Here is a 57671-nt window from a genome sequence, read left to right on the forward strand (position 1 = left end):
GACTACAGCCCGGCGGAGTCGGCGAACTGGAGCAACTCCGACACCAGCTCGCTTGGCCGCTCGACGTGCGGCAGGTGACCGAAGCCGTCCACCACCCGCACGCTCGAGTGGGGCGGCAGGTGGGTGCGGAAGAAGTCGAGGCTCTCGCGGGGCAGGAGCTTCTCGTTCGCCCCCCAGATGAACAGCACGGGCATGGCGAGTCCCTGGAGCTGCGCGGGCTTGAGGTACTCGCCCGTGGCGATCACGTCCGCGCTCAGGGCCCGCACGGCGGGGGTGCCATACATCCCCCGGAGGGCATTGGCGAAGAACATCATGGCCCAGGGAGGCCGGTGGAACAGGCGCTGGGTGAGCGCGCGCGCCTGCTCGGCCGTGCGCACGTCCATGGACTCCAACACCTCGCGGATGAGCTCGTGTCCCACGTCCGCTCCCGCCGAGGCCACCAGGGCCAGGGCGCGAACCAGCTCCGGGTGCTCGGCCGCCAGTTGCACCGACATGGCTCCGCCCAGGGAGTTGCCCACCACGAAGGCCGGGGCGCCCACCACCTCGCGGCAGTAGCGCACCAGCATCTCGAACTGGCCCCGGACGCACATCGGCCCGAGGCAATATTCCGGGGAGAAGCCATGCCCGGGCAGGTCCACCGCGAACACCCGCTCGAAGCGCTTGGCCAGCGGCAAGAGGACGCGCCCGAAGCCGCTGGCCGCCCCGCCCAGCCCATGCACCAGCACGATGGGCGGACCCTTGCCGCTGCCCTTCAACGTGAAGTGATGGAGGCGCTGTCCGCCCACCACCACTTCTTCCGAGCGCACCCCGCGCGCCACCAGCAGGCGCCGCGAGACTTCCTGGAGTCCAGAGATGAGGTCCACGACGAGACTCTAACTCCGCCCCTGCCGCACCGCATCAGCCCCGTACGCCGCCCCCCTCGGAGCCGGGCGAGCGCTCCAGGGGAATACGCCGGCCCTCGGAGGCGCTGCGCTCGGCGGCCTGGATGATGCGGATGACCTGGCCGGCGCTCTCGGCGGTGACGGGGACCGGGCCCTCTCCTGCGATGGCCTGGGCGAAGCACCGGTAGAACGACTCGTACTGGCCCGGCAGTGTAGGCACCTCGCCCCCCTGGCTCAAGCGGCCATGGCGCGCGGCGGGCTCCTGGCCCCAGCCCGCCTGGCCGGGCCGGAGCCCCGCCTTGAGCTGCTCCTCCTGCGGGTCGAGCCCGTACTTCACCCAGGCGTCGCGCTCGCCCTGGAGGACGAAGCGGGGCCAGGGCTCATGCACCACGGAGCCGGAGTGCAGGATGACGCGCAGCTCGCCATAGCGCAGCAGCAGGTGGAACCAGTCCGTGGTCCGAGCGCCCTCGCGCTGCTGGCCGACATCGGCGCTGACGGACTCGGGCATCCCGAAGAGCTGCACGACCTGATCGATGAGGTGGGGGGCGAGATCCCACAAGGTGCCGCCCCCGGGCACGGCGTCCTCCTTCCAGCGCGCCTTCACCTGGGGCCGGAAGCGATCGTAGTGGCTCTCGAAGCTGAACAACCTGCCGAGGCGGCCCTGAGCGAGCAACTGGCGCAGGGTGAGGAAATCGCCATCCCAGCGCCGGGTATGGAAGACGGTCAGACACCGTCCGCGCTCGCGCGCCAGGGCATCCAACCGCGAGGCCTCGGCCGCGTCCAGGGTGAAGGGCTTGTCGACGACCACGTGCTTGCCCGCCCGGAGCGCGCGCTCGGCCAGCGGCGCGTGCGTGTCGTTGGGCGAGGCGATGATGACGACGTCGAGGGAGGGGTCCTCCACGAGCGCGTCCGGGGAGAGCACGCGCGCGCCGGGCCAGTCGCGCGCCACCTCCGCGGCGCGTCGGGTGGCGACGGCCGCCAGGGTGAACGCGGGCTCGGCGGCGAGCAGGGGCGCGTGGAAGACGGTGCCGGCGAGTCCGTAGCCGATGAGGCCCGTTCTCAGGGGAGTGCGAGAGGAGGAAGAGGTCATGGAGTGTCCAGGGTTCAAGGAGCGGCCGCCAGCCAGGGCGAGGGATCCACGGCCTGACCGGAACGGCGGATTTCGAAATAGAGGTAGGCGCCCTTGAGCGAGCCCGTCTCGCCCACCTCGCCCACCGTGTCACCCGCGGCCACGTGTGCGCCCACGCCTGGAGTCACGGAGGACAGGTGGGCCACCAGCGTGTGGTAGCCCCCGCCATGATCGAGGATGAGCAGGTTGCCATAGCCGCGCAGCCAGCCCGCGTACGCCACGGTCCCTTCGGCCACGGCCTTCACGGGAGTGCCCGCGGGCGCGCGGATGTCCACGCCCTTCTGCACGGTGACGGTGTTGAAGCGCGGGTTGACCACGCGGCCAAACCCCACCTCGATGATGCCGGGAGCGGGACGGGGCAGCTTGCCCTTGAGCGCCCCGAAGCCGGAGGTGGCGGGCCCCTCGTTCATCTCCTGGAGCACCCGGCCGAGGTCCGCGTCCGCCTGCTCCAGCTCGCGCACCATGCGCCGCGCCAGCTCCGCCTCGCCCTTGATGGTGCCCACCAATTCCTCCAGCGCCTCCTGCTGCGCCCGGGCCATGCGCGCCTGCTCGCGCAGGAACGCCAGCCGCACGTCCAGCGAGCCCTGCAACCTTCGCAGCTCGGCCGCGACCCGCTGCCGCAGCCGCGCCACGCGCTGCACCGTGCGCAGCTGCCGCAGGTCCTCCTCCAGCGTCGCCCGCAGCGCGCGCGAGCGCCACACCATGGCGGAGAAGTCCCGGGCGCTGAGCAGCACCTCCAGCGGCCGGCGGCGCATGAGCCGGTACATGCTCCACAGCCGGGGCGACAGCCGGCGCAACTGCTCGCGCAGCATCTCCCGCGTCACCTCGTCCTCGTGCTCGGCCACGGCCAGCCGCTTGCGGAAGACGGCGAGGTCTCGCTCCAGCACCTTCACCCGCTGGGCGCTGGTGGCGGCGCGCTGCTCCACCATCTCCAGCACCTCCAGCGCGGACACCTTGCGCGACTCGATGAGCGCGAGCGCCGCGCGCTGCGTGGTCAGCTTCTCGCGCACGGACTCGCGCTCCGCCGCCTCGTCCTGGGAGAAGGCCGCGGGCGCCCACGACAGCAGGAGGAGCAGCAGGAGCCGGTTCATACCCGGAGGAAGCGCCCCACCGCGATGAAGCTGCCCCCGAGGCCCAGCGCGCACCCCACCGCCACCATCTCCAGCGCCAGGACCGGCTCCAGCAGGGGCACCGCGCCACCCGGGCCCACCAGGAAGGACAGGAGCGAGTTCATCCCCGGCCCCACCAGCCGCTCGAACAGCGCGAGCCCCGCGAGCGCCACCCCGGCCCCCAGCAGTCCCTGGAGGAAGCCCTCGATGAGGAAGGGCATCTTCACGAAGCGATCCGTGGCACCCACCAGCTTCTGGATTTCAATCTCCCCCCGCCGCGAGTAGATGGCCAGTTGCAGCGTCGCGGACACGATGACCACCGTGGCCAGCAGCACCACCGCGAACGCCACCCAGCCGCCATAGCGCAGGGCGCGGGAAATAGCCGACAGCCGCTCCACGGCCTCCTCGCCATAGTCCACGCCGGTGACGCCGGGCAGGGCGCGCAGTTCCTTGGCCAGTTGCTTGAGCGCGCCGGGCGTGCGCCGCTCGGCGGGCACCTGCAGCTCCAGCGAGGGAGGCAGCGGATTCTCGGGCAGTTGCGCGAGTGCCTCGCCCAGGTCGCCCAGTTCCAGCGCCAGACGCTCCAGCGCGGCCTGGGGAGGCACGAGCGAGGCGCGTCCGCCGCTGGCCGCTTCCATGCGCTCGCGCAGCACCGCGGCGCCCTCCTCGTCGAGTCCGGGAGAGAGGTACACCGTCACCTGCACCTCACCGCCCAGCGAGGCCAGGAGCGCGTCCACCCCGCGGCCCATGGCCTGGGCGAGCCCCGCGGAGAACAGGGCGATGGCGATGGTGGTCACGGCGATGAAGTGGACGAAGGGCGCATGGCGCAGCCCCGACGCCGCCGAGCGCCAGAAGTAGGCCGTCTTGGCCAGCACGCTCATCCCGCCGCCACCCGCCGGGCGGCCTTCACTCCGTCCTCGTCCGACACGATGAAGCCCCCCTCCAGGCGCAGGGTGCGCTTCTGGTAGCGGGTGATGAGGCCGGTGTCGTGGGTGGCCACCATCACCGTGGTGCCGCGCACGTTCACGTCCATGAGCAGATCCATGATCTCCACGGTGAGCGCCGGGTCCAGGTTGCCCGTGGGCTCGTCGGCCAGAAGGATGGTGGGATCGTTGACGAGCGCGCGGGCGATGACGACGCGCTGCTGCTCACCCCCGGAGAGCTTGAGGGGCATGGAGCCCGCCTTGTGCTGCAGGCCCACGAGCTTGAGCATGCGGTGCACGCGCTCGCGCGCCTCGGCGCGGGGCACACCCAGCACGTCCAGGGTGAAGGCGACGTTGTCCTCCACGGTGCGGTGCGGCAGGAGCTTGAAGTCCTGGAACACCACGCCGATGTTGCGCCGCAGGTAGGGCACGGCCGACTCGCGGATGCGCGCGATGTTGCGCCCGCCCACGAGGATCTGCCCCTTGGTGGCCTTCTCCGCGCAGAAGATGAGCTTCATGAGCGTCGTCTTGCCCGCGCCCGAGGGGCCCGTGAGAAAGACGAACTCGCCCTTCTGCACATGCAGGTTGATGTCCGAGAGGACCGGCGGATCGCCCGGATAGGCCTTGTACACGTGGAACATCTGGATCATCGGCGGGGGCGATTATGGCCCCGCTCGCGCCGCATGTGCCACGGGACAGGCGAGCTACTGGTTGTTGTCCTCGCCCGCCAGGTAGCTGAGGATGACCTCGTCCAGGCTCTTCTCGGAGATGAGATCCTCGCCGAACAGCGTCTCCACGCCCACCTCGTTGATCTTCGGCTGCACCTGCAGGGCGCGCGCGGCGGCGATCTCCGGGGGGAGGTGGGAGGCGGGGGGCGCCGCGGGAGGAGGCGCCTTGGGGCCCGAGGGCGGCCGCGCGTGGGGCGCGTCCTCGGCGGAGCCGAGCTGCCCGGGCTGGTAGTGCCGCACGCCCGTCTCGTAGCCGTCGTACACCCCGTTGATGAGGTTGCGCAGCATCTCCTTGTGCTGCTCCTCCATCAACTCGCGCACGACCTCGGCGAGGCTCTCCGCGTTGAGGATGTCCGCGTAGGACGTCTTCTTCGACGCGAGGATGTTCCCGCCCACGAACAGGTGCGTGATGATGTGGGGATTGTTGACGCCCGAGTCCTCGGTCTGGACGTGGTAGACGCGACCCTTGTACTTGATGTTGTGGTTGAAGCCGGTGACGGCTTTTTCGAAGGTTTTCGCCATGCCCGAGTGAGCGGACCGTAGCAGTGCGACCCGGGCGAAACAAGAAACGCGTCGGATTGTGTGCGACGTCCGCCTGCCGGCCAGCCCGAGAGCGGAGCAGACGGCCGGTTCGTTCACCATCAGACGCCGCTTCGCCTCCACATGGGATTAAAGTCCGTATCCCCCAGGGGGGAAGGCAGCGCCGGCGTTTCCCGGCGCGAGGGAAACGACGATGAAGAACGAGCTCAAGAACCAACTGCGCCAGCAGGACGCCACCGTCCTGGCCCAAGGCTACTCTCCAGCGATCCGCGCCATGGAGGTGTTCAGCATCGTCGCCTTCGTGGCCCTGGAGTCGGCGCTCGTCTGGCGGCTGTGGGGCAACCCCCTGGTGGGCCCCTGGATGGTGCTGAGCGCCGTGCTGCTGGGCTACCTGGCCGCGGACTTCGTCTCCGGCCTCGTCCACTGGATGGGGGACACCTGGGGCTCCACCGACATGCCCGTGCTCGGCAAGGCCTTCATCCGGCCCTTCCGTGAGCACCACGTGGACGAGAAGGCCATCACCCGGCACGACTTCGTGGAGACCAACGGCAACAACTGCCTCGTGTCGCTGCCCGTGGCGCTGCTCGCCCTGCTGCTGCCCCACACCAGCGCCACCTGGGTGTTCCTCTCCAGCTTCCTCGGGGCGATGATCTTCTGGGTGATGGCGACCAACCAGTTCCACAAGTGGTCCCACACGGACACGCCGCCCGCGCTCATCGGCTTGCTGCAGCGCGTCCACCTCGTCCTGCCGCCGGACCACCACCGCATCCACCACACGGCGCCCTACGACAAGTACTACTGCATCACCGTGGGATGGATGAACAAGCCGCTCGCGCTCATCGGTTTCTTCCCGATGATGGAGCGCGTCATCACCTGGACCACGGGCCTGATTCCCCGCAAGGACGACATCGGCGCCGAAGCGGCCCTGGAGCTCTTCGAGACCCAGGCCGCCGACACGCCCCCCGTGGTGAAGGCCGCCCAGGAGCTGCTCGAGGGCAGTGCGCTCGCCGAGGAGCCCGCTGCCGTGTCCCCGGTGCGGCCGTCCTGACACACCGCCGCGCGGTGGCCCGGCCCCTCAGAAGGTCAGGTCCACCTGCTCCGCCGAGGGGATGCGCCGCCCGAGGAAGCGCTCCCCCACCTCCACGAAGCGCTCGGGCACGTCGGTGACGAAGAAGTGGTGGGAGGGGGCACGTCCCGCCGGAGCCAGCAGCCCGCGCTCCTCCAGCAGCCCCGCCACCACCTCGACGGTGGCCTCGGCCGAGTCCACCAGCGCCACCTCGGGGCCGACCACCTCCGCGATGATGTCCTTGATCAACGGATAGTGCGTGCAGCCCAGCACCAGCGTGTCCACCCCGCCGCGCACGAACTCCCCCAGGTACTCGCGCGCCACCAGCCGCGGCACTTCTCCGGAGAGCCAGCCCTCCTCGGCCAGGGGAACGAACAGAGGACACGCCCGGGCCTTCACCCGCACGCCCGCCGGTCCGGCCGCCGCCTCCAATTCGCGCTGGTAGGCCCCGGAGCGGATGGTGCCCGGCGTGCCGATGACGCCCACCTGTCCCCCCCGGGTGCGCCGCAGCGCCGCCCTCGCCCCGGGAGCGATCACCCCCACCACCGGGACCGGCAGCGCCGCCGACAGCGCGGGCAGCGCCACCGCCGAGGCCGTGTTGCACGCCACCACCAGCACCTTGATGCCGCGCTCCAGGAGGAACTCCGCGTTCTTCAGCGAGTAGCGCGTCACCACCTCCCCGGACTTGGTGCCATACGGCACCCGGGCCGTGTCACCCAGGTACAGGGTGCTCTCGCCGGGAAGCTGGGACATCAGGGACTTGAGGACGGTGAGCCCTCCCACACCTGAATCGAAGACACCGATGGGACTGTGGCTGTCTGGCCGCATGACGGGGGCTCCTATCACGTTTGATGCCAACCCATGGCGGCCCCCGCAAAGCAGAAGGGCCGAGGCAGTGGCCCCGGCCCTTCCCCACTCCGCGTCGCGGTGGACTAGTAGTGGCGCTGGAGGTTGACGGTGTAGGAGTCCGCTTCCGTCTTCTGGACGAAGGCCGTCACCGTCAGCGTGGGCGGGTTGTTCAGGTTGGAGTAGCTCACCTGTGAGCCGCTCATGCCCTTGATGATCACGTCGTACTGCCCGGGCCTCAGGTACTTGTAGAGGATGGGTGCGCCCGTGCAGGCCTTCGCATCGCCCTCCTCCCCGTAGACGAGCTTGCCCGTCACCCGATCTCGCATGTTGATGCGCACCCCGGTGACCCCCGCCTGCTCACACGTCTTCTGTATGGAGCCGTCGAGCAACTCCCAGCGCAGCGACATGCCACCCACCGCCCAGAGGGTGTAGGACACCGAGATGGGACTGCCCGCCTGCGTCGTCAGCGTCCCGCTGCGGTAGTAGTAGGGCGTCGCCCCCGTGCTGGTGACCTTCATGCCCACGAACTCGATGGAGTGAGTGCCGGGCGCCAGGAAGGGCGAGGAGATCTGCTTGCCACCGCTGCCCTCCTCACATTGCAGGCGCGTCCACTCGCCATTGTCGATGCGCACGTCCACGTGGGTCACCCCCGCCTGGGCGCAGGTGGGGTTGGAGTTGTTGGTATTGCCCTCGAAGGACCAGGAGACGTAGGCGAAGGAGCTGCCACCGCCCTGGGGGGTGAGGTTGACGTTCACGCGGATGTCGCCGTTCACCGTGAAGTCGCCGCTGGCCCGGTAGAGCACCTTGTTGTCGTAGCCCCGCGCCTCCAGCGTGTAGCTGTAGGTCCGGGGCAGGAAGTCGTGCAGCACGATGCCATCCGACCCCCCGGTGTTGCAGGCGTACACACCGCCATTGTGGAGCGTCTCACCGGGGATGGAGATGCGGATGCTCTTCACCTCGGGCACGTCCGCGCAGCGGCCCTCCCCGATGTTGCCGAACGTCCAGAGGAACATCACGTCCCCGGGATAGGTCGGCGTGGGCCGCGGCGGCGGGTCCGACGGCGTGTAGCAGCAGGGGCCGTCATCATCTCTGTCGACGATGATGCAGCCCGAACCGGCCATGGTCAGACAGAGGAATGCGAGCAGGATTCTGGCGTTCATGGAAGCGCTCTCGGGTGGGGAAGGGGGCGAGCGGGCGTACAGCCCGCCACACTTCTCCCTGGACGCCCCATCCCGGGAATTATTCATTCCGTTCGCCGCAGCAACCAACCAACCCCAGTCCCCCCGGGCTTTGTTTGACCCACCCGGACCCAGGTGTTACGGCCTGCACCCCATGTTGATGCCCCGCTTCCCCCTGGCGCTCGGCGCCATGAACTACGTGCAGATCCTCCAGGATGCGTCCTTCCTGGAGCTGGGTGTCCTGGGCCTGCTCATGGTCGTCTCCGTGGCCTCCTGGGCGCTCATCGCCCTCAAGGCCACCCAGCTCGCGCGCGCCCGGAGCCAGTCCCTCGCCTTCCTCGACACCTTCTGGAAGGCCTCCCGCCTGGAGACCATCTACCAGGACGCGCAGAAGCTCGAGGGCTCGCCGCTGTCCAAGGTGTTCTGCGCCGGGTACGAGGAGCTGACCAAGCTCGCCCAGGCGAAGGAGGGCGCCAGCGGCGCCATGGCCGAGCGGCTCGGCGGCATCGAGAACGTGGAGCGGGCGCTCAACCGGGCCTCGACCAATCAGCTCACGGACCTGGAGGCGCGCGTGTCCTTCCTGGGCACGGTGGGCTCGGCCGCGCCCTTCGTGGGCCTGTTCGGCACGGTCATCGGCATCCTCAACGCCTTCAACTCCATCGCCGAGCAGGGCAACGCCACGCTCGCCACGGTGGCCGCCCCCGTGGGCAACGCGCTGTTCGCCACCGCCGCGGGCCTCTTCGCCGCCATCCCCGCGGTGGTCGCCTACAACTCGTTCATCAGCCGCATCAAGGTGTTCGACACGGAGATGGCCAACTTCTCCGCGGACTTCCTCAACATCGTCAAGCGGCACTTCTTCCGCTAGGGAGCACGGCACACCATGGGCATGGGCTCCAACTCCAACAAGGGAAGTGGCCGCGTCACCATGAGCGAGATCAACGTCACGCCCATGGTGGACGTGATGCTGGTGCTGCTCATCATCTTCATGGTGACCGCGCCCCTCATCCAGCAGGGCGTCAAGGTGAACCTGCCCGAGGCGCGCGCCGCCGCGGTGGAGGCCTCCGACAAGAAGCTCGTGCTGTCCATCGACGCGCAGCGCCGCGTGTACCTCGGCGAGGCCGAGGTGCTCATGGCCGAGCTGGAGAAGAAGCTCGCCACCAACGCCAAGGCCCAGGCGGACAAGGAGCTCTACCTCCACGCGGACCGGGACGTGCCCTACGGCGTGGTGGTGGACGTCATGGCCGCCGCGCAGCGCGCGGGCATCACCAACGTGGGGATGATCACCGATCCCTCCGCGGGTGGCCGGGCCTCGGCCTCCAGTAAGGGAAAGAAGGAGGCGCGACGCTAGCCCATGCATCCCGCCGCCAATCAGAGCCTGCTCGCCTCGCGTCCCTCGCGCGTGGGCCGCTTCCTGGGCATCTCCCTCGCGGGCCACGCCCTGGTGCTGGCTGCCGTGGGCGTCTACACCACCTGGTTCCAGGCGCCTCCCCTGAAGCTGGAGCAGACGCCCATCCGCGCCACCCTCGTGCGCCTGGGCAAGCCCCGGGACGAGAAGCTCCTGCCCCGCAAGGAGCAACCCCCGCCGCCGCCACCCAAGAAGGTGGAGGCGCCGCCCTCGCCCACGCCCCCGCCGCCCGAGCCTCCCCCGGAAGCCGTGGCCATCCCGAGCCTCAAGCCGGAGCCCGCCCCCAAGCCCGCGCCCCAGCGCGGAGAGACCCAGGGCGAGAACCGCCGCGATCGGCTCTTCGGGGCCTTCGACAAGCTCGCCAAGCCCTCCAAGCAGGAGGAAGAACCCGAGGGCGCCGAGGATGGCGACCCCAACGGCGACGCGGCCAAGGCCGAGGGCGAGCGCTACTTCGGCCTCATCTCCTCGCAGGTGCGCCGCCACTACAACGTCGCGGACACCATCCCCGACAACGAACGGTTGATGCTCAAGGCCCAGGTGGCCATGCGCCTGGGCCGCGCCGGAGAGGTCATCGAGGCACGGCTGGCCAAGGCCAGCGGCAATACCCTCTTCGACTCGGCCGTGCTGTCCGCGGTGAAGAAGGCATCCCCCTTCTCGCCTCCCCCCGATCCCTTGCGCGACATGCTGCAGAAGAGCGGCATCGTCCTGGAGTTCAGTCCGTGAACGTGAAAGCCCTCCTCGCCTCCCTGGTGTTGTCGTTGCCGCTCGCGGCGCTCGCCCAGGCGCCCGTCATCCAGATCTCCGGCGCCACCTTCCAGCCCCTTCCGCTCGCCCTCTCCACACCCCTCACCCAGGGTGGCGAGGTCAAGTCCTCCGCCACCGCGGTGGATGACGCGCTCCTGTTCGACCTGCGCGCCTCGGGCCTCTTCCAGATGCTCGATCGGGCCAGCTTCCTCGCCGACGCCAAGGAAGGCATGACGGCGGGCAGCATCAACTTCGCGCGCTGGGCGGACGTGGGCGCCGAGGCCCTGGTGAAGTACACCCTCACGCGCGAGGGCGACGAGCTCAAGGCCGAGGCGCGCGTGTTCAACGTGGGCAACGGCCGCGAGGAGTTCAAGACGGCCCAGAGCGGCCCCACCGCCCAGCCCTCGCAGCTCGCCCACAAGGTCGCCGACGCCATCTACCGCCACTACACCCGCGAGCCGAGCCCGTTCCTCGTCCCCATCACCTACGTGCGCAAGTCGGGCGCCAACCGGGACGTGTGGGTGGCGGACTGGGACGGGCGCAACGCCCGGCAGGTGACCCAGGGCGGCATCAACCTGCTGCCCGCGCTCGGGCCCGACGGTCAGCTGGGCTACACCTCGTACCAGCAGGGCAAGCCGGACCTGTACGTCCGCAAGTCGGGCGGAGACACGATCCGGCTCAAGACGAACGAGGGCCAGATGGCCACCGGCATCGCCTTCTCGCCGGATGGCAAGCGCGTGGCCTACGCCCTCGCGGATGACGAGAGCGCGCAGATCTGGGTGGCGAACGCCAATGGCGAGGGCGCCCGGCAGCTCACCGACACGCGCTTCGGCATCAACACCAGCCCCGCCTGGTCTCCGGATGGCAAGCGCATCGCCTTCGTGTCCAATCGCGGAGGCTCTCCCCAGGTGTACGTGATGAACGCGGATGGCTCCGCCGTGCGGCGCCTCACCTTCCAGGGCAACTACAACCAGACGCCCAACTGGTCCCCACGCGGCGATCTCATCGCCTTCACCGCGCGCGACGAGCGCAACGCCTTCGATCTCTTCACCGTCCACGTGGACACCGGGAAGATCAGCCGCCTCACCCAGGATCAGGCCAACAACGAGGAGCCGAGCTTCTCGCCCAACGGGCGCCTGGTGCTCTTCACCTCCACGCGCAACGGCCCCTCGCAGCTCTTCGTCATGACGGCGGAAGGCAACAACCCCCTGCCCCTGCCCGTCCAGGACAAGGCCGCCATCACCACGCCCGACTGGGGCCGCTAAACGCTCCCGCCCGAGGGGGACTGCGTCTACACTCCCCGGCCCCATGGACCGGTCCCCCTTGCGAGCCCACTGGGCGCTCGACCCCGAAACGCTCTTCCTCAACCACGGCTCCTTCGGCGCCTGCCCCACCCGGGTGCTCGAGGAGCAGTCCCGGCTGCGCGCGCGCCTGGAAGCCAACCCCGTGCGCTTCCTCCACCGCGACCTACCGGACCTCGCCGACGCGGCCCGCGGCGCGCTCGCGGACTTCCTCGACGCCAACCCGGACGACCTGGCCTTCGTCCCCAACGCCACCACCGGCGTCAACACCGTGCTGCGCTCGCTGCGCTTCGCCCCCGGCGACGAGCTGCTCACCACCGATCACGAGTACAACGCCTCGCGCAACGCGCTCGACTTCGTGGCCCAGCACTGGGGCGTGCAGGTGGTGGTCGCGAAGCTGCCCTGGCCCACCCCCTCCCCCCAGGCCGTGGTGGACGCGGTGCTCGCGCGCGTCACCGAGCGCACCCGGCTCTTCCTCATCGATCACATCACCAGCCAGACGGGCATGATCCTCCCCGTGGCCTCGCTCGTGCGCACGCTGCGCTCGCGCGGCGTGGAGACGCTCGTGGATGGGGCGCACGGGCCCGGCCAGATTCCCCTGTCCCTGCGCGAGCTGGGCGCCGCGTACTACACCGGCAACTGCCACAAGTGGCTGTGCGCGCCCAAGGGAGCCGCCTTCCTCCACGTGCGCCGTGACGCGCAGCCCCTCGTCCGCCCCCTCGTCATCAGCCATGGGTACAACTCGCGGCGCGAGGATCGCTCGCGCTTCCGCCTGGACTTCGACTGGCTCGGCACGAACGATCCCACCCCCTTCCTGTGCATCCCCAAGGCGATTGAAGTCATGGGCGGACTGGTGCCCGGCGGCTGGCCCGAGGTGATGGCCCGCAACCACGCCCTGGCGATCGCCGCGAGAACCCTGCTCCACCAACGACTGGGCGGCGCCCCCCGCTGCCCCGAGGACATGGTGGGCAGCATGGCCACCGTGGCCCTCCCGGACGGCTTCCCCGAGGAGCCCTCCGTGCTCGGGTTGGATCCACTCCAGGAGCGGCTCTTCCTCGAGCACCGCATCGAGGTGCCCATCATGCCCTGGCCCAAGCCCCCCCACCGTCACGTGCGCGTGTCCGCCCAGCTCTACAACTCGCCCGCCGAGTACCAACGGCTGGCGGAAGCTTTGGAGGCGCTGCCACGCTGAGTAAGCTGCGCTGAATGCCTCGATACGCCACCATCGACGTGGGGACCAACTCGGTCCTCCTGCTCGTCGCCGACCGCCATCCCGATGGCCGCTTCCACGCCGTCCAGGAGCGCGCGGAAATCACCCGTCTGGGACGCGGCGTGGACCAGAGCCGCCGCCTGTCCCCCGAGGGGATGGAGACCACCCTCCAGGTGCTGTCCGACTTCGCCGACGAGGCCCGGCGCCTGGGGGCCGAGGCCATCGCCGTGTCCGCCACCAGCGCGGCGCGCGACGCGGAGAATGGCGCCGAGTTCCTCGCCGCCGCCCGCACGCGCGCCGGCGTCACCGTGGAGATCATCCCCGGCGAGCTGGAGGCCCAGCTGTCCTTCACCGCGGCGTTCGCGGACTTCGGACGCACGGCGCGCGGTCCCCTCGTCGTGGTGGACATCGGCGGAGGCTCCACCGAGTTCATCTACGGGGACACCGCGGGCAAGGTGACCTTCCGCCACAGCTTCGACGTGGGCTCGGTGCGCATGACCGAGCGCTACGTGCGCGCCGATCCCCCCTCCGCCGAGGACCGGGCCCGCGTGGAAGCCCACCTGCGCGAGACGTTCTCCTCGCTGCCGCCCTGCCCCCCGGGTGCCCAACTGGTGGGCATCGCCGGCACGGTGACGACCCTGTTCACCGTGCGCCACGCCATCGATCCGTATGACGCCGGGCGGGTGCATGGAGGCACGTTGTCGCTCGCGGAGCTGGACGCGCTGGTGGACTCCCTGTGCCAGAAGCCGCTCGCCGAGCGCCAGAAGCTGCCCGGTCTTCAACCCAAGCGCGCCGACGTGATTGCCGCCGGAGCCCTCATCCTGCGCGAGTGCCTGCGGGCGCTCGGGCTGGACAACTGCCTCGTGAGTGATCGCGGCCTGCGCTGGGGTCTGCTCGCGCACCGCTTCGGAGCCTCCTCTTGAGCCCGCCCGTCGCCGTGGCGACCCCGGCCGCCGCACCCAATAGCACCTACGCGCTGTTCATCCTCTCGCTCATCAACCTGGTCAACTACCTCGACCGGTACATCGTCACGGTCGCCCTGCCCCACATCCAGCGCGACTTCCAGCTCGACAACACCCAGGCGGGACTGCTCGGCAGCTTCTTCATGGTGGTGTTCATGCTGGCCTCGCCCATCAGCGGCTTCCTGGGCGATCGCGTTCCGCGCCGCTTCCTGGTGGCCGGAGGCGTGCTGCTCTGGAGCCTCGCCACGGGGGCCTCGGGACTGGCGAGCACCTTCGCCGCGCTGATGGTGGCGCGTGCGTGCGTGGGCATCGGCGAGGCGGGCTATGGCGCGGTGGCCCCCTCCATCATCTCCGACCTCTTCCCGCGCGAGCAGCGCACGCGCGTGTTGTCCATCTTCTACATCGCCATCCCCGTGGGCGCGGCGGCTGGCTACGGGCTCGGCGGCTGGTTGAGCAACGCCTACTCGTGGCACGTGGCCTTCTACGCCGGAGGCGTGCCGGGCATCATCCTCGCCGTCATGGCCTTCTTCATGCCCGAGCCCCAGCGCGGCGCCATGGACGGTCCGGACGCCCAGAAGAAGCTGCCCTTCCTCGTGGGCCTCAAGGGCCTGGGGCGCAACCCCGCCTTCTGGTGGACCACGAGCGGCTACACCCTGATGACGTTCTCCATCGGCGGACTGGCCTTCTGGCTGCCCTCCTTCCTCGTCAACGAGCGGGGAATCACGCTGGATCGCGCGGGCTTCCTCTCCGGGGCGGTCACCGCGCTCGCGGGCCTGACGGGGACGATCGCCGGCGGCTGGCTGGGAGACCGGATGGATCGGCGGATGCCGGGTGGAGGTCTGCGCCTGTCGGGCGTGGGGCTGCTGCTCGCCGCGCCGCTCATGGTCCTGGCGGTGAGGGTGTCGGCGCAGGCCCCCATGTTCGCCATCATCTTCATGGCCCAGTTCCTCATCTTCCTCAACAGCGGGCCCATCAACGCGGCCATCGTCAATGGCGTGCCCCCCGCCTTCCGCGCCTTCGCCATGGGGCTCAACGTGCTCTTCATCCACATGCTGGGTGATGCCCTGTCCCCCACGGTCATTGGTAGGCTGGCGGACGTCAGCAGCCTCGCCGTGGCCATCCAGGTGAACGCTATTCCCGTGCTTCTGGGAGGGCTCGCGCTATTGATGGCGGGCAAGGCGTTCCGACATGTAAACGCCTGAGAACCGGGCTCCTCCCGGTTCCCCTCACCCAGGAGAAGTCCGTGAGCCTGCTCTTCTCCCCGTTGCGCCTGCGCGGGGTCACGTTGAAGAACCGAATCGTCGTCTCGCCCATGTGCCAGTACTCGAGCGAGGACGGCTTCGCGAACGACTGGCACTTCGTCCACCTGGGCTCCCGGGCCGTGGGCGGCGCGGGGCTCATCATCCTCGAGGCCAGCGCCGTCGAGGCCATCGGACGCATCACCCCGCAGGATCTCGGCATCTACAAGGACGAGCACGTCGAGCCGCTCGCGCGCATCGTGAAGTTCCTCCACGAGCAGGGCGCGGTGGCGGGCATCCAGCTCGCGCACGCGGGGCGCAAGGCCTCCTCGAGCCCTCCCTCGCTGGGCGGAGCGCCCATCGCCCCCAACGCCCGGGGAGGTTGGACCCCCGTCTCCTCCAGTGGCCTCCCGTTCGACCCGAGGAACCCGGTGGCGCCCACGGCGCTCGACGAGGCGGGCATCCAACGCATCATCCGCTCCTTCGCCGAGGCGGCCGACCGCGCCCGGGCCGCGGGCTTCCGGGTGGTGGAAATCCACGGCGCGCACGGCTACCTGCTGCACGAGTTCTTCTCCCCACTGTCCAACCAGCGCACGGATCGCTACGGCGGCTCCTTCGAGAACCGCGTGCGCCTCATCCGCGAGGTGACCCGCGCGGTGCGCCAGCGCTGGCCCGAGGAACTGCCGATCTTCGTGCGACTGTCCGCCACGGACTGGGTCGAGGAAGGCTGGTCGGTGGAGGACTCGGTGGCGCTCGCGAAGCTGCTCAAGGAGGATGGCGCGGACCTCATCGACTGCTCCTCGGGAGGCGCCGTGCCCGGAGTGAGGATTCCCGCCGGGCCGGGCTACCAGGTGCCCCTGTCCGAGCGCGTGCGCCGCGAGGCGGACATCGCCACGGGCACCGTGGGCTTCATCCAATCCGCCTTCCAGGCCGAGAGCACCTTGCGCACCGGGCAGGCGGACGTCGTGCTGCTCGCGCGAGAGATGCTGCGCGACCCCTACTGGCCCCTGCACGCGGCGAAGGAGCTGTACACCCAGGTGGCGTGGCCGAAGCAGTACGAGCGCGCGCAGAACTGAGCCGACGGGGACTCAGCTCGAGCCCAGGCTCCCCAGCGGAAGGCCGAAGTGCGAGAGCAGCAGTTGCTCGCGCTCCTCGGCCGCTCCGAGCACCCGCTCCACGCGATGTCCCCCCTCCGAGAGGAGGAGCCGCTCTCCGCGCAGGGTCACCCGGCCCCGGGGCGTCTTGCGCGTGCAGAGCAACTCCCGGCGCAGGGGCGACCCGGGCGGTGGGTAGTCCTGGCCGCGCGCCACGAAGTCCTCCCACCGTCTCGGCTCACGCGAGAACGTGTAGAGCCATGGGCACGTGCCATCCGGCTCCTCGCGGGCAAGGCCCCACTCCTCGCCTCTGGGCTCCAGGAGGAACATGCGCCCCCCGGTGGGCCATCGTCCGGGGACCAGTGGCAGGGGCTCGTCGAAGGCCTCCCCGAAGCCCACGTCCACGAGCCACTTCTCCTCCAGGGCGACTTCCAGGACGAGGTGATCCAACCCGGGCGCCGTGGGCCATTCGCCCGCAACGGACACCCGCGCCGCCAGGTACGTCACCTGGAAGCCCAGGGTGCGCAGCAGCGCGGCGAACAGGCCGTTGAGCTCGAAGCCCAACCCTCCCCGACCGCCACGCACGAGCTTGTCGAAGAGCGCCTCCTCCTCGAGCACCATGGGTCGGCCGCCGAGCACGTCGAGGTTCTCGAAGGGAAGTGCCTCGAGATGCTGGAGGTGCAGGCGCCGCAACGCCTCCAGCGTGGGCCGTAACGGACCTCGGTAACCCATCCGCTGAAGGTAGAGACCGAGCTCCATGGCACGCACCAGCATAGAGCCCGCGCGCCACGCGCCCAAATCCGGGCCGGTACCCACACTCCCGGGATGTCGACTGTCTACCGGCCGTTCTTGCGGACGGACAGCTCCACGATGAAGTCGGGCCCGCCCTGGGCGCGGCCCTCGGCCCACTCCAGCACCGCGGGCCGATCGTCCCCCGCCCACAAGCCCAGCAGCTCGTACGTCATCCACTGGGCGAGCGAGCGCGCCACCCGCTGCGCGCCCTCGCGAGACACCGTCGACAGCGAGCCCTGCGCGTCCATCAGCCCGCGCACCAGCCTCGCCGGAATCATCCAGCACTCGGCGCGCAGCGCGGGCGGCACCAGGAACAGACAGACGGAGGACTCGCTCCGGCCCAGCACCGCGTCCACCTGCTCGCGCGCCAGCCGCAGGTTCGGCGCCCACTGGCCCTCGCCCCGCTGCTCCAGCTTGCGCGCCTGCACGAGCACCGCGCGCTTCGTTGTGAGGAAGCCCTCCACCTCCACCGTCAACACGAAGCCCAGCTCCACTCCGGCGGGCCTCGTCCCCTCCGCGGCCTCTGTCCCCTGCCCCGCTTGCTCGCGGCGCCGGTACTGGAAGCCCAGCTCCAGGGGCACGGGCTGTCCCTGCGCGAGGAGGATCGACAGGTCCGAGCGGATGCTGTCCACCTCGTTCTTCAAGTCCTCCAGCAGCCGCGAGACCAGGACGGACTCGTCCTCCCGGAAGTGCTCCGGATAGCGCGCGGAGAAGTCGCGCTCCACGCGGCCGAAGGCGCCCAGGAGCAGTTCCTCCAGGTCCCGATCCCTCAACCACGTCCGGCCGCCACCGAGCGTCAGGGCCCCGGAGGAGCGCAGATGCCGCAAGGCGCCCGTCAGGGTCGCGGGCGTCTCCGGCTCGGAGGACTCGGGCCCCGCGGCGAGCCACGCGTTGATGGCCCGCACGCGGAAGCGCACCCGCGTGGAGGGATGATCTCCCAGCCGGCGCAGGAGCCTGCGATCCGTGGACGTCTTCACCAGCGACAGCGTCACCAGCTCGGACTCGGAGGCGGCCGCGTCCGGCGCGCACCACAGGACGAACTCCATGGCCGCCTTGCGCAGCACGGGCTTCTTCGCATAGCGGCGCGTCACCTCCTGCCGCCATGCCGCCAGCTCGTCCGCGCCGGGCCGGTGCTCCGACTCCATGCGGGGCCACAGCTCCGCGCATTCCTCGGCGAGCCACTCCAGGGCGTCCGCCACCGGAAGACTCCGCACCCGCTCACGCGCCCGGTTGCGGCACTCGAAGGCATCCTCCGCGCCCTGGCGCAACGCCACCCGGAACAGCCGCTCCTCCACCCACAACAACACGAGCGCCAGCCCGGGCTCGGCCTTGGGCACCAGCCGCTCCCAGCAGGTGTCCACCACCCGCCGGTGCCTCGCGAGCTCCCGCTCCTCGTGGAGGCTCGCCACCACCGCGTTCAGGGACGCGCGCAGTCCCTCCACCGGCGGCTCGAAGGAAACCAGCACCTCACTGAGGTTGTCGATGACCGCCACCGCGCCTCCCTCCTCCAGGTTCCGGGCGAGCAGCAGGCCCGCACGCGTGCACCAGCGCGCCTCGCGCTTGCCGTGCGCGTAACACCCCAGGAAGCCGCGCAGCTCGCCCGGGTTGCGCGCCGAGGCCACGAGCTGGAAGAGCTTCTCCTCGAGGATGTCGCGGCACTCGCGCCAGGGAATCTTCGCCGCCCGCTCGCGGATGAAGGCCACCAGCTTGTCGCGGCCCTCGCGCAGGTGCGGCAACAACTCCCGGAGCTGATCCAACCGGCCGATGAGCCGCTTGTCCGAGCCCAGCAGCGTCTTCAGGTCCACCGCCACCGTGTCGTTGAAACACAGCACCCGGCCGTCGAACGTGCAGCGCACGCCACTCACCAGGCGCCGCAGCTCGTCCGGGTGGCGCTTGAGGTAGCGCGCCACCACCTTGGACAGCTCGGCGTCCACCTCGCGCGTGAGCGGCTCGAGCGCCTCGCCCTGTCCCCCGCCGCGCAGCGCCTGGACGAGCTGATCCTGCCGGGAGAGCAACCGCAGGAGCAGCTCGCGGGGCGCCTCCGAATAGGGCCACAGCAGTTCGCCCGAGTGCACCAGCAGGAACAACAGCTCTCCGGGAGAGCGCGGGCCCACGTCCAGCCGGGCCCAGGTGGCCGCCTGCGCCCGCTCGCGCTCCTCCAGGGTGGCCCGCCGCACCCAGTCGGTGAGCTGCTCGGCCCACTGGGGACGCGATGCGAGGACCGCGTCGGCGGGGGCGCCCGAGGCCTGCTCGTAGAGCGCCTGGAGGGAATCAGGCCAGTGGGGATCGACGGAAGACATGTGCCGCTTACCGCCCTGGTATCACATCCGGCGTCGCGGCAGCAGACGCCAACCGCGGTTGGTACTCCCCCGCCAGCCGCTCCACCTGCTGCGCCAGTCCTCCTCCCTCGGCGAGCAGGCGGGCCTTGAGCCGCGCCCGATTGCCCAGGGTGAAGAACACGGACACGTCATGCCGCACGACGCTCCAGCGCTCGGAGAAGTACAGCGTGAGGAGCGCGAGCGGAGGAACACCCAGCAGCACCGACACTCCCACCGGCGCCCCGAGCCACAGCCATGCCCCCACCGTGAGCGCCGCCCACCACACCGCCGACGTCACCGCCGCCGCGAGGAACTTCACCGTCGCCTGGACGTCCAGCTCCGCGTTGCGGCTCGCCCAGCGCGGAAACAGATAGGGCACGTAGAACAGACACAGCCCCACGAGCGACAGGGGCAGGCCCACCACGAGCAACAACAGGTTCTTCAGTGCGAAGCGCGCCACGGGAGCGGGCTGGTACTCCAGCGACAAATCCGCGGGGTCCGCGCGCACCAGGGACAGGTGGCGCTGGAAGGTCATGAGCTGGCCGCGCACCCGCTCGAAACGCTCGGGCTCTTCCGCGCGGAACAGCTCGAGCCCCCGCGCCCAGTAGCGCAGCCGCTCCGGATCCTTCGCCTGCTTCTGGCGCAGGGCGTAGAGGTCCTCGGCCAGTTGGATGAGCGGCAGGTCCTCCCACTTGTCCAGGTTGAGGGTGACGGCGCGCAGCGCTCCGGCGATGCGCTCGGTGAGCGCGCGCACCGAGGCGGCCTCGTCCGCGCCGTCCGCGGGCAGGAAGTCGCGCACGTCGATGGGGGCGCCCACCTCGATGAGCACCTCGCTGCGGAACAGATGCTTGTCCGCGTACGTGAGACCCACCGGGACGATGCGCACGGCGGCCCCCTGCTTCGCCGCCCCGAGCGCGATGCGCGCCGCGCCCGTCTTCAGCTCCGCGAGCCCGGGCTCCGAGTGGCTCTTGCCCTCGGGAAAGAGGGTGATGGCCCGGCCCGCCACGAGCGCTCCGCGCGCCGCGTCCAGCGTGCCCTCGTTGCGGCCCATCTGCGTGGGGTCATCCTGCTTGCGGTACACGGGCAGTGCCCCGAGCCCCCGGAGCAGGGCGCCAATCACGGGAATGCGGAAGAGCGGCTCCTTGGCGAGGAACGTCACCTGCCGTCGCGTGAGGATGAAGACGAGCGCGGGATCGATGAGCCCGTTGGGGTGATTGCCCACGAAGATGACGGGCCCCTCGGTCTCGGCCTGGGGGGCATGCACCTTCACCCGGTAGAAGAGCCGCAGCAACAGCGCCACCAACGTCCGTACGAAGCCGTAGAACACGCGCGCAGTGTACACCGGGCGGCGCATGGCCCAACCCGGCGGCTCAGAACGCGCCGATGCTGAAGTGGAGCTGCCCCCAGGGCTCGTTGAGCACCTCGTCCGGGTCCAGGTTGATGCCCACGTCGAAGGCGAGCGGGCCCACGGGCGTCACGTAGCGGAAGCCGGCGCCCACCGTGTAGCGCAGCGAGGAGAACCGGTAGGCCGTCTGATCCAACCAGAGGTTGCCCGCCTCCAGGAAGAGGCCCAGGTCGAACGAGGAGCGCACGGGGATGCGCAGCTCCGTCTTGGCCAGGGTGAACAGCTCGCCGCCCTCGCTCACGGGTGGCTGCCCCGCGAGCAGGGTCAACAACTCCGCGCTACAGCCCGCCGGCTGGATGAGCGAGCGGCAATCGGCCACCTGACGCCGCAACTGCGTGCGCCGGTCCTCGCCGAGGATGCCGTCCTCGCGGAAGCCACGCAGGTTGCTGGAGCCGCCCAGGAAGAAGCGCTTGGAGCCGATGACCCGGGCGTCCTTCTCCAACGGCAGGATGATGCCCGCGCGAACCGACACCGCCAGCACCGTGCCCGAAGGCAGGGGCGCGTACACGCTCGCGTTCCCCGAGAGCTTCACGTTGTGCAGGGGCAGCGCCTCCAGCGGGGTGCCGCTGCTCGTGGTTTCGTACGATTGCAAGTCCCTCATCCACTCGGCGCTGGTGGATACCAACAGGCCCTTGTGGGGATTGGCCGGGTTGTCGCGCAGATCCACCGCCGCGGATGCGCGCAACGAATGCAGGATGAAGAAGCCGTAGGGGAAGCGCAGCCGCTCCTGGTCCGCCCGGTTCAGCGTGGCGAGTGGGCGGGTGCCAGCCTGCAGCACGTTGCCCTCCAGCTCGTACTGGAGCGTGGCGTTCAACCAGCGCGTCACCGACCAGTCCAGGCCCGTCACCGCGGCGACTCGGGAGGACAGATAGGAGGGCCGCTGCACGCGCTCGGTGATGAGATCCAGCCGCGCGCCGACCTCCAGGGGTTGCAGGCCGTAGAGCCGCGGCAGCACCGCCGACAACACGGCACGCCCGCCGAAGTCATTGATCCACGGAGCCGGAGCCGGACACTCCTCCGGCACCGTCGTGCAGGTCAGCCGGAGCGCGTTCGCCTTCTCCACGCCCTGGGTGCTCCACCCCACGTAGTTGAGCTTCAACCGGGCGGACAGGTTGAGGCCGCGCCCATCCACGTTCGTGCGAGCCGCGTCCAGCACCAGGCGCGGACCTTCCGACAGGAAGTAGCCCCCGGCGATCTCTCCCTCCCAGCGCGGGCGCTCGCGCACCTCCACGACGATGTCCTTGTTCGCCTCCGGCACCTCCGGCTTGTCCAGCCGCACCGTCACCTGCCGGAAGATGTTGAGCAGCGCGAGCCGGCGCTGGCTCTCGACGAGCTTGTCCGGCACCACCACCTCGTCTTCCTTGAGGCGCACCGTGGCGAGCACCACGTCCTCCTCGGTCCGCACCAGGCCGCGCACGAGGATGCGGCCCACCGTCACCCGGGGCCCGGGCTCCATCCGGAAGAGCAGCGACACGCCCGCCTCTCCTGGCGTGGGCTCGGCCTCCACGCGAGCGAAGAGATAGCCCTGGCGGCCCAGCTCGGTAACGAGCTCCCGCCGGCCGGACTCCACCGTGTCGGGGTTGAGCGCATCCCCGGGCGCCACGTGCACGAAGCGCTGGCCCTCGAAGCCCGGGGGACCGCCCTCCAGACGCACGGCTCCCACGCGCAGGGGCGAGCCCTCATGCACCTCGAACCAGGCCTCGGCCGTGCCCCGGCTCAGGCTCTCGCGCATGCGGGTGAAGCGCACGTGGGCCTCCAGGAAGCCGCGCTCCCGGTACGCCTCCGTCATCGCCTCCGCGGCGTCCCGGTACGCCTCCTCGACGAAGACGATGGCCGGATCCAACAACCACTCGCCCGGTCCCCGGCGCGAGCCCTCCGGCCCCATCTCCGCCACGCCCCGCAGGCGCGGCGGCGTGCCCGGCTGGGGCGTGCTGGCCCGCAGGCGCTCGGTGAGAATCTCGCGCAGCGCCTCGTTGGACAGCACCGTGTTGCCCCGGAAGTGCACCCGGCTCACGCGCAGCACGGGCCCCTCCTCGATGTCGAAGGCGAGCACCGCCGCCTCCCCTCGGGGGTGCACCAGCTCGCGCGGCTCCACGTGCACGGCGTGAAAGCCCCGGTAGCGATAGAAGAGCTCGAGCCGCCGCGCCAGGCGTGCCACGGTCGCCGCGTCCAGGGGCTCCGCGCCCTCGTAGGCGAGCACCCGCCTGAGCAGTGCGTCCGCGAAGTGGTGGTTGCCGTGGAAGTGGAGGCTGAAGCGCGGCCCGGCGGACAGGGGCACCACCACGGTCGCCGCGCCCGCCAACTCGTCGAGGATGGGCTGGCCCACGCTGGCGCGCCAGTGGCCGCGCTCGCGCAACAGGGTGCGCAGCCGCTCGAGACCCGCGTCCAGCCCTCCCCGATCCAACACCCCGCCCACGCGCAGGCCCAGCGTGGCGAGCAGCTCGGACAAGGGCAGCCCCGGACTGCCCGTCACCGACACGGCCGCCACCTGCGTGGGCCGGCCCTCGAAGACGGTGAAGACGAGCGCCACGCCGCCAGTCTCCTGCTCGCGCGTGAGCTCGATGCGGGCCTCGTTGTAGCCCTGACGCCCGTAGGCCCGGGCCATGGCCTCGAGGGCCGCGTCCAGGCGCTCCTCGTCGAGCCGCTGTCCCACGATGATGCCCTGCGCCTCGAGCACGTCCTGGAGCGCCGCGTCCTGGAGGACGACATTGCCCTCCACGGCGAGGCGCAGCAGGGGTTGGACGGGCGTGAGCTCGAACACCACGCGCACGCCCCCGGGCACGTCCACCGAGCGCACGATGATGTCGGAGAAGCGCTCGCTCGCCCACAGCCGCTCCACCGAGCGCCGCACGGCGCGGGCGGACAGGGCCTGGCCCTTGCGGACCGCCACCAGCGGCGAGAGCCCCTGGGTATCCGCGTCACCTGGCAGGAGCAGCTCCACGCTCACGACCGTGGGGGTCTCCGACTGCGCCACCGCGCGCGGGGACAGCAGCCACAGGACGCACGTCAGCGCTACTCGGACTGCCAGCCCAGCTTGAGCTCGAGTCCAAGGTTGCCAAGAGTGCTGAGTGCGGTCTCGCTGTGCTCGTTGTCCCACTGAAGCTGCATGGAAAGGCGGTTGTCGAAGCGGTACTCGGCACGCGCTCGGGTGCCGCGCCCGCTCACGGGCTGTGTGAGTTCAATCTTAAGATGCTCGGAGAGGAAATTCGACTTCAACTGTGCCGTGGGCTCGGCCTGTTGGGTGACATCGTTGTAGCTGGTGGAGATCTGCAGGGACAGGTCCTTGAGGAGCGGGTTGCTGGGAAGGAAGCGCTTCACCTGCCGGTCCAGACCGGACATGTTGAAGAAGGCCTCGGCGGCGAGCCCCACGCCAGCCGAGGTGGCCGTCTCCCGGTCCGTGCTCATGAAGCCCAGGGTGAGCAGCGACAGCACGTCGCCCTCGGGCAGGGCCGGCTCGGAGGTGAGCCGCAACTCGGGCGCGGCGGGACGGCCGGTGGCGTGCAGTTTCACCTGGTATTCGCGCACCTGGGACTGGGCGCTCAGGTCGAACACCGGATCAATGCCATACCGGTCCTGGAAATCAATCAGACCGCGGGTGATGGTGAACTGGTTGTTGCGGAAGAAGGCCTGGCTGTCCGCGTCGGTCTCCACCCTGCCGAGCACGCCCGGGCGAGCATTGGTCCCGGTGAGGTGCAACAAGCCCTTCAGCCGAGCCCGGGCCAGGTTGTTGTCCACGGACACGTCTTTCAGGTTCAACGCGACGTCCAGGGTCAGGTACTCGCGGGGACGCTCGACGGTGGGTGAAGGCAGCACGATGCGCCGGGACAGCCGCTTGAGGATGTCCTCCAGTTCAAGGCCGCGGCGGTAGCGCAAATTGAGGATGTCCAGCACGCCCCCCAGCCGCAGTTCCTCCGGCGTACCGGTGAGCGACAACTGCCCGGTGGTGGTGAAGGGCAGGTCCTCGTGGAAGCGCATGGACACCTCGTTGAGATGCACGTCCAGCGACACGTCCGTGGGCTGGAAGTCGCGCAGACTCACCTGCCCGTTGGCCTTGAATTGGCCCTCGTTGAGCGTGCCCTTCAGCTCTTCGAGGAGGATGCGCTGCTCGGTGAACGGCACCAGTCCGGATACCGACCGGGCCGCTATCGGCTGGTCGCGCAGGGACAGCCGGGCGTCGGAAATGAGGGCCGAGCCCTCCAGGGATGGACGGTCCGGCCTGCCGCTGGCCACGGCGCTGAGCTCCACGCGCCCCGCGGTGCGGGTGAACATCGGCGCGAGCGACTCCAGCAGGCGCAGGTCCACGGCGCCCTGGAGGAAGAACTCCATCTGCTCGGGAGTGGCCCAGCCGCTGGCGGACAGCTTGGTGTCCTGACCGCGCAAGGTGAAGGAGGGGACCTGCAACCGCCCGTTCGCGTATTCGAGCACGATGGGGCTCTCGTTCTCGACCGAGACCACCTCGCGTGACAGGGCGAGCCGCTCCACCCGGGCCTTGAGCTGGAGCGCATCCATGTCGCGCAGCGCGCCCTGGGCCTCGACCACCGCCTTGATCGAGCCGGACACGCCCTGGGTGAAGGCACTGGCGGGCAGCAAGGGACGGATCTCCGGCAGTTCCAGCGTCACCAGGGCCTCGAAGGGATAGGGCTCCTTGAGGCGCAGGGACAGCACGCCGCTCGTGTCGCGCGAGGGGCGACCCACCACCTGCAGCTCGCGGCCCTCGAGCCGGGCTTCCAGGTCCATGTTGCCCAGGTCGCGCTCGGCGAACGTCACCCGGGGGCCCCACACCCGCGCCATCGTCACCGGCACGTCCGTGTTGCCCGACACCGTGCCCTCCAGCGCCAGCGTCCCCTGCACGCCCAGGCGCCGGGCCGACTCCGGGCCGACGAGCTCCGCCAGGGACAGGCGCTCCCCGCCGAAGCGGTAGTCCAGCCGGCCCTTGTCCGGCCCGGAGAGGAAGAAGGAGCCCTCCACCCAGGTGAGGCCCAGCGCCCCCTCCAGCGCCGTGCGCTCGAGCACCATGGCCCCGCTCCGGTCGAAGCGCAGCCGCGTCGAGCCATCCCCCATGCGGCGCCCGTAGTAGGTGGTGTTGCGGAAATCCAGGGCGACGAGTCCCTCGAACTGCTCCAGCGGGCTGTCGATCTCCACGCGGCCCGAGGCCTCGCCCACCAGCGGCCCCTGCATGAGGGAGACGTTGGGGTGCATGGGGGCGATGAAGTCGATGAGATCCTCGGTGCGGCCGCGCGGCACCTCCACCTCGGTGCGCAGATGCAGGGCGCGGCCGAAGGTGAGCGCCGCGTTGCCGAAGTACTGGGTGCGCCCCTTCTGTCCGGAGAACATGGGCAGGCCCAGCACCTTGTCCTGGTACGTCACCTTGCCCTGCACCACGCCCAGGTCGAAGTTCCAGAACTCGAAGTCGCGCAGGGACAGGTCCGCGCCGATGCGCACCTTCGTGTAGGGGCCCTCGACCGTGGTGCTCACCGAGCCACGTCCCGCCCACGCGAGCTGGGCGATGTGGCCGAAGTCGGAGAGATCCACGTCCCCCCGGACATCCACCAGCAGGCCCCGTTGGGTGTCGAAGAAGAGCGTGGCGCCACCGCCGAGGCGCGAGCGGCCCGAGTCGATCTGCATGTCGGAGAAGGTGACGCGGTCGGACAGCAGCGCCACCCGCGTGCGCGCGTGGCCCCGCTCGTAGGTGAGGAAGGTACGTCCGCGCTCCGCCGGTGCATCGAAGGCGCGCGAGGCGAGCACGAAGCGGCCGTGGGACAGGTCCAGGTCACCCGAGAGCTGGAGCTTGGGCAGGAGCGTGCCGGACAGGCGGGCCTTGGCCGTCGTGATGGGGAAGTCCACCCAGGAGCCCGGAACGCCGGCCTTCTCCAGGATGCGGCCGAACGACGCGTCGTGGACCTCCAGCGCCAGCGAGACCGGCAAGCCCGAGCGCAGCGTGAGCGAGCCGGTGATGCGCGCGTCTCCCGCGCCGATGGGCAGCCGCAGCTCCTCGAGCGTCACCTGCTCGCCGGAGTAGATGAGCCGCGCGGTGAACGTGCCCGGCGAGAACTTCCCGTACGCGAGCCCGCTGCCCGACAACTCCGCGGACACGGTGGGCGCGGCCGGAGGACCATTCACCGTCAGGCGCGTCCAGAGGTGGCCCTGGGCGGGCTTGGGCAACAGCCCCGAGCGGGACAGCGTGCGCAGCGGCAGGAACACCTGGGCATCGAGCGCGAGGTTCGGCTCGCACAGCCGCTCCACGCGCCCGGAGATGTTCACCGTCGCCTCGTCGAGCGCCACCTCGCCCCGGTCCACCTCCAGCAACTGCTCGTCCACGTCCAGCGCGCCTGAAATGGCCAGACGTCCCAGGGCGAGCTCCTGTCCGGGCCCCAGCCGCACGAGGCCCCGCCGGGCCTCCATCTCGAATTCCTCCTCGCCCCAGCGCTCGCGCAGGTTCACGTCCAGCTCGGACAGCTCCACCTGCCGGCCACCGGGCAGCAGCAGCCGCACCTCCGCGCCGGTGAGGCTCAGCCGCGCCAGACTCAACCGGCGCAGGGGAATGAGCGGGCACACACCCGGCTCGCTCCGGGGCGCCCGCGGGCGCGTCAGGTCCAACGCGAGCCGCGGCCGGCTCACGCGCACGAGATCGATGGCGAGCTGACCCGAGAAGATGTTGGGCAGGCCGAGCTGCACCTCGGCCTGGTCCGCGGCGAACAGGGGTGAGTCGCTCTTGCCAGGCTCGGAGACGGACACGCCGCGCAGCACGAGCCGCTGGCCGAGCGGATCCACCTCGCACTCACCGATGCCCACGTCCAGGCCGAGCAGCGCGGGCAACTGGCGCCGCGCCTGGGCGCAGACGGTGTCCCAGGCCGTGCGCGTACGCAGCAGCAACACCGTCCCCACGATGAGCGCGAGGACGATGAGCCACGCGGGAATGCGCCGCGCGCCCTGCTGCCTGTTCCTTGGGGCCAAAACCGCTACAGTTTACCCAGTCCCTCGAGGTAGCGATCGATCTCCGCGAGGTCCACCTTCGGGCTGCTGACTGGCCGACTGGCGGAGGTGGGAATTTGGGGGGTGGTGGTAGCCGAGCCGCCCTGCAGGCCCAGGTTGTCCGCGACCCGCTGGATGAGGGGCTGGCCGATCGTCTGCTCTCGGAGCAGGAAGGCCTCGAAGAGGGCGTTGTCGCAGATGCTGTTGATGACGCGCGGGGTGCCGCCCGAGCGCTGGTGCACGGTGGCCAGCGCCTCGGCGGTGAAGGGCATGCGCGGACAGCCGGCCAGCCGCAGGCGGTGCTTGATGTAGGCCTCGGTGGACTCGGCGGTGAAGGGCTCGAGCTTGTAGCGCAGCGCCACGCGCTGGGCGAGCGGCGGATCCAGCTTGAGGTTCTTCTCGATCTCCGGCAGCCCGAAGAAGACGAAGGAGATGAGCTTGCGCTCGGGGACCTCCAGGTTGAGCAGTCCCCGGAACTCCTCCATGAGCTCGCGCGTCTCGAGCATCTGGGCCTCGTCGATGAGGACGACGGCCTTCTTGCCGGACTCGTAGATTTGGAGCAGCCGCTGGTAGAGCTGCGACAGCAGGGCGAGCTTCTCCTGGGCGGGGTTCTCCACGCCCAGTTGCAGGGCGATGCGGCGCAGGAGCCAGTTGGCGGTGATGCCCGAGTGGATGATGACGAGCAGCGCGGCCTCGTACTCGGACTCGGGCAGCGAGTCGAGCATGCGGCGCGCCAGCGTCGTCTTGCCCGCCCCGATGTCACCCACCAGGATGGACAGGCCCTTCATGTAGCTCACGGCATGCATGAGCCGGGTGAGCGCCTGGGAGTGCTGGGCCGAGTTGTAATAGAAGCGGCTCACCGGAGCGTTGGAGAAGGCCTCCTGGGTGAGTTCGAAGTAGTCGAGGTAGGTGGTCATGGTCTCGGCGAACCTCGGACTGAGCTAGACGTAGCCGACCTTACGCGGTTTGGCGGCCGGGGGGGGAGCCGCCACGGGAAGCCGGGATCCCGTCCCCGCGGCCCCGCCGGGCCGGGAGGTGGCGGAGGGCAGCGGATCCGCCACCGGAGACGTGGTGGCGGACAGCCGCTCCACGTGGGCGGCGACATCGCGGAACTTCTCGTCGAGTCCGGCGACCCGCTGGAAGTGGTAGAGCGCCTTGCCCGGCTCGCCCACGGCCTCGTAGGCCATGGCCAGCTCGAAGCCGAGCGCCTTGGGAACCTCCCCGACGGCGTGCTCGGAGGCGATGGCCTGCTTGAATGTTCCCACCGCCGCGCGGGCATCGCCCTTCTGGAACTGCAGCATGCCCGTCATGGTGAGGCAGTCCAGCTCGCGCTTCTTGCCCAGGCAGCCCTCGCGCGCCACGGCGAACTCGTGGAGCGCGTCGTCGATGAGACCCATCTCCCGGTAGGCGATGCCCAGATCGTAGTGCGTGTCCACGTCCTCGGGCTTGACCACCTTGGCGAGGCCCTTCTTGAACTCGGCGAACACCTCCTCCACCGAGTACTGGAAGTCCTCCTCCACGGGAGGCGCGGCCTGCTCGACGCCCAGGTCGCCGAACTCGCCGGCCAGCTCCGACGCCAGCACGAAGGCATCGCGCTCGGCCGGGGACTCGCCCAGGGCGGGCACCACGGGCACGGCCAACTCGGTGGCGGCATCCTCGGCCTCCGTGGCCTCCGGAGACTCACCCGACTCGAGCGCCTCGAGCCGGGCCATCAGCTCGCTCGCGCGCGCGTGGCCCGGGAAGGCGATCATCACCGTCTCGAGGATTTCCCGCGCCTCTTCGTAGATGCCCTGGTCGAGGAAGAAGCTGGCCTCGTCGCACTCCTCGCCACCGGGCTCTTCCTCGGGCGCCTCGACCACGGGAGCGGGCCTGGCGGCCGGCGGAGGAGCCTTGGCGGCCACGGCCGGCGCGGGCTTCGCGGCGGGAGCAGCAGGCTTCGCGGCGGGAGCAGCGGGCCTGGCGGCGGGCGCGGCGGGCTTCGCGGCGGGGGCAGCGGGCCTGGCGGCCGCAGGCGGAGCCTTGGCGACGGGCGCGGGCGCCTGGACGGGGGCCCGGGGCGCCACGACGACCGGAACGGGCTCCGGCTCCGGTTCGGGCTCCTCGAGCTCGTAGGCGCCGAGCGCGGGCGAGTCCGCGGGCGTGCCCTCGTCGTCCATGTCGGGAGCGGCGAACGGGTCCGGCTCGGAGTCGGGCGGCTCCAGTTCCAGCGAGTACTCGCGCGCTGGCTCGTCCTCGTCGGTCTCCTCGCCCTGCAGCGGCTCGCCCTCGAGCGGCGCATCCAGGGGCTCGTCCAGGGCGTCCGTGCCGACGTAGGCGACCGTGGTCTCCTCGGGCTCTTCTTCCGCGCCGAGCAGGGGCTCGTCCTCCGCCGGCTCATCCGCGAGCACCACGCCCTCCTCCTCATCGGAGTCCGAGGGGAGGCTGAACTCGCCGGAGACGATCTGCGCGTCCTCGTCGTGCTCGTCGCTCGCGGAGACGAGGGCCATCTCGTCATCCATGGGCTGCGCGAGGGCATCCGCGGGAGCGTCGGCCACGACGATCTCATCGTCGTTGGAGTCGACGAATTGGCGTCCTCGGCCACGGACTCCACGGAGGAGTTCGCGCTGGGCGCCGCGTCATCCGTCTGCAGCACGGACAGGAAGGCGGGCACCTCGGGGTGGCCGGGGTTCTGCTGGAGGATGGTGGTCAGGTAGGGCTGGGCGCGCTGCACCTCGGCGCGGCGCGTACACAGGCGCAGCACGTTGAGCAGCTGCTCGCCGGCCTGGGCCACGTTCCCCGAGGCGACGTAGATCTGGTACGCCTTTTCGTGCGCGTCGAGGTTCTCGGGGTCCACCGAGAAGATCTTCCGCAGGTGATCGAGCGCTTTGTCGTGCAGGCCGTACTTGACGTAGACCTCGGTCTCCGTGAGCAGCTTGGAGAACTGATCCTTGCCCGAGGAGGCCGCGGCGGCCGGAGCGGCCGTGGCGGCGGGAGCCGCTGGCGACGGGGTGCTCGGGGGAGGCGAGGCCGGAGCGGAAGGCGCCGCGGGAGTGGCCACCACCGCTTCCATCGAGCGCGAGGGCCGGGAGACAGGCGCGGCGGCGGCCGGGGACACGGCGGCCATCGAGCGCGAGGGCCGGAAGGCGGGCTCGGCGGAGGACGCCGCGGGAGCCTCGGCCTGGTAGGCCTGGAGGTCCGCGTCGGTGGGATCTAGCTCCGCGATGCGATCCCAGATGTCGCGGGCGTCCTGGGCGCGGGAGCGCTCCTGATAGACCTTGGCCAGCTCCTTGTAGACGGAGATGGTCTTGGCGGTCTGGCCGAGCCCGTGGAAGGCCTGGGCCAGCATGCTCAGCGTCTCGACGTCGCGCCCATCCGCCTTGAAGCACACCTGGAGCCGGGCGAGCGCGCGCTTCTGATCTCCGCGCGCGAGGTACTGCTGGGCCAGATCCCTGGCCAGCGCGACGTTGTCCGGCTCCAGCGTGGCCAGGCGCTCGGCCACGCGGAACCAGTCATCCATCCGGTTGTTGCGCTTGAGGTACTCGGCGGCCTTCTTGAACTCCTGGGCGGCCTCGCGCGCCATGTTCTCGCGCGCGTACAGCTCGGCGAGCTTGATCTTCGACGCCACGTTCTCGGGGTCGAGATCCACCATCTTCTTGAGCGTATCCAGGGAGTTCTTGACGTCGCCGGCCTTGTCGTAGTGGTTGGCGACGATCTGGAAATACGCCATGGCCTCGGACATCAGGCCGAGCTGCTGATGGAGCTCCGCGAGCTTGAGGTTGACGTCCAGCAGGTTGGGGTTGAGCTTGAGGACCTGCTTGTAGAGCGCGACGGCCTTGAGGAAGAAGCCATCGGCCGAGTACCCCTCGGCGACCTTGGTGAAGTAGAAGGCCGCCTGGACGTTGTCGTTCTTCTTCTGGAACAGCTCCCCCATCTTCTGCAGGACGCGGCCGTCCTTGGGGTCTGCTTCCAGGACCTTCTGGTACTCCTTGATGGCCTTGTCGTAGGCGCCCTTCGCGACGAGCTTGGCGGCGGCTTCGATGATCTTGTTCTTGTCCATCGAGCGTGGGCTTCCTGCCGAGCGAACCCCCTGGAAAATCTGGGGTTTCTGCTTCCTTCAAGGAGACTGCGAGGGAGGTGGGAGGCTAGCGGAATCATCCCTCGGGGGTCAAGGAATCCACCGGGTTGGCCCCTCTGTCGGATCAGGAGCCTGGGTGACGAGCAGACAGGCAGCCGTCAGGGTGTCTCTCAGGGGGTCTCTTCGATGGCCTTGCGCAGGCGCTTGGTGCCCGTCTCGGAGGCGAGCAAGCGTTCCACGAAGCGGGTGTCGTAGTTGCCCTCCATGAAGGACTCCTCGGCCAGGGCCGCCCGGTGGAAGGGGATGTTGGTGCGGATGCCCTGCACCACGTACTCGCCCAGGGCGCGCTGCATGCGGCGGATGGCGGTGGGCCGGTCCTCAGCGTAGACGATGAGCTTGGCCAGCAGGCTGTCGTAGTACGGCAGCACGGTGTAGTTCTCGTACGCGCTGGAGTCCACGCGCACGCCATAGCCACCGGGCGCGCTGTAGGCGGTGATCTTCCCCGGCCAGGGCGCGAAGGTGACGGGGTCCTCCGCGTTGACGCGGCACTCGATGGCGTGGCCGCGCATCTGGATGTCCTCCTGCTTGCGCTGCAGCGGCTGGCCGGAGGACAGCTTGATCTGCTCGCGCACCAGGTCGATGCCCGTGACGAGCTCCGTCACCGGGTGCTCCACCTGGATGCGGGTGTTCATCTCCATGAAGTAGAACCGCCCGTTCTCGTCGAGCAGGTACTCGATGGTGCCCACGTTGTTGTAGCCGAGCTTCTCCATGGCGCGCACGGAGACCTCGCCCATCTGCTGGCGCAGCTCGGGGGTGAGCGCCGCCGAGGGGCTCTCCTCGATGAGCTTCTGGTGGCGCCGCTGCACCGAGCACTCGCGCTCGCCCAGGTGGATGACGCGCCCATGCTCGTCGGCGACGATCTGGATCTCGATGTGGCGCGGCCGCTCGACGTAGCGCTCGATGTAGAGATCGCCGTTGCCGAAGGAGGCCACGGCCTCGGCGGCCGCCGTGGCGAACGCCTGCGCCAGCGCGCCCGGTTCGCGCACGATCTTCATGCCCTTGCCGCCACCGCCCGCCGCCGCCTTGAGGATGACCGGAAAGCCGATCTCCCGCGCGAAGGCCTCCGCCTCGCGCGCGTCCTTGAGCGCGGTGGGACTGCCGGGCAGCAGGGGCAGGTTCGCTTCACGCGCCGCCTGGCGGGCACGCACCTTGTTGCCCATGAGCCGGATCATCTCCGGCCGCGGCCCGATGAAGTGGATCTTGCAGTCCTGGCACACCTTGGCGAACTCGGCGTTCTCCGACAGGAAGCCGTAGCCCGGGTGGATGGCGTCCGCGCGGGTGATCTCCGCCGCGGACAGCAGCTGGGGGATGTTGAGGTAGCTCTCCTTGGACGCGGGCGGGCCGATACAGACCGACTCGTCGGCGAAGCGCACGTGGAGGGCGTTGGCGTCCGCCGTGGAGTGCACCGCCACGGTGGCGATGCCCAGCTCCCGGCAGGCACGAATGACACGCAGGGCGATCTCCCCGCGGTTGGCGATCAGCACCTTCTTGAACACGATGTCGTGCCTCCGCGGGGCGCGAGGAGCGCCCGCGTATGTCAGACCGGCTCGATGCGGAACAGCGTCTGGCCGAACTCGACCGGTTGCCCGTTCTCCACGAGGATTTCCACCACGCGACCCGCCACGTCGGCTTCAATCTCATTCATCAACTTCATGGCCTCGATGATGCAAAGCACCTGGCCCTTCTTCACCACCGAACCCACCTCCACGAAGCTGGGCTGATCCGGGGCCGGCGTCCGGTAGAACGTCCCCACGAAGGGGCTGGTGACGGCGTGGCCGGACTTCTCCGCGGCGGGGGCGGCAGCGGCGGCGGGAGCCGGCGCGGGCGCGGCGGGCGCGACGGCCACAGGCGCGGCGGACACCAGGGGAGCGGGGCTCACCGAGGGGGTGATGGGCGCCGCGTGCACGATGGTCGGCGAGGGCACGTGGCCCCGGCGGATGAGCAGACGCTCATCGCCCCGCTGCCAGTCGAGCCGCGTTACCTCCGAGGCCTCGAGGATCTCGACGATCTGCCGCAGGGACTCCACGTCCAGCGAGGTGCTGTTGCCCTCCACGCGGATACCCTCGGTCCGCGCGCCGGACGCGGACTCGGTTCGCACTGCCTTGCGCTTGCTTGCCACGGTTGCGTCCCCTCCCTGGGCCCCGATGAACCGACTAACCCGCGGTGGCCACGCGCGTGAGGTACTTGCCTCCCTCGCGCGTGTCGATCTTGAGAACGTCGCCCTCGTTGATGAAGAGCGGCACGTTGACGACGAAGCCCGTCTCCAGCGTGGCCGGCTTCAGGGCGCCGGACACGGTGTCGCCACGCACGCCCGGATCGCACTTGCTGACCTTCAAGTCCACCGAGTTCGGCAGCGTCACGGCGATGGCCTTGCCGTTCCAGAAGAGCACGTCGGCGTCGATGTTCTCCTTCAGGAAGTTCTTCGCCTCCCCGAGCACCTTCTCGCTGAGGAAGGTCTGCTCGAAGTTGCGCTTGTCCATGAAGTAGTAGTCGCCGTCCTGCACGTACAGGAACTGCATGGCCTTCTCTTCGATGTCCGGCACGCCCACCTTGTCACCGGACTTCATCGTGGGCTCCAGCACGCGCCCGGACAGCAGGCTGCGGATCTTGGTGCGCACGAAGGCCGAGCCCTTGCCGGGCTTGACGTGCTGGAAGTACTCGATCACGAACGGCTCACCGTCGATCTCGATCTTCAGGCCATTGCGGAATTCGGATGTATCGATGACACCGGCCATGGACAGCTCCTTCGGACGACTCGCGAAAAGTCCGGGGTGTCTAGCCGATGGTGACGCGGCTTGCAAAGTGAAAGGCGCGGCGCACCGCGCCGTCCGCCCGCCAGCCTACAGCTCGGCGCGGATCTTGGGCGCCGTGAGCCGCAGGATGTAGCGGCCCTTGCCGTAGTTGCCGTCCGCCCGGAGGGCGAGCACCAGGAAGTACTCGGGCGACACCAGGCGCATGAGCGTCAGCACCCTCTCGCTGTTGATGCTGACCTCCTGCACCTCGCCCGTCTTGAGCGACTCGGCGGCCTGCCGGAGTTGACCGAGCAGGTTGGCGTACTCGATCCACGCCCCGTTGAGCTCCAGCTCGAGCGCCTCCTCGTTCTGGTGGGTGTCCACGGCGATGCCGTCGAACCCCATCACGCTGCAGGCCAGCGACCCATCTACCTGATTGACCACGGACTCGAGGTGCGTGCGGAAGGACATGGCGGCTGGCTTCTAGGCGGCTGGGAGTGGAGGGTCAAGGAGTGGTGGGAGCAGGCCCACAAGCGCTCCGCACGTCCTGTCCAAAATTGCAGATACCCGCAGTGAGCGGCTTCGATTCACAATCGCTGGCGAACACCTGCACGGGGAAGGAGAACTCGTTGCTCTCCGCGTTGCTGGTGGAGCCCAGACGGCCCCGGGCCTTGATGTAGGAGATGACGCTTACCCCAGGATACGCCGGGGCCGCCGCCCTCAGCTTCTCGAGTGCCAGGGGGCCAAAGGCGGTCAAGGGCACGTAGCTGTTGTCACTGGTGGTGCCCGCCGGCACGACGGCGTTCGTGGCAACGCGCTCCTCCTCGGGGAGGCCGAGATCCGGGGACGCCTCATAGCGGTAGACGAACTCGGTCAGGGTGACGCTCTCCCCCCCCACGAGCGTCGGCGTTTCTCCGACGAGGACGGTGCGGGCGACGGGAATGGTGCTCCGCACCCTCACGGCCATCTGGTAGTTGCCTCCGCCCGCCAAGTCGAGAGAACCCTGGCTGATGAACTTGGCGGTATCCGGCGCACACGATCCCCCTGGAGAGCCCGACAGCGCCAGGACATTGGAAAACACCACGGGCGCATCTTCTTGCGCGGAGACGCAACCCGACTGCGCCACCGCCAGCGCCGCAACCATCATCAATCGCTTCATGGACATCGGCTCCATTCGACGGTTCGAGGAAATACCGGCTAGAGGCTCTGCGCGATCGTCTGCCGGTTGAGGATGCGCGGCGTGATGAAGATGAGCAGTTCCTGCCGGTTGTCGCTCTCCGCGTGCCGCTTGAACAGCAGGCCCAGCACCGGAATCTTCGACAGGAAGGGCACCGAGGCGGTCGACGTGCTGCCGCGGCGCACGTAGATGCCACCGATGACGGTGGTGTCACCATCCTTCACCAGCACCTGGGTATTGGCCTCCTTGCGCTGGATGGCGGGCTGACCGTTGGAACCGGTGTTGGCCGGGTCCGGCTGGTTGTTCTGGGCGTTGATGGTCATCAGGATGCTGCCATCCTGGGTGATGTGGGGCGTGACCTCGAGCGACAGGCGCGCCTCGACGAAGGTGGTGTTGGCGCCCGCCGAGGACACCTGGCTGAAGGGCAGCGACACGCCCTGGCTGATGCGGGCGGTGTTGTTGTCCAGGGTCGTCACCTTGGGCGAGGAGATGGTCTTCAGGGTACCCTCGAGTTCCGCCGCCGACAGGCGCAGGTTGAGGGCGAGCGCACCGCCCGCCGAACCGAAGACGAAGCTCATGGCACCACCCGTACCCACGTCCGCGGCCGCCGGCAGGTTGACGGCGAAGTTGGGGACGGGGGGAAGACCCGGTGCCGTTCCCGCCACACCACCGGTCGCCACCGCCGTGCTGGGGAAGAGCAGGCCGGTGGCATTGCCCAGGGAGCGCGAGGCGATGGCCTGGCCACCCCACTGCACACCCAGTTCCCGGCTGAACGTGGTGTTGGCTTCCACGATACGGCTCTCGATGAGCACCTGGGGCGTCTGGGTGTCCAGGTTGCGCACGAGGGCACGCGCCTTCTCGATGTTGGCACGCACGTCCTTCGTGATGAGCACGTTGGTGCGCGTGTCCACCGTCACCGTGCCCCGCTCGCTCAGCACGTCCTTGACCCGGGCGGCCATGTCGCTGGCGATGGCGTAGTTGACCGGGATGAGGTTCACCACCAGATCCTCCTGGGCGATGAGCGACTTCTTGCGCTCCTGGCGCAGCTTGCTCTCCTCCTCCAGCGTCTTGAGCGGAGCCACGCGCAGGATGTTGCCGAGGTCCTCCTTGCCCAGCGACTTGGTGCGCAGGATGATGTCGAGCGCCTGATCCCACGGCACGTTGCGCAGGCGCAGGCTCAGCTTGCCCGTCACGTCATCGGAGACCACGATGTTCTTCTTGGCGAGCTCCGCGATGATGCGCAGCAGGTTCTGGATGTCGATGTCCTTGAACTCGAAGGACACCTTCTTGCCGCGGTAGCGGGCCTGCTGCGGCGCGCCCTCGGCGGCGTAGGTGGGCGCCTCGGCGGTGAAGCCGGCGGTGCGCTGGGTGACGGTCACCTGCTCCGTCTTCACGCCATTGACGCTCAGCCGCCACGACAGACCGCCCGACACCTGGCTCATGTTCTCCTCGATGGCGCCATCGGCGGCCACCACCAGGCGCACCCGGTTGCCCTCACCCGGCACCGAGAAGGCGCTGATCATCTTCACCGGCGTGTCCAGCTCGCTGGTGTCCAGGCTGCGCTCCAGCCGCCGCGGCAGCCGGGCATTCTCCAGCGTCAGCACCGCACTGCGCGGATCCGGCCGTTCCACCTTCCACGCCACCGTGCCCGACAGCTTCAGGTTCACCCGGCCGCCGGACTCGTTCTCGTCGAAGGACAGCTCCTTCACGTCGACGGCGGGCAGGCGCGCGTCCACGGGGGTGGCGCGCAGGGGCTCGCTCTCGGCCACCACCTTCTCCGGCATGCTGGCCGGAGCGTTGGACTGACGGGCCAGCTTTCCACCGAACACCACGGCCAGACCGCGGCCCGAGCGCTCCACGTGATACGCGGGCATGGTGTTGCGCACATCCAGCACCAGGCGAACCTTGTCGGAGTGGGCCCCCACCCGCAGGTCCTTCACCGCCCCGGAGTTCACGCGCGGAGCCCGCGCCGCCAGGCCCACGCCATACACGTCCACCGCGAGCCGGGGAGGATCCGCCAGCTCCAGCACCTCGTAGCGGGCGACCTCGCCGTCCGCGCGGATGTTCAGCGTGTCGCGGGCGAAGGAGAGCCCGGTGATGCGGCGGGCCGGATGCGCCACCTCGCGCTCGTCCGCCTCGGCCGCCACCACGTTCTCCGGCAGCACGGCGGCCTTGTCCTGGCTCACCTCCGCGGGCCGGGGAGAAGCGGCCCGGGTCTCCACGGGCCCGGCACTGGCCACGGGGGCCGGCTGGGGCTTCGCCTCGGGCGCGGGCGTCTTCACCTCGGGCGCGGGCGTCTTCACCTCGGGCGCGGCGGCCACGGGCGCGGGCGCCTGGGTGCCCTCTACGGAGATGACGACCCGGTTGCCATCCGCGCGCACGTCATACTGAGCCGCCTGCTGCAGGGCCACCAGGAGCCGGCCCACGCTGGCGCGCTCGTCGGAGAACTGGGAAGCCACCACGCCCACCACCGGACCCTGCCCGTTGTGGTGCCCCTTGATGCCCGTGGCGTCCGCCGACGACAGGTCCACCACCAGGCGCTCGGGTCCACTGAGCCGGAAAACAGTGAACGTGGGCGCCCGTGTGCCCGTGACGACCACCTGGGCGCCCGCTCCCGTCTGCACGACCTTCAGGTCCCGCAACGTATTGAGTTCGGCGGCCTGAGAGTCCAGGCCCAGGGTGGCGGCCAACAGGGCCACCACCACGCTCACCAACTTGCCCCTCGTCACAACGCTCTCCTCGAGCATGCTTCCCCTCAACAAGTTGCACTGTGCCATTGGGCGCCAGGACTGCTCGGCTCCAAGACACCGGGAGGCTACGGCTCCCAGTTCTTGCCCGTCATCAGGTTGTAGGCAGGATCCCGCTTGTCTTCCTGCTTCAGCCCCAGTTTCACTGGGTTGTAGACCACCCGCTCCGGCGTGGTGATGGTCTCGGTGACGACCACCTCATCCCGGAGGATCTGCGTGACCTTGCCGCCCGAGCGGCCCACCCGGCTGTTGCGGCGCACGATGTGGCCGCGACCCATCGGGTCCTCCACCATGGCCATCGGGTTGGCATCCCCCGTCACCACGGCCACCAGCTTGAGCTGGTCGATGTCCCACTGACAGAGCGCCTCGGTGCAGGCCGTCAACAGCTGCGCGCCCACGGGTGTATCCGCGGCCTTGATGTCCTCGACGGGGCTGCGGAACGGATCGCGCTTGCCCACCGGGTTGTAGTTGTAGACATACAACGGAGCGGCCACCGCGGGCTCCGCGGGTTTCTCCGGGGCTGGCTCTTCCTGCGCCGCCGGCCTGGCCGCCACTGGCGGGGGCGGCGGCTCTTCCTCGCCGCAACCCACCAGGGAGAGGGCCAGTGCCCCCGAAATGAACATGGAGTGGAACGTCTTCATCCTCTGGACCCCTTGTCGCCCCAATTCCAGGACCGATCAAGTTTCTGCGACGACATTGGTTTTCGGTGGGCCTCGCCTATTTGACGAAGCGGAAGGTCGTGGCCATGAACGAACTGCTGAGCACCACCTTTTCGTTCTTCACGCGGGCGCCCTCGAGCTTGATGTTGTTGACGTTCACGATGCGCCGCATGTTCGACACCTCCTGCAGGAACATGGCGATCTCGTGGTAGTTGCCACTCACCACCATGCGCACGGGGATGCGCGAGAAGAACTCGTCGCCCACCACCGACTCGGGACCCGGCTCCACGCGGGAGATCTCCAGCCCCGACTTCTTGCCGATGTCGTTGAGCTGCGCGAGCAGCTCCTCGACATCCTTGTTCTGGGGCAGCTCGGTGAGCGCCTCGGCGAGCTTCTGCTCCAGCACGTCCATCTCGCGCCGACGCTCGTTGAGGTTCTGGGCGATCTCACTCTTCTCCGCCAGATCCAGATCCAGCTTGCGCTGCTGCGCGCGCAACCCGACCGACTCGGTCTCCAGCGGCTCGATGACCAGGAAGTAGTTGGCGGCGGTCATGAGGACCACCAGTGCGGCCAGGCCACCGAACTTCACCGCGGGCTGCGCCTTCACGATTCTGTCGAGATACTTGTCCATCGCGATGCGTCCCTTCAGATGGCGTAGTTGGAGGAGAGGGAGATGTCGAATTCCACCGTGGGCACCTCACCCGGCTTGGCGGCCTGAGCCTGCTGCTGGGTGCTCCTGAGGTCCACGTTGGTGAAGAAGGGCTTGATGTCCCCCACCGGGAACTCCTCGATGGCGATCTCGGCCGACAGCAGCTCGACACGCGAGGTCTTCGCATCGCGGCGCTGCTCCACCAGGCGGCCAATGCCCTTGGGCGTCCACACCATGCCGTTGAGGTTGCGCATCAGCTCGGCCACGTCGTCATGGCTGACGGCGGAGCCCAGCAGGCTCACCGCGCCCCGCTCCTCGTTGAAGCTCTTGATCCAGGCCTTCTTCGGGATGGAATTGGCCAGCGCGTCCAGCATCCGCACGGGACCGGAGCGGCCGCGGCGCAGTTCGTCCAGCACCGCGAGCTTCTTCTCCACCTCGATCTTGCGAGCGTTGATGTGCTGCACCTCGCCGATCGTCTTGTCCAGGTCGGCGATGCGCTTGCGGGTCTGCGCGAGACCTTCCTTCTGCTTGACCACGACGCCGTCGCGGTCGGAGTACCAGAAGAAGTTGCCCGCGCCCGCGCCCAGCAGGACGAGCGCGAAGAGGGCCAGGATCTGCCGGCCCGCCTCCTGCTTGACTTTCTTGCGGACGGGCAAAAGGTTGATGCGAATCATCATGTGAGTCGGTCCTTCGGAAAGTGAGGGAGATCAGGCCAGCTTGTCGCCAGGACGCCGGAGAGCCAGACCCACGGCCACCGCGGCCATCGGCGCCACCTCCATGATGAAGGCGGGGTCGAACTTGCGGTTGTCCACGTCGATCTTCCGGAAGGGATTGAGGATCTCCACGGGCACGCCCACGCGCGTCTCGATCGTCTTGAACAGGGCCGGAATCTTGGCGGTCCCGCCCGACAGGTAGACCTTGGTGAAGTTGGCGTCCACGGCGGTGCCCGCGTAGAAGTCCAGCGAGCGCTGGATCTCACCGGCCACCTGCTCCGCCACGCTCAAGAGCACGCGCTCGACTTCCTGGGGGACGACCGCGTCCGCGTCGCTGCGGGTGCCGCCGATCTTCAGCGTCTCCGCCTCCTCGTAGGAGACGTTGAGCTGCTTCTGGATCTCCTCGGTGAACTGGTTGCCCCCGATGGTCACGTCGCGGGTGAACACCGTGATGCCGTTGGAGATGATGTTGATGTTCACCACCGAGGCGCCCGCGTTGATGAGCACCACGGTCTCCTTGTCGGGGATGTCGTAGTTGGCGGCGAACATGTTCTGGACGGCGAAGGCGTCCACGTCCACCACCACCGGCAGGAGCCCGGACTCGGACACCACCGTGGTGTAGTCGTTGATCATGTCCTTCTTGGCCGCCACGAGCAGCACGTCCATCTGACCGGTGGCGTCATTGCCCCCCGCGTCGAGGATCTGCGTGTCGATGTTCACGTCCTTGACGTCGAAGGGGATGTACTGCTCGGCCTCCCACTGGATGCTCTCCTCGAGCTCTTCCTGGCTCATGCGGGGCATCTGGATCTTCTTGATGATGACCGAGTGGCCCGACACGCCGATGGCGACGTCCTTGCTCTTGATCTTCAGCTCGGTGAGCAGCTCCTGCAGCGCCTGGACGATGGCGGTGGAGTTCATCAGGGCCCCATCCACGATGGCCTCGGGAGGCAGCGGCTTCATTCCGAAGCTCTGCAGCGCGTAGCTCACCTGGCCACGCTTGCGCTGCTCCTTGAGGAGAATCATCTTCACCGAGGTCGATCCGATATCCAGACCGAGAGCCAGCTTACCCTTCGCCATACAGTCGTCGCTCCGTGGAGGGGCCGCCAGGGTAGCATCGGCTGGCAAGCCCTCCTAAAAAGTGCTTCGTGACAGCCCGCCCAGCAGGCGGCCACCCTGTCCCCGGAAGTCCCACGGCGGTGCGCCCACGCCGCTCTGCGAGGGCCGATTTTCCGGCCTGGGACGCGTTTCGTCAAATCCCACCGGTCGCCGCCTCCTCCCTCTTGGGGCGGGCTGTCGACCACATGGGCGCCCGGAGTGCGCGGCGATACCGCGCTCCCGGCTTTTATACAGCGGGGCGCGACGGCCCCCGCCCCTCAGCGCACGCCGGTCACCAACACGTTCATGGGAACCGGAAGGATCGCGCTGAGCCAGGGACCCAGCAGCATCACCTCGAGTGCCGCGATCGACAGCCAGGGGCCAAAGGGAAGGTTGGTGGGGCCCGGCACCCAGTCGTCCTCCTCCTCGTCTTCCCCCCTTTCTCCCTCTTCACCCTTCTCTCCCTCTTCACGCGTTTCTCCCTCGGCCGCCCCATCCGCCCCCCGGACCGGTTCCGCCGTCGCGCCCTCGGGGCGGGCTTCTCCCTCGGGCGGTGGCGCGGGCGCCACGTCGGATGCTTCCGGGGAGGGCGAGTCGGTGCCAGGGGAAGGCTGCTCGGAGGGAGTGGGCGGCGACTCGGGCGAGGGAGCGGGTCCCGCCCGGCCGTGGAGGAGCAACATCACCGAGCCCACCACGGCCCCTTGGAGCGACGAGAGGAAGATGATGCCGAGCAGCGGCTTCCAGGTGAGGAAGGCGCCGATGAGCGCGAGCAGATCCTTGTCCCCCGCCCCCAGCGCCTCCTTCTTGAAGATCTTCTCGCCCAGCCACTCCATCGCCCAGAAGGCGAAGAAGCCCACCAACGCGCCGAGGATGGAGTCGCGCAGCCGCACCAGCCCCAGGGGAGCCGACAGCACCACGCCCGCGGCGATGCCCGGCCAGGTCAGCTCGTGCGGGAGGATCCAATGCTCCAGATCGATGAAGGACAGCGGCACCAGCACCAACACCAACACCAACGCGGAGACGAGCTCCGGGGTCCAGCCGAAGCGGCGCTGGCAGGCGAAGAAGAGCGCCCCGGTGAGCAGCTCGATCAAAGGATAGCGCCAGGAGATGGGCTGGCCGCACGAGCGGCAGCGCCCACGCAGCACGAGCCAGGAGAGCACCGGCACGTTGTCGAACCACGCCAGGGTGTGGCCGCACTTGGGACAGCGCGAGCGGGGCCGCACGATGCTCTCACCCGTGGGAACGCGGGCGATCACGACATTCAAGAAACTACCGAAGACCAGGCCCAGGACGACCACCCACGCCACGGCCATGCCTTCCACCCACTGAGCAGTCACTGTGTTCGCGTCCCTTCTTGTCGCGCCAACACCCCGAGCCACGCAGCATAGGATCCGGGCGACGCGCGGGGGCAGACGATTCCTGTCACTCGAGTGACAAAAATGGGCACCCGTTTTCCGGCTTCCGGCTCCCGTTGTCCGCTCATGCGCCTGGGGAGCGGCCTCGGCCCGCGTGTTTTGAGGCTGGCACTGATCATGCTATCCATTCGCTACGGCTTCGGCCGTCATCCCCCCTGCCGTTCCGAGAAAGAAACCCCATGAACCGTCTCTTCGTTCGCAAGAACCGCGGCTTCACGCTCATCGAGCTCATGATCGTGGTGGCCATCATCGGCATCCTCGCCGCCATCGCCATCCCGAACTTCATCAAGTTCCAGGCCCGCTCCAAGCAGGGTGAGGCCAAGGCCAACCTGAAGGCCTGGTTCACCTCGCAGCGCGCCTACCTGCAGGAGAAGGACAAGTACTCGGAGAACGTGCAGACGGTGGGCTTCTCGCCCGAGCGTGGCAACCGCTACGCCTACTACTTCGGCACCGCCGGCAAGACCTGCATCGTGCGTGATGCGAAGGGCGTGACCGACACCGCGAACGCCAACTGCATCACCGTGGACAGCGCGAAGTTCCAGGGCTCGGCCACGCCCAAGGAAGCTCCCCCGACGAGCCCGTCGTACACGGGCGCGGGCGCGAACCCGGGCATGCCCGGCCTCGGTGGCTGCACCACGGGCATCGGCTGCAACATCTCCGGTCTGGCCGCCGGTAACGTCGACAACGACTCCACGGGTATCGACACCTGGTGGATCTCGACCAAGGACACCTCCGCCATCGGCTCGGCCTGCGGCAACAACGACGAGACGGTGGCCGTCGCCGGTGCGCCCTACCTCTCCTACAACGACGTCGACTGCGACACCTGATGCGCGTCCGAGCACGGGACTGACCCGGCTCGGCCAGTGCTGACAGTGCCAAGGACATCTGGACATGCTCCAGGTGTCCTTTCTATTTTGACGTCCCTCGCCATGAAGTCGCGCCCCTTCCTTCTCCCTGTCGTGACGAGCCTGTGCGCGCTGCTCGCGCTCTTGCTGCTGGTGGACCCGCCGCGCAAGCCCCCGCGGGGTGCGCATCAAGAGGTGCTCCTGCCGCGGGAGGACGTACTGCGCGCGGTGGGGCGTGGCTACATCCAGCTGATCGCCGACTACCTCTGGATCCAACTCGTCCAGACCGCGGGCCGAGCCCGCACGGCCGAGGAGTACCGCGACCTCTACCCCTACGCGGACCTCATCACCGATCTGGATCCCCATTTCGACATGGTCTACAGGTTCGCCGCGGGGGCACTGCCCACCAACCTCGGACGCGAGACCTGGGTCAACACGGAGGAGTCCAGCCGGCTGCTGCGCAAGGGCCTGGAACTCTTCCCCGATGATCTCAAGATGAACATGTTGCTCGCCTACAACCTGAGCACCTTCGACAAGAACTATCGGGAAGCAGCCCAGGTGGCCGAGCGAGCCTCACGACTGCCGGGCGCGCCCGCCTACCTGTCCCAGCTGGCCACGCGGCTGTACGCCCAGGCGGGCTCGGTGGATGCCGGTCTCGCGCTGGCCCAGTCCCTGGTGGACTCGGCCGAGGACGAAGCCACGCGGCAGCTGTTCGAACAACGCATCCGGGACCTGGAGCTGGAAGCGGAGCTGCAGCGCGTGGACGCCGCCATCGCACGCTTCCGCGAGACGTTCGGCGCGACTCCTCCGGACGTCGACACCCTGTCCTGGCTGGGCTTCCTGCCCGAGCCCCCCCATGACCCCCAGGGAGGTGGCTTCTTCATCGGTTCCGATGGGCGCGCCTATTCGACGACCCAACAGCGACGCTTGGAGATCTTCACCCCCTTCAACCCCGGCCGCGGTTGAGCAGCGCCCGCGGAGCCCAGATGTCCATGGATGCGCCCATCCCCATCGAAATCCGAGAGCTGTCCAAGACGTACCGGCTCGGCTTCTTCATGAACCGGCAGGTCCGTGCCCTGCAGTCGCTCGACCTGAAGATCATGCCCGGTCAGGTGTATGGCCTGCTCGGTCCCAACGGAGCCGGCAAGTCCACCACCATCAAGATCCTGCTGAACCTGGTGCAGGCCAGCAGTGGAGAAGCACGGCTCTTCGGCCTGCCCCCCCAGGACCGGGAAGCCCGCCGCCGCGTGGGCTACGTGCCCGAGAACCCCGCGCCCTACGAGTACCTCACCGGACGCGAGTTCGTCACGCTGGCGGGCCGGCTGACGGGCATGAGCGGCAAGGAGTTGGATGCCCGGGTCGAGCAGGTGCTGGGCATGGTGCAGATGACCCGCGCCGCCTCCCTGCAGATCCGCCGCTACAGCAAGGGCATGGTGCAGCGCGTGGCGCTGGCCCAGGCGCTGGTGTCCAAGCCCTCGCTGCTCATCCTGGATGAGCCCACCTCGGGATTGGATCCCGTGGGCCGCCGGCAGATCCGCGACCTCATCCTCGAGGAGCGCCACCGGGGCACGACGGTGCTCTTCTGCACGCACATCATCCCGGACGTGGAGACGCTCTGCGACCGCGTGGCCGTGCTGGTCGGAGGTCGGCGCGTGCGCGAGGGCAGCGTGTCCGAGCTGGTGAGCTCACAGGCCACGCACATGGAGCTCACGGTGGAGGGAGTGCCGCTCGAGCGCATCCAGACGCTGGGCTTCGAGCTGGAGCGGGCGCAGACCCTGGAGCAGCGGGTGATCCTCCGCGTGCGCGACGTGGACAGCCAGCCCCTGCTCAAGCGGTTGCTCGAACTCAATGGGCGGGTCACCCAGCTACAACCCACCCGGTTCTCGTTGGAGGACCTGTTCCTGCGCGCCCTCGAGGAGGCACGCCAGGGCCCCGTGGGAGGAGAGATTTCATGATGGGTCCGTTCATCGCCCTCACGCTCAATGGCTTCCGGGAAGCCCGGCGCAACCGCGTCACGCTCATCGTGGCCCTCTTCGCGCTGAGCCTGCTGCTGTCCTCCTCGCTCGTGGTGGAGGTCACCGTCGGGGTGTTCGACCGGGTCCTCACCGACATGGGCCTGGGCTCGATGAGCCTGATGCTGGTGTTGCTCACCATCTTCCTGTCCAGTGGGCTCATCTCGCGGGAAATCGAGCGGCGCACCATCTTCCTCATGGTGTCCAAGCCCCTGTCGCGAGGCGCCTTCCTGGTGGGCCGGCTGTTCGGCAACATGCTCACCGTGACGGTGCTGCTGCTGGCCATGGCCGCGCTCTTCTTCCTGCTGATGGTCTTCTACGGCGTCCCCATCACCCCCGCGCACGTGGCGGCGGTGGGCATGCTGTGGTTCGAGCTCTGGGTGCTCAGCGGCGTGGGCTTCCTGATGTCCAGCTTCTCCCAACACCAGACGGTGTCCGCCTTCGTCACCGTGAGCCTCTACGCCGCGGGAAACCTGTCCTCGGACATCTACTCCCTGGCGCGCAAGTCCAAGAGCGACGCCCTCCAGGCGCTGGGCGAGGCCGTGTACTACGTGCTGCCCAACCTCGCCCGCTTCAACTACCGGCCCCAGGCGTCGTACGCCGCCGCCATCTCCTCCTCCCAGTTGCTGTCCGACATGGCCTATGGCGCGGCCTATACCGCCGTGCTGGTGTCGCTGGCCGTGCTGCTCTTCAACCGGCGCGACTTCCGCTGACACGCCCCGCTGCCCCCCCAGGGGGCGTGCCCGCCACGGACGAGCTCAGGCCTCGTCCTCCCGATCCGACAGCCCGTGCTTGGCCAGGCGGTAGCGGAAGGAGCGGAACGTCAAGCCGAGCAGGTCCGCCGCCCGCGTCTTCACCCCACCCGCCTGCGCCAGGGCAGCCACCAGGTAGTGCCGCTCGGCCTCATCGAGGTGACGCTCCAGGGAGAAACCCGCCCCGAGCGCCACCTCGGGCGTGGCGGCGGCCGCGGCCTGCACGGGCTCACCCCGGAGCGAGGGCGGCAGCGAGGCCAATGTCAGCACGTCCCCATCCGCCAGCGTCGCCGCGCGCTCGACGACGTTCTCCAGCTGGCGCACGTTGCCGGGGAAGGCATAGGCGGACAACACCGACAGGGCCTCGGGAGAGAAGCGCAGGCCCGGCCGCTCCAGCTCCCGGCGCTGCCGGGAGAGGAAGTGCTCCGCCAGCGGCGCGATGTCCTCGGGCCGCTCGCGCAGTGGCGGCAGCTCCAGGGTGATGACGTTGAGCCGGTAGAAGAGATCCTCCCGGAAACGGCCCGCCTTCACCTCGGCGTCCAGCCGCCGGTTGGTGGCCGCCAGGATGCGCGCATGGAAGGGAATCTCCGCCGAGCTGCCCACCGGCTTGACCTTGCGCTCCTGCAGCACGCGCAGGAGCTTCACCTGGGTGGCCGGCGGCACCTCGCCAATCTCATCGAGGAACACCGTCCCCTCGCCCGCGTGCACGAGCAGCCCGGGGCGATCCTGCGTGGCCCCGGTGAAGGCTCCCTTCACGTGGCCGAACAGCTCGCTCTCCAGCACCCCCTCGTTGAGCGCCGCGCAGTTGATGGGCAGGAAGGGCTGTCCCGCCCGGGGGCTCTTGAGGTGCAGGGCCTTGGCGATGAGCTCCTTGCCCGTCCCGCTCTCTCCATGGATGAGCACGGTGGAGCGCGTGGGCGCCACCTTGTCCACCATGCTCCACACCGCGCGCATCCGCTCGCCGCGGCCCACCGCCATCACTCCCACGCCGGGCACCAGGTGCTCGCGCAACGAGACGTTCTCCTGGCGCAGCGTGCGCTTCTCCAGCGCCTTCTGCACCAAGAGCAACAGCTCCTCGTTGTCGAAGGGCTTGCCGATGTAGTCGTACGCGCCCTCGCGCATGGCCTCCACCGCCGAGGCCGCGGTGCCAAAGGCGGTGATGACGATGACCTCGGGGGCGTCGCTCTGCGCCCGGGCGGCCCGCAGCACGTCCATGCCGCTCTGCGTGGCCCCCAGCTTCATGTCGGTGATGACCAGGTCCACCAGGGTGGACTCCAACACCTCGCGCGCCGCCCGCACGCCCTCCACGCACGTCACCCGGTAGCCCGAGCGCAACAGCAGGACCTCCAGGACCACGCGCATCGACCGCTCATCGTCCACCACCAGGATGTGCACGGCGCCGAACCCTCCTTCCCCGTCAGTCCCGAATGGGCAATTGGATGAGGAACCCAGTGCCCTCCTGGGGAGAGGAGGACACGCGGATGTTGCCACCATGTGCGCGCACGATGGAATGCGCCGTGGACAACCCCAGGCCGGTTCCTCCCTCCCGGGTGCTGAAAAAGGGCTCGAAAATGCGCGAGAGGTGTGCCGGGGGAATGCGGCCCCCCGAGTCCCAGATGAGCAGCTCCGCCCAGGAGTCCTCGGGCCGCAACGTCACGCGCACCACTCCCCCCTCCTCCGTCGCCTGGAAGGCATTGCGCAACAGGTTGATGAGCACCTGCCGGAGCTGATCCGCGTCCACCAGGATGCGCAGGGCAAGCAGCGCCGTCTCCACGCGCACCTGACGGGCGAGCGGATCCGCGCGCAACATGTCCACCGTCTCCGCCACCAACGCCCCCAGGTCCACCTCCTGCTTGAGCGGAGGCGGAGGGCGGGCGAAGCGCAGGAAGTCCTCCACCAGCTTGGAGAGCCGATCCGATTCGCGCAGGAGCACGTCCACGAGCCTCGCCGACACCGGATCCCCGGAGGGCTCCCGCACGAGCAACTGGGCCGAGCCGCGCATGGCGGCCAGGGGATTGCGGATTTCGTGCGCGAGCTGAGCGGCCAGGGTGCCCAGCGCGGCCAGCCTGTCGGCGCGCCGCAGATCCTCCTCCGTGCGGCGCAGCTCGGTCAGATCCTGGAAGACGATGAGCATGCCCTCGTTGCCGGTGTCGCCCAGGCCCGTCACCGTCAACCCGAGCGTGCGCACGCCCTCCCGCGTCTGCACGGACAGCTCCCGGCGGCGCACGTGGGCCTCCGCTCCGAGCGCACCCGGCAGGAGCGACTCCACGGGCATGCCCGCCACCACCGCCGCCTCGTCCAGTCCAAGGATGGCGCTGGCGGCGCGGTTGACGAAGGTGACGAGGCCCTGCGCATCACACGTGATGAGGCCCGAGGGCATGCAGGTGAGGATCTGCTGCTGCAGGGTGCCCAGCTTCTTGAGGTCCGCCTCGCGCGCGGACAGCCGCCCGCCCGTGGCCGAGAGCTGGCGAGACAGATAGCCCGCGAGCACCGCGATGAGCACGAGCGCGAGCAGGTTGCTGCCGATGAGGAAGGCGACCCGCTGGAGGCTCAAATCCCCCACGCCCGTGGGAGGCGCCAGCCAGCGCGAGCGCACCGCCACCAGCAGCAGCGAATAGGTGAGCGCGCTGGCGAGCGCGGCCAGCAGCGCGCCGCGACCATCCAGCAGGATGCTCGCGCCGATGACGGCCAGCAGGTACAGGAAGGTGAAGGGGCTGTCTCCCACGCCGGTGAGGAAGACGAGCACCGAGGCGATGAGCAGGTCGCCCACCACCTGCACCACCGCCGCCAGACGGTCCGCCCAGCCCCCCCGGAGCATGAGGCCGTAGACGAGCGTGAAGAGGTAGACGAGCCCGATGACCGCGAAGGACAGCATGTCGCCGTGGCTGGGCTCCTGCACGGGTTGCAGGAACACGCGGGCCGCGAAGGCCACGAGCGACAGACTGACGGCCACCGTGCGGAACACGGTGAGCCACGTCAGCCGGTTGCGCAGCGTGTGCGGCTGCGGCGAACCGGCCAACGACGAACGGCCGCTGCTACTTGACGGCACCGGCGATGGAGAAGATGGGCAGGTACATGGCGATGAGGAAGCCACCGACCACGCCACCCAGGAACACCATCATCAACGGTTCGATCATCGCCGTGAGGCCCGCGACCGCCGTGTCCACCTCGTCGTCGTAGAAGTCGGCGATCTTGTTGAGCATGGTGTCCATGGCGCCCGTGGCCTCACCCACGCCGATCATCTGCACCACCATGGGCGGGAACACCTTCGTCTCCAGCAGCGGTCCCGCGATGTTCTTGCCCTCGGCGATCTTCCCGCGCACGTAGAAGATGGCCTCTTCCACGGAGCGGTTGCCGGCCGTCTTGGCGGTGACGTCCAGCGCATCCAGGATGGGCACACCCGAGGAGATCATCGTGCCCAGCGTGCGGGTGAAGCGCGCCACCGCCACCTTGCGGATGACGGGCCCGACGATGGGGGCCAACAGGAACGCCTTGTCCAGCAGACGCCGCCCCTGGGGGTTGCGGTAGACGTAGCCGAAGAGGACCGAGAAGGCGGCCAGGCCGGCGAACACCCAGAGCAGGTAGTTCTGGCACCATTCGGACAGGTCCACCACGAACTGGGTGGGCGCGGGCAGCGCCTGACCGAAGTCCGCGAACATCTTCGCGAACACCGGCGTCACCTTGAGCATCAGCACCGCCGTCACCGCGATGGCCACCAACACGACGATGACCGGGTAGGTCATCGCGCTCTTGACCTTGCGCTTGAGCTTCTCGTTCTTCTCCCGGTAGTTGGCGAGCCGGTTGAGGATGTTGTCGAGGATACCGCCCACCTCGCCCGCGGCGCACAGCTGCACGAAGAGCTCGTCGAAGACCTTGGGGTGGTCCGCCAGGGCGTCGGCGAAGGTGGACCCCTGCTCCACCTTGTTCTTGATGGCGAACACGACCTTGCGGAAGGCCGGGTTGTCCATCTGCGTGCCGAGGATGTCGAGGCACTGCACGAGCGGCAGGCCGGCGTCGATCATCGTGGCGAACTGACGGGTGAAGATGAGGATGTCCTTGCCCGTGACCGCCGAACCGATGGTGATGTTCAGGTCGGAGTCGAGCAGGCCCTTGCGGCGCACCTTGACCGGATTGAGGCCGAGCGACTTCAGACGGGCATTGACGGCCTCGATGTCCGAGGCCTCCATCTCGCCCTTCTTGGTCTCGCCAGACTTGGTCTTGGCTTCCCAGAGGAACTGGGCCGTGTTCTTCGATTTTTGGGGAGTGGACTTGGTCGCCGTTGCAGCCATCAGGCCTCCGAGAGGGACAGCATCCTATCCCACCGGTTGGAATTCACGAATTAGCGCCCCGCGGGACCGGCGGGCCGCTGACCAGGCATGCCGGCGGCGGTGCTGCCCGAGAGGATGTTGCGCAGCTCGTCCGGATCCGAGGAACGGCCGAACGCCTCGTCCTGGCTGATGAGGCGCCGCGCCAGCAGCGCCGCCAGGGCCTGGTTGAAGGTCTGCATGCCGTACTTCGCCTGGCCCACCTGCATCGAGGAGTAGACCTGATGGATCTTGTCCTCGCGGATGAGGTTGCGGATGGCGGGGTTGGGAATCATGACCTCCAGCGCCAGCACGCGGCCCGGAGAGCCCGCCTTGGCGATGAGCGACTGGCTCATCACGCCTTCCAGCACGAACGACAGCTGGGCGCGCACCTGGGGCTGCTGGTAGGGAGGGAACACGTCCAGCACCCGGTTGATGGTCTGCACCGCGCTGTTGGTGTGCAGCGTGGCGTAGCAGGTGTGGCCCGTCTCGGCGATGACGAGCGCCGCCTCGATCGTCTCCAGGTCGCGCAGCTCGCCCACCAGCACCACGTCCGGATCCTGGCGCAGGATGTACTTGAGCGCCGTCTTGAAGCTGCGCGTGTCGGCGCCCACCTCGCGCTGGTTGACGAGGCAGTTCTTGTGCGGGTGCAGGTACTCGATCGGATCCTCGATCGTCATGATGTGCTCATGACGGTCGGTGTTGATCTTGTCGACCATCGACGCGAGCGTCGTGGACTTGCCCGAGCCGGTGGGACCCGTCACCAGGATGAGGCCGCGCGGGCGCTTGACGAGCTCGGCCACCACCGGGGGCAGACCCAGCTCCTGGAAGGTGAGGATCTTGAAGGGAATGGTGCGGAACGCCCCCGCCACCGCGCCACGCTGCATGTAGATGTTGGCGCGAAAGCGCGACAACCCCTTCACGCCGAAGGAGAGGTCCAGCTCGTTCTCCTCCTCGAACTTGTGCTTCTGGGCGTCGGTGAGGATGGAGTAGCAGAGCTGCTTGGTCTCCACCGGCGATAGCTGGGCCGTCTTGAGCGGCACCAGCTCGCCGTCCACGCGCAGTTGGGGCGGGGAGCCGGTGGTGATGTGGAGGTCGGAAGCGCCCTTCTCGACCATCGCCTTGAGCAGCTGATGCAGATTCACGAAGACCGTCCTTCGGAGGTTTTGGGTAGGGGATGAGGCGAGGTCAGAAGTTGTCCGGGGCCGTGTTGGCCACCACCTCTTCCAGCGTGGTGACGCCGTCCATCATCTTGGCCAGGGCCGACATGCGCAACGAGCTCATGCCCAGGCGGATGGCCTCCGCCTTGAGCTCGGCGGCCGAGGCGCCGTTGATGACCAGCTCCTTGAGGCCATCCCAGAAGGGCATGACCTCGTAGATGGCCACGCGGCCGCGGTAGCCACGGTCGTTGCAATCGCGGCAGCCGACCTTCTCGTACAGCGTGAAGTTGCCGAGCTTCTCCGCGGGCACGCCCGCGTTGAGCAGCGCCTGCTCGTCCACGTTCTCCGCGGGCTTCTTGCACGCGGGGCACAGGCGGCGCGCCAGACGCTGGGCGAGGATGAGGTTGAGCGAGGCCGTCACGAGGAAGGGCTCGATGCCCATGTTGAGCAGACGGCTCACCGTGCCCGGGGCGTCGTTGGTGTGCAGCGTGGAGAGCACCAGGTGGCCCGTGAGCGCCGCCTTCACCGCGATTTCACCCGTCTCGAAGTCGCGGATCTCACCGATCATGATGATGTCGGGATCCTGGCGGAGGAAGGAGCGCAGGGCCGCGGCGAAGTTCAGGCCGATGTCCTCGTGCATCTGCACCTGGTTGATGCCGCCGAAGTTGAACTCGACCGGGTCCTCGGCGGTGGCGATGTTGGTGTCCACCTGGTTGAGCGAGGCGAGCGCCGAGTAGAGCGTCGTCGTCTTGCCCGAGCCCGTGGGACCCGTGACGAGCACCATGCCGTAGGGCCGGTCGATGGCCTCCTTGAACCAGGCGAGCGGCTGCGGATCGAAGCCGAGCTTCGTCATGTCCAGCTGCAGGTTGCTCTTGTCGAGCAGACGGAGCACGACCTTCTCGCCGAAGAGCGTGGGGCACACGCTCACGCGGAAGTCCATCTCCTTGCCACCGCCGAGCTTGATCTTGATGCGGCCGTCCTGGGGCAGGCGGCGCTCGGAGATGTCCAGGTTCGCCATGATCTTCAGACGGCTGGTGATGGCGTTGCGCAGCTTCATCGGCGGGCGCATCACGTCATAGAGCGAGCCGTCGATGCGGAAGCGCACCCGGAAGTCCTTCTCGTAGGGCTCCACGTGGATGTCGGACGCGCGCTTCTTGATGGAGTCCTGGAGGATGAGGTTCACCAGCTTCACCACGGGCGCGTCGTCGGCCGCGCGGGCCATCTCCTCGACGTTGCCCTCCTCCTCCTCCTTGGCCACCTCGATGTCCTCGGCGAGCTCGTCGACGAGGGCGTTCATGTCCGGACCCTTCTCGGCGTAGTAGCGCTCGATGGCGTCGCGGATGGAGATCTCCGAGGCGACCACCGGCTCCACGTTGTAGCCGGTGAGGAACTTCAGGTCGTCCACGGCGTAGATGTTGGACGGATCGCACATGGCCACGATGAGCGAGGGGCCCGCGCGATTGACGGGGATCACCAGGTGCTTCTCGGCCACTTCCTTCGGCACGAGCTTGATGATCTCCGCGTCGATGTCGAAGTCCTTCAGGTTGATGGCCGGCACGCCGTACTGCTTGGAGAGGAAGTCGGTGAGCTTGGACTCCTCGATGGCTCCCGTCTTGATGAGCGCGGTGCCAATGCGCGTGCCGTTCTTCTGCTGCTCCTCCTGGGCCTTGCGCAGTTGCTGGACCGAGATCAGGTTCTCACGGACCAGCAGTTCACCAAGTCGACCGGACATTCAAAAAGCCTCGAGCGTGGGGATGACAATCGTGGCCACCGCCGTGGGAACGGCGGAAACCAAAAAGATGCGCGGGGTTACGGGCGCATGAGCCCCAAGATTAAAGAGAGGGAGACGCGAGCCTGTCAAGGCGCCGTCCCTGGCTCCCTCTCCGACCAAGCCATTGAAACCGCTTGGGAAACCTTCAGTCGGATGCCCGGGCGATCACCACCCGGGCGGCCTCGACGTCCCGCTTGATTTGTCCCACGAGTTCGGCCACGGAACCGAACCGGTGCTCCGGGCGCAGCCGCTCGAGGAACTCCACCCGCAGCTCGCGGCCATAGAGGTCCGCGCTGTAGTCGAGCAGATGCGCCTCGATCGTGACCTCGTTGATACCGAAGGTGGGCTTGACGCCGATGTTGGCCACGCCCGGCAGCCAGGGCGCCTGGAGGGCCTCGCGGAAGCGCACGCGGATGGCGTACACACCGGCGGCCGGCCGCAGCTCGTTCTGGGTGTCCACGTTGGCGGTGGGAAAGCCGATGCCCCGGCCGCGCCCCTGGCCCCGCACGACCGTGCCCTCCAAATCGAAGGGACGGCCGAGCAGGCGCTGCGCCGCGCCCACCCGGCCCTCGAGGATGTACTCGCGAACCTTGGAGGAGGAGGCCACGAGCCCATCCACCGTGACGGGCTCCACGCAGTGCACCTGGGCGCCCCGGGCCGCCGCGGCCTCACGCAGGGTGTCCACGCTGCCCCCGCGCGCCGCCCCGTAGGTGAAGTCATGGCCCACCACGAGGTGGCGCGCGCCCAGCACGTCCAGCAGCGAGGCCTCGAAGTCGCGCGGCGACAGGCGGGCGTAGTCGCGCGTGAAGGGCTGCACCACCGCCGCGTCCAGCCCGAACGACTCGAAGAGCTCCAGCTTGCGCGGCAAGAGGGTGATGAGCTTGGGCGCCATCTCCGGCTGGAGCACCTTGCCCGGATGCGGCTGGAACGTCAGCGCGGCGACGAGCGTGCCGTGGCGCCGCGCCTCCGCGAAGAGCGCCTGGTGGCCCAGGTGCACGCCATCGAAGTTGCCCAGCGCGAGCGCACAACCCGAGAGCTCGCGCGCCTCCGTCACCCCGTGGAAGACCTTCATGGAGCGCCCATATAGCGCCAAACCCGTCGCTTTGCCCTGGCCAGACCGCCCCGCCCCGTGCGAAGAGGCCCACAGCCTCCCGCATCCTTCATGGCCCGTCCTCCCCTGCTCCCCGACCCCGTGGGCCTGCATCTGGCCCGCCTCGATGCTCCCCCCGACTGGGACGCCGAGTTCGGCTTCGCCGGCCCCCTGGAACTGGAAATCGGCTCCGGCGCGGGCGGCCACGCCCTCGAGTACTGCCGCCGCAACCCCGGCACGCGCTTCGTCGCCTTCGAGTGGCGCAAGAAGTACGCGCGCGACACCCAGGACCGCGGCAACAAGCTGGGCCTGAAGAACCTGCGCGTACTCGAGGCGGATGCCCGCTCCATCGTGCCGCGCCTGTTCGCCGCCGGCTCGCTCGACGCCATCCACCTGCAGTTTCCCGACCCCTGGTGGAAGCGCGCCCACTTCAAGCGCGCCGTCGTCCAGCCCGACTTCGCCCGGCTGCTGCTCGACAAGCTCAAGCCCGGCGGCCTCTTCGACATGCGCACCGACGTGCAGGACCGCGCCGTCGCCATGCTCTCCATCCTCGAGGAGGCCGGCTTCGTCAACCCGCTGGGCCAGGGCGTCTTCCACCCCTACGATCCCGAGGAAGTCCCCTCCACGCGCGAGCGGCGCTACCTGACGAGCGGCGAGCCCGTCTACCGCGCCCGCCTGCGCAAGCCCGCCTGAGTGCCCTCCCGGGGGCACGCACGGCCGTGTCGTGCCGTGTGCGCGCGGGGCGCTTCACCCCGGCTGGAGGGAGGACGGCTTGGCATCCCCCCCTCGTTCGGGGAACAATCCCTTCCTCACGGCGGTCCGAAATACTCCGAGGCACGAACGGCAGCGACATGGCGGACAGCGCGAAGAAGACGGCAGAAGCGGCACGCCGGGCCCCTCCCCCCAACCCCCTGGCCGACCGCACCATCCTGATCGTCGACGATGACCCGGCCAACATCCAGCACGTGCGCGAGGGGCTCGCCGGCCCGGGCTACCGCTTCCGCGAGGCCCATGACGGCACCGAGGCCCTGCGCTCGCTGCGCGAGGCACGGCCGGACCTCATCATCATGGACGTGGAGATGCCGCGGCTGGGCGGCGTCGAGGTGTGCCGCATCATCAAGGCCAACGGCGGCGAGGGGGGCTTCGGCTTCATTCCCGTCATCCTCGTGACGGCGCGGCAGGCGGCCGGCAAGGTGGAGGGGCTGGAGCTGGGCGCGGACGACTACCTCGTCAAACCCTTCGACATGCTGGAGCTGTCCGCGCGCGTGAAGTCCATGCTGCGGCTCAAGGTGCTGCAGGACGCCCTGGTGGAGAAGAACCGGGAGCTGGACTCCAAGAACCAGGCGCTGGACCGGGCCAACAAGGAGCTCGACCAGAAGCGCGAGGAGCTGCTGCGGCTCACGCGCGTCGACGGACTCACCGGCCTGTACAACCGGCGCTACTTCGAGGAGCGCCTGAGCGAGGAGTTCGCACGCTCCGCGCGCTACCGCTCGCCCCTGTCACTGGTGATGATGGACATCGATCACTTCAAGCGGCTCAACGACACCTACGGCCACCCCTTCGGCGACCAGGTGCTGCGCGCGGTGGCGCAGGCGGTGCGCGGCCGGCTGCGCGAGGTGGACTTCGTGGCGCGCTACGGAGGCGAGGAGTTCATCGCCCTGCTGCCCGAGACCGGCCCCAAGGAGGCCCTGGGGGCGTGCGAGCGCATCCGCGAGGCCGTGGCCTCCGTGCGCCTGGAGTACCGGCCCCCGTCGGGAGACGCACTGGAAGTGCGCTGTACGGCCTCACTGGGCGTGGCCAGCGTGCCCTCCCCGACCCTGTTGGGCGCCGAGGATCTCAAGAAGCAGGCCGACACCTGCCTCTACGCCGCCAAGGCGGGCGGCCGTAATTGCGTTCGCCAGTACAAGGACACGCCACCCGAGTGACGCTGCCCCTTGGCGAGCGCGGCTCTTTGGCCTACATGACAAGACCATGCGCCTGTTTTTCGTGATCTCCCTGCTCCTGCTGTCCGTGCTGCCCCTCGGGGGCTGCAACCGGCCCAGCTACGAGACACCGGTGCGCGCCTACCAGACGTTCCTCCGGGCCGTGCAGCGGGGAGATGAGAAAACCGCCTACTCCGCCCTCTCACAACCTACCCAGGAGGCCCTCAAGCAGAAGGCCCAGACGGTGGCCAACGCCTCCGCGGGCGCGGTGAAGGCGGACCCCGTCGCCTTCTTCTTCGCGAATGTCGCACCTCCACCGGATGTTGCTGAAGTCACGCTCGCGGGCGAGACAGGCGACACGGCGCAGGTGAACGTGGTGTTCTCCCAGGTCCAGAGACAGGTCCGGATGGTCCGTGAGACGTCCGGATGGAAGATAGACCTTACGCAGTCCCTCCAGCAGCCGTGAGGACAGGGACCCCCCAGGTCTCTCACGCATCAGGTAGCCTACGAACGTGAACGATCGGAAGACACGGCGGGCCGTGCCCGCAGTCGAGGTCATCCGCCGCCCGGTGGCCAACCCCGGCACCGTCGCGCCCACCCCGACGCCCACGGCCTCGGTGACCCCCCGCCCCATCCCTCGGCCCACCGCGCCCACGCCGGCGTCCCCCAC

49 protein-coding genes and 1 pseudogene (1 of these 50 running past the window's edge) are annotated in these 57671 nt (G+C 69.0%); 17 read left to right on the plus strand and 33 right to left on the minus strand.

Going from position 1 to position 57671, the window contains the following annotated elements; all coding sequences use genetic code 11:
* Window positions 1-2: 2 nt before the first annotated feature.
* From D187_RS12025 to D187_RS12050, 6 genes are read right to left on the minus strand one after another with little or no spacing between them, the layout of a single operon-like run.
* The gene (locus D187_RS12025; RefSeq protein WP_002631883.1) at window positions 3-863 is read right to left on the minus strand and encodes an alpha/beta fold hydrolase; all 861 of its coding nucleotides are present in this window, start codon (window positions 861-863) and stop codon (window positions 3-5) included.
* Between the two features lie 34 nt (window positions 864-897).
* Entirely contained in the window at window positions 898-1971 is a 1074-nt protein-coding gene (locus tag D187_RS12030; protein WP_002631882.1) for an oxidoreductase, read from the minus strand.
* Window positions 1972-1985: 14 nt separating this feature from the next.
* Window positions 1986-3101: a murein hydrolase activator EnvC family protein gene (locus D187_RS12035; RefSeq protein WP_002631881.1), complete on the minus strand. Its 1116-nt coding sequence runs from the start codon at window positions 3099-3101 to the stop codon at window positions 1986-1988.
* Entirely contained in the window at window positions 3098-4000 is a 903-nt protein-coding gene (locus D187_RS12040) for a cell division protein FtsX (protein WP_002631880.1), read from the minus strand. The genes D187_RS12035 and D187_RS12040 overlap by 4 nt, the downstream gene beginning before the upstream one ends.
* The gene (gene ftsE, locus D187_RS12045; protein ID WP_002631879.1) at window positions 3997-4692 is read right to left on the minus strand and encodes a cell division ATP-binding protein FtsE; all 696 of its coding nucleotides are present in this window, start codon (window positions 4690-4692) and stop codon (window positions 3997-3999) included. The genes D187_RS12040 and ftsE overlap by 4 nt, the downstream gene beginning before the upstream one ends.
* 54 nt (window positions 4693-4746) lie before the next feature.
* A complete protein-coding gene (locus tag D187_RS12050; RefSeq protein WP_002631878.1) occupies window positions 4747-5292 on the minus strand; it encodes a RomY N-terminal domain-containing regulatory protein in 546 nt (181 codons plus the stop codon).
* 211 nt (window positions 5293-5503) lie between these two features.
* On the opposite strand from D187_RS12050, the gene carF reads away from it, so the two are divergent.
* The gene (gene carF / locus D187_RS12055) at window positions 5504-6358 is read left to right on the plus strand and encodes a plasmanylethanolamine desaturase (protein WP_002631877.1); all 855 of its coding nucleotides are present in this window, start codon (window positions 5504-5506) and stop codon (window positions 6356-6358) included.
* 27 nt (window positions 6359-6385) lie between these two features.
* Here carF and murI read toward each other — a convergent pair whose 3' ends face one another.
* Window positions 6386-7204, minus strand: a complete 819-nt coding sequence (gene murI / locus D187_RS12060; protein ID WP_002631876.1) for a glutamate racemase — start codon at window positions 7202-7204, stop codon at window positions 6386-6388.
* 104 nt (window positions 7205-7308) lie between these two features.
* Window positions 7309-8385 (minus strand): hypothetical protein, encoded by a 1077-nt coding sequence (locus D187_RS12065; protein ID WP_002631875.1) that lies wholly within the window; start codon window positions 8383-8385, stop codon window positions 7309-7311.
* A 175-nt stretch (window positions 8386-8560) separates the two neighbouring features.
* Between D187_RS12065 and D187_RS12070 the strand changes: the two genes are divergently transcribed.
* The 8 genes from D187_RS12070 to D187_RS12105 are packed head-to-tail and all read left to right on the plus strand — an operon-like array spanning window position 8561 to window position 16339.
* On the plus strand, window positions 8561-9268 hold the full coding sequence (locus D187_RS12070) for a MotA/TolQ/ExbB proton channel family protein (RefSeq protein ID WP_043429510.1): 708 nt from the start codon (window positions 8561-8563) through the stop codon (window positions 9266-9268).
* Window positions 9269-9283: 15 nt separating this feature from the next.
* On the plus strand, window positions 9284-9751 hold the full coding sequence (gene tolR / locus D187_RS12075; protein WP_002631873.1) for a protein TolR: 468 nt from the start codon (window positions 9284-9286) through the stop codon (window positions 9749-9751).
* Between the two features lie 3 nt (window positions 9752-9754).
* Entirely contained in the window at window positions 9755-10531 is a 777-nt protein-coding gene (locus D187_RS12080) for an energy transducer TonB (protein WP_002631872.1), read from the plus strand.
* Between the two features lie 2 nt (window positions 10532-10533).
* Window positions 10534-11817, plus strand: a complete 1284-nt coding sequence (locus tag D187_RS12085; RefSeq protein ID WP_043429512.1) for a DPP IV N-terminal domain-containing protein — start codon at window positions 10534-10536, stop codon at window positions 11815-11817.
* 43 nt (window positions 11818-11860) lie between these two features.
* Complete coding sequence (locus D187_RS12090; protein WP_043429354.1) at window positions 11861-13045, plus strand: aminotransferase class V-fold PLP-dependent enzyme; 1185 nt, start codon at window positions 11861-11863, stop codon at window positions 13043-13045.
* A 14-nt stretch (window positions 13046-13059) separates the two neighbouring features.
* The gene (locus D187_RS12095; RefSeq protein WP_002631869.1) at window positions 13060-13986 is read left to right on the plus strand and encodes a Ppx/GppA phosphatase family protein; all 927 of its coding nucleotides are present in this window, start codon (window positions 13060-13062) and stop codon (window positions 13984-13986) included.
* Window positions 13983-15227: a spinster family MFS transporter gene (locus D187_RS12100; RefSeq protein WP_002631868.1), complete on the plus strand. Its 1245-nt coding sequence runs from the start codon at window positions 13983-13985 to the stop codon at window positions 15225-15227. Before D187_RS12095 ends, D187_RS12100 begins: the two co-directional genes overlap by 4 nt.
* A gap of 41 nt (window positions 15228-15268) precedes the next feature.
* Window positions 15269-16339 (plus strand): NADH:flavin oxidoreductase/NADH oxidase, encoded by a 1071-nt coding sequence (locus D187_RS12105; RefSeq protein ID WP_002631867.1) that lies wholly within the window; start codon window positions 15269-15271, stop codon window positions 16337-16339.
* 12 nt (window positions 16340-16351) lie between these two features.
* Here D187_RS12105 and D187_RS12110 read toward each other — a convergent pair whose 3' ends face one another.
* The 19 genes from D187_RS12110 to D187_RS12195 all read right to left on the minus strand — a co-directional run bounded on the left by D187_RS12110 (window position 16352) and on the right by D187_RS12195 (window position 43043).
* Window positions 16352-17116: an arylamine N-acetyltransferase family protein gene (locus tag D187_RS12110; protein WP_043429516.1), complete on the minus strand. Its 765-nt coding sequence runs from the start codon at window positions 17114-17116 to the stop codon at window positions 16352-16354.
* Window positions 17117-17193: 77 nt separating this feature from the next.
* Entirely contained in the window at window positions 17194-19449 is a 2256-nt protein-coding gene (locus tag D187_RS12115) for a hypothetical protein (protein WP_002631865.1), read from the minus strand.
* Window positions 19450-19456: 7 nt separating this feature from the next.
* Entirely contained in the window at window positions 19457-20794 is a 1338-nt protein-coding gene (locus D187_RS12120; protein WP_002631864.1) for a lysophospholipid acyltransferase family protein, read from the minus strand.
* A gap of 43 nt (window positions 20795-20837) precedes the next feature.
* Window positions 20838-23819, minus strand: coding sequence for a POTRA domain-containing protein (locus D187_RS12125; protein WP_002631863.1), 2982 nt, complete (start codon window positions 23817-23819; stop codon window positions 20838-20840).
* A gap of 65 nt (window positions 23820-23884) precedes the next feature.
* Entirely contained in the window at window positions 23885-27826 is a 3942-nt protein-coding gene (locus D187_RS12130; RefSeq protein WP_002631862.1) for a translocation/assembly module TamB domain-containing protein, read from the minus strand.
* 5 nt (window positions 27827-27831) lie between these two features.
* The gene (locus D187_RS12135) at window positions 27832-28761 is read right to left on the minus strand and encodes an ExeA family protein (protein ID WP_002631861.1); all 930 of its coding nucleotides are present in this window, start codon (window positions 28759-28761) and stop codon (window positions 27832-27834) included.
* Window positions 28762-28785: 24 nt separating this feature from the next.
* Window positions 28786-29703: a tetratricopeptide repeat protein gene (locus D187_RS57680; protein WP_245591683.1), complete on the minus strand. Its 918-nt coding sequence runs from the start codon at window positions 29701-29703 to the stop codon at window positions 28786-28788.
* Window positions 29595-31880: a tetratricopeptide repeat protein gene (locus tag D187_RS12140; protein ID WP_002631859.1), complete on the minus strand. Its 2286-nt coding sequence runs from the start codon at window positions 31878-31880 to the stop codon at window positions 29595-29597. Before D187_RS12140 ends, D187_RS57680 begins: the two co-directional genes overlap by 109 nt.
* Window positions 31881-32068: 188 nt before the next feature.
* A complete protein-coding gene (gene accC, locus D187_RS12145) occupies window positions 32069-33454 on the minus strand; it encodes an acetyl-CoA carboxylase biotin carboxylase subunit (protein WP_002631858.1) in 1386 nt (461 codons plus the stop codon).
* A gap of 41 nt (window positions 33455-33495) precedes the next feature.
* Window positions 33496-34077: an acetyl-CoA carboxylase biotin carboxyl carrier protein gene (gene accB / locus D187_RS12150; RefSeq protein ID WP_043429358.1), complete on the minus strand. Its 582-nt coding sequence runs from the start codon at window positions 34075-34077 to the stop codon at window positions 33496-33498.
* 34 nt (window positions 34078-34111) lie between these two features.
* A complete protein-coding gene (gene efp / locus D187_RS12155) occupies window positions 34112-34693 on the minus strand; it encodes an elongation factor P (RefSeq protein WP_002631856.1) in 582 nt (193 codons plus the stop codon).
* Between the two features lie 105 nt (window positions 34694-34798).
* Complete coding sequence (locus D187_RS12160) at window positions 34799-35161, minus strand: roadblock/LC7 domain-containing protein (protein ID WP_002631855.1); 363 nt, start codon at window positions 35159-35161, stop codon at window positions 34799-34801.
* 34 nt (window positions 35162-35195) lie between these two features.
* Entirely contained in the window at window positions 35196-35849 is a 654-nt protein-coding gene (locus D187_RS12165) for a hypothetical protein (protein WP_155893311.1), read from the minus strand.
* Between the two features lie 38 nt (window positions 35850-35887).
* Window positions 35888-38614 (minus strand): type IV pilus secretin PilQ, encoded by a 2727-nt coding sequence (gene pilQ / locus D187_RS12170; protein WP_043429365.1) that lies wholly within the window; start codon window positions 38612-38614, stop codon window positions 35888-35890.
* Window positions 38615-38682: 68 nt separating this feature from the next.
* A complete protein-coding gene (locus tag D187_RS12175; protein ID WP_002631852.1) occupies window positions 38683-39255 on the minus strand; it encodes a pilus assembly protein PilP in 573 nt (190 codons plus the stop codon).
* Window positions 39256-39331: 76 nt separating this feature from the next.
* Window positions 39332-39904: a type IV pilus inner membrane component PilO gene (locus D187_RS12180; RefSeq protein WP_002631851.1), complete on the minus strand. Its 573-nt coding sequence runs from the start codon at window positions 39902-39904 to the stop codon at window positions 39332-39334.
* Between the two features lie 14 nt (window positions 39905-39918).
* The gene (locus D187_RS12185) at window positions 39919-40599 is read right to left on the minus strand and encodes a PilN domain-containing protein (protein WP_002631850.1); all 681 of its coding nucleotides are present in this window, start codon (window positions 40597-40599) and stop codon (window positions 39919-39921) included.
* Between the two features lie 30 nt (window positions 40600-40629).
* A complete protein-coding gene (gene pilM / locus D187_RS12190) occupies window positions 40630-41712 on the minus strand; it encodes a type IV pilus assembly protein PilM (protein ID WP_002631849.1) in 1083 nt (360 codons plus the stop codon).
* Window positions 41713-42008: 296 nt separating this feature from the next.
* Window positions 42009-43043, minus strand: coding sequence for a prepilin peptidase (locus tag D187_RS12195; RefSeq protein ID WP_002631848.1), 1035 nt, complete (start codon window positions 43041-43043; stop codon window positions 42009-42011).
* A gap of 281 nt (window positions 43044-43324) precedes the next feature.
* Here D187_RS12195 and D187_RS12200 point away from each other — a divergent pair, with 281 nt between their 5' ends.
* From D187_RS12200 to D187_RS12215, 4 genes are all read left to right on the plus strand, one after another.
* Window positions 43325-43972 (plus strand): prepilin-type N-terminal cleavage/methylation domain-containing protein, encoded by a 648-nt coding sequence (locus D187_RS12200; RefSeq protein ID WP_020917969.1) that lies wholly within the window; start codon window positions 43325-43327, stop codon window positions 43970-43972.
* Window positions 43973-44074: 102 nt separating this feature from the next.
* Entirely contained in the window at window positions 44075-44956 is an 882-nt protein-coding gene (locus D187_RS12205; RefSeq protein WP_043429521.1) for a tetratricopeptide repeat protein, read from the plus strand.
* Between the two features lie 20 nt (window positions 44957-44976).
* Window positions 44977-45945 (plus strand): ABC transporter ATP-binding protein, encoded by a 969-nt coding sequence (locus tag D187_RS12210; RefSeq protein ID WP_002629213.1) that lies wholly within the window; start codon window positions 44977-44979, stop codon window positions 45943-45945.
* On the plus strand, window positions 45942-46715 hold the full coding sequence (locus D187_RS12215; protein ID WP_002629214.1) for an ABC transporter permease: 774 nt from the start codon (window positions 45942-45944) through the stop codon (window positions 46713-46715). Before D187_RS12210 ends, D187_RS12215 begins: the two co-directional genes overlap by 4 nt.
* Window positions 46716-46760: 45 nt before the next feature.
* Here D187_RS12215 and D187_RS12220 read toward each other — a convergent pair whose 3' ends face one another.
* From D187_RS12220 to D187_RS12245, 6 genes are all read right to left on the minus strand, one after another.
* Window positions 46761-48149: a sigma-54-dependent transcriptional regulator gene (locus D187_RS12220; protein ID WP_002629215.1), complete on the minus strand. Its 1389-nt coding sequence runs from the start codon at window positions 48147-48149 to the stop codon at window positions 46761-46763.
* A gap of 22 nt (window positions 48150-48171) precedes the next feature.
* Window positions 48172-49773: a two-component system sensor histidine kinase NtrB gene (locus tag D187_RS12225; protein ID WP_245591684.1), complete on the minus strand. Its 1602-nt coding sequence runs from the start codon at window positions 49771-49773 to the stop codon at window positions 48172-48174.
* 16 nt (window positions 49774-49789) lie between these two features.
* On the minus strand, window positions 49790-51043 hold the full coding sequence (pilC, locus tag D187_RS12230; protein WP_002629217.1) for a type IV pilus assembly protein PilC: 1254 nt from the start codon (window positions 51041-51043) through the stop codon (window positions 49790-49792).
* A 50-nt stretch (window positions 51044-51093) separates the two neighbouring features.
* Complete coding sequence (locus D187_RS12235) at window positions 51094-52203, minus strand: type IV pilus twitching motility protein PilT (protein ID WP_002629218.1); 1110 nt, start codon at window positions 52201-52203, stop codon at window positions 51094-51096.
* A gap of 43 nt (window positions 52204-52246) precedes the next feature.
* Window positions 52247-53950, minus strand: coding sequence for a type IV-A pilus assembly ATPase PilB (gene pilB, locus D187_RS12240; protein ID WP_002629219.1), 1704 nt, complete (start codon window positions 53948-53950; stop codon window positions 52247-52249).
* Between the two features lie 184 nt (window positions 53951-54134).
* Window positions 54135-55061, minus strand: a complete 927-nt coding sequence (locus D187_RS12245) for a bifunctional riboflavin kinase/FAD synthetase (RefSeq protein WP_002629220.1) — start codon at window positions 55059-55061, stop codon at window positions 54135-54137.
* A gap of 90 nt (window positions 55062-55151) precedes the next feature.
* Here D187_RS12245 and trmB point away from each other — a divergent pair, with 90 nt between their 5' ends.
* The 4 genes and pseudogenes from trmB to D187_RS55010 all read left to right on the plus strand — a co-directional run.
* On the plus strand, window positions 55152-55772 hold the full coding sequence (trmB, locus tag D187_RS12250) for a tRNA (guanosine(46)-N7)-methyltransferase TrmB (RefSeq protein WP_002629221.1): 621 nt from the start codon (window positions 55152-55154) through the stop codon (window positions 55770-55772).
* A gap of 158 nt (window positions 55773-55930) precedes the next feature.
* Window positions 55931-57004 (plus strand): diguanylate cyclase, encoded by a 1074-nt coding sequence (locus D187_RS12255; RefSeq protein ID WP_002629222.1) that lies wholly within the window; start codon window positions 55931-55933, stop codon window positions 57002-57004.
* Between the two features lie 46 nt (window positions 57005-57050).
* Complete coding sequence (locus tag D187_RS12260; RefSeq protein WP_002629223.1) at window positions 57051-57467, plus strand: hypothetical protein; 417 nt, start codon at window positions 57051-57053, stop codon at window positions 57465-57467.
* 73 nt (window positions 57468-57540) lie between these two features.
* Window positions 57541-57671 (plus strand): annotated as a pseudogene (locus tag D187_RS55010) (hypothetical protein); its annotated part runs 219 nt beyond the window's last position; the annotation flags it as partial.

The organism is Cystobacter fuscus DSM 2262, assembly GCF_000335475.2.
In the GTDB taxonomy this organism is placed as follows: Bacteria; Myxococcota; Myxococcia; order Myxococcales; family Myxococcaceae; genus Cystobacter; species Cystobacter fuscus.

Bases quoted from the DNA above. Each gene is read 5' to 3' on its own strand.
- D187_RS12205 (WP_043429521.1), top strand. From the start codon at position 44,075: ATGAAGTCGCGCCCCTTCCTTCTCCCTGTCGTGACGAGCCTGTGCGCG.
- D187_RS12080 (WP_002631872.1), top strand. From the start codon at position 9,755: ATGCATCCCGCCGCCAATCAGAGCCTGCTCGCCTCGCGTCCCTCGCGC.
- D187_RS12110 (WP_043429516.1), bottom strand. From the start codon at position 17,116: ATGGAGCTCGGTCTCTACCTTCAGCGGATGGGTTACCGAGGTCCGTTA.
- trmB (WP_002629221.1), top strand. From the start codon at position 55,152: ATGGCCCGTCCTCCCCTGCTCCCCGACCCCGTGGGCCTGCATCTGGCC.
- D187_RS12215 (WP_002629214.1), top strand. From the start codon at position 45,942: ATGATGGGTCCGTTCATCGCCCTCACGCTCAATGGCTTCCGGGAAGCC.
- efp (WP_002631856.1), bottom strand. From the start codon at position 34,693: ATGGCCGGTGTCATCGATACATCCGAATTCCGCAATGGCCTGAAGATC.
- D187_RS12090 (WP_043429354.1), top strand. From the start codon at position 11,861: ATGGACCGGTCCCCCTTGCGAGCCCACTGGGCGCTCGACCCCGAAACG.
- D187_RS12140 (WP_002631859.1), bottom strand. From the start codon at position 31,880: ATGGACAAGAACAAGATCATCGAAGCCGCCGCCAAGCTCGTCGCGAAG.
- carF (WP_002631877.1), top strand. From the start codon at position 5,504: ATGAAGAACGAGCTCAAGAACCAACTGCGCCAGCAGGACGCCACCGTC.
- D187_RS12095 (WP_002631869.1), top strand. From the start codon at position 13,060: ATGCCTCGATACGCCACCATCGACGTGGGGACCAACTCGGTCCTCCTG.
- D187_RS12245 (WP_002629220.1), bottom strand. From the start codon at position 55,061: ATGAAGGTCTTCCACGGGGTGACGGAGGCGCGCGAGCTCTCGGGTTGT.
- D187_RS12050 (WP_002631878.1), bottom strand. From the start codon at position 5,292: ATGGCGAAAACCTTCGAAAAAGCCGTCACCGGCTTCAACCACAACATC.
- pilB (WP_002629219.1), bottom strand. From the start codon at position 53,950: ATGTCCGGTCGACTTGGTGAACTGCTGGTCCGTGAGAACCTGATCTCG.
- D187_RS12165 (WP_155893311.1), bottom strand. From the start codon at position 35,849: ATGAAGCGATTGATGATGGTTGCGGCGCTGGCGGTGGCGCAGTCGGGT.
- D187_RS12035 (WP_002631881.1), bottom strand. From the start codon at position 3,101: ATGAACCGGCTCCTGCTGCTCCTCCTGCTGTCGTGGGCGCCCGCGGCC.
- D187_RS12195 (WP_002631848.1), bottom strand. From the start codon at position 43,043: ATGGCCGTGGCGTGGGTGGTCGTCCTGGGCCTGGTCTTCGGTAGTTTC.
- pilC (WP_002629217.1), bottom strand. From the start codon at position 51,043: ATGGCTGCAACGGCGACCAAGTCCACTCCCCAAAAATCGAAGAACACG.
- D187_RS12030 (WP_002631882.1), bottom strand. From the start codon at position 1,971: ATGACCTCTTCCTCCTCTCGCACTCCCCTGAGAACGGGCCTCATCGGC.
- D187_RS12210 (WP_002629213.1), top strand. From the start codon at position 44,977: ATGTCCATGGATGCGCCCATCCCCATCGAAATCCGAGAGCTGTCCAAG.
- D187_RS12180 (WP_002631851.1), bottom strand. From the start codon at position 39,904: ATGGACAAGTATCTCGACAGAATCGTGAAGGCGCAGCCCGCGGTGAAG.
- D187_RS12200 (WP_020917969.1), top strand. From the start codon at position 43,325: ATGAACCGTCTCTTCGTTCGCAAGAACCGCGGCTTCACGCTCATCGAG.
- tolR (WP_002631873.1), top strand. From the start codon at position 9,284: ATGGGCATGGGCTCCAACTCCAACAAGGGAAGTGGCCGCGTCACCATG.
- D187_RS12040 (WP_002631880.1), bottom strand. From the start codon at position 4,000: ATGAGCGTGCTGGCCAAGACGGCCTACTTCTGGCGCTCGGCGGCGTCG.
- pilQ (WP_043429365.1), bottom strand. From the start codon at position 38,614: ATGCTCGAGGAGAGCGTTGTGACGAGGGGCAAGTTGGTGAGCGTGGTG.
- D187_RS12260 (WP_002629223.1), top strand. From the start codon at position 57,051: ATGCGCCTGTTTTTCGTGATCTCCCTGCTCCTGCTGTCCGTGCTGCCC.
- D187_RS12255 (WP_002629222.1), top strand. From the start codon at position 55,931: ATGGCGGACAGCGCGAAGAAGACGGCAGAAGCGGCACGCCGGGCCCCT.
- ftsE (WP_002631879.1), bottom strand. From the start codon at position 4,692: ATGATCCAGATGTTCCACGTGTACAAGGCCTATCCGGGCGATCCGCCG.
- murI (WP_002631876.1), bottom strand. From the start codon at position 7,204: ATGCGGCCAGACAGCCACAGTCCCATCGGTGTCTTCGATTCAGGTGTG.
- D187_RS12135 (WP_002631861.1), bottom strand. From the start codon at position 28,761: ATGACCACCTACCTCGACTACTTCGAACTCACCCAGGAGGCCTTCTCC.
- D187_RS12175 (WP_002631852.1), bottom strand. From the start codon at position 39,255: ATGAAGACGTTCCACTCCATGTTCATTTCGGGGGCACTGGCCCTCTCC.
- pilM (WP_002631849.1), bottom strand. From the start codon at position 41,712: ATGGCGAAGGGTAAGCTGGCTCTCGGTCTGGATATCGGATCGACCTCG.
- D187_RS12185 (WP_002631850.1), bottom strand. From the start codon at position 40,599: ATGATGATTCGCATCAACCTTTTGCCCGTCCGCAAGAAAGTCAAGCAG.
- D187_RS12065 (WP_002631875.1), bottom strand. From the start codon at position 8,385: ATGAACGCCAGAATCCTGCTCGCATTCCTCTGTCTGACCATGGCCGGT.
- D187_RS12115 (WP_002631865.1), bottom strand. From the start codon at position 19,449: ATGTCTTCCGTCGATCCCCACTGGCCTGATTCCCTCCAGGCGCTCTAC.
- D187_RS12160 (WP_002631855.1), bottom strand. From the start codon at position 35,161: ATGTCCTTCCGCACGCACCTCGAGTCCGTGGTCAATCAGGTAGATGGG.